Annotated in this window: 51 protein-coding genes, 1 tRNA gene and 1 riboswitch (2 of these 53 cut by a window edge); of the genes, 28 read left to right on the top strand and 24 right to left on the bottom strand. The window is 39.8% G+C overall.

The window, feature by feature from the left end; all coding sequences use genetic code 11:
- On the top strand, positions 1 to 1,996 hold the 3' end of the coding sequence (locus tag FAZ19_RS17885) for an alpha-2-macroglobulin family protein (protein ID WP_136822125.1). 3,896 nt of this gene lie to the left of the window's left edge; 1,996 of the gene's 5,892 nt are visible here — the last part of the coding sequence; its start codon lies beyond the left edge, outside the window; the stop codon is at positions 1,994 to 1,996.
- A gap of 16 nt (positions 1,997 to 2,012) precedes the next feature.
- On the opposite strand, the gene FAZ19_RS17880 is transcribed toward FAZ19_RS17885, so the two are convergent.
- From FAZ19_RS17880 to FAZ19_RS17860, 5 genes are all read right to left on the bottom strand, one after another.
- Positions 2,013 to 2,648: a Crp/Fnr family transcriptional regulator gene (locus FAZ19_RS17880; RefSeq protein WP_136822124.1), complete on the bottom strand. Its 636-nt coding sequence runs from the start codon at positions 2,646 to 2,648 to the stop codon at positions 2,013 to 2,015.
- 180 nt (positions 2,649 to 2,828) lie between these two features.
- On the bottom strand, positions 2,829 to 4,247 hold the full coding sequence (locus FAZ19_RS17875; protein ID WP_136822123.1) for an efflux transporter outer membrane subunit: 1,419 nt from the start codon (positions 4,245 to 4,247) through the stop codon (positions 2,829 to 2,831).
- Between the two features lie 20 nt (positions 4,248 to 4,267).
- Positions 4,268 to 7,468, bottom strand: a complete 3,201-nt coding sequence (locus tag FAZ19_RS17870; protein ID WP_136822122.1) for an efflux RND transporter permease subunit — start codon at positions 7,466 to 7,468, stop codon at positions 4,268 to 4,270.
- 21 nt (positions 7,469 to 7,489) lie between these two features.
- Positions 7,490 to 8,686: an efflux RND transporter periplasmic adaptor subunit gene (locus FAZ19_RS17865; RefSeq protein WP_136822121.1), complete on the bottom strand. Its 1,197-nt coding sequence runs from the start codon at positions 8,684 to 8,686 to the stop codon at positions 7,490 to 7,492.
- 166 nt (positions 8,687 to 8,852) lie between these two features.
- Positions 8,853 to 9,452, bottom strand: a complete 600-nt coding sequence (locus FAZ19_RS17860) for a TetR/AcrR family transcriptional regulator (RefSeq protein WP_136822120.1) — start codon at positions 9,450 to 9,452, stop codon at positions 8,853 to 8,855.
- Between the two features lie 174 nt (positions 9,453 to 9,626).
- Here FAZ19_RS17860 and FAZ19_RS17855 point away from each other — a divergent pair, with 174 nt between their 5' ends.
- Positions 9,627 to 10,700, top strand: a complete 1,074-nt coding sequence (locus FAZ19_RS17855) for a sensor histidine kinase (protein ID WP_136822119.1) — start codon at positions 9,627 to 9,629, stop codon at positions 10,698 to 10,700.
- A gap of 118 nt (positions 10,701 to 10,818) precedes the next feature.
- Here the strand turns inward: FAZ19_RS17855 and FAZ19_RS17850 are convergent, their stop codons facing one another.
- Positions 10,819 to 11,613, bottom strand: coding sequence for a ZIP family metal transporter (locus tag FAZ19_RS17850; RefSeq protein ID WP_136822118.1), 795 nt, complete (start codon positions 11,611 to 11,613; stop codon positions 10,819 to 10,821).
- Between the two features lie 402 nt (positions 11,614 to 12,015).
- On the opposite strand from FAZ19_RS17850, the gene FAZ19_RS17845 reads away from it, so the two are divergent.
- A complete protein-coding gene (locus tag FAZ19_RS17845; protein WP_136822117.1) occupies positions 12,016 to 14,727 on the top strand; it encodes a PAS domain-containing protein in 2,712 nt (903 codons plus the stop codon).
- 186 nt (positions 14,728 to 14,913) lie between these two features.
- Here the strand turns inward: FAZ19_RS17845 and FAZ19_RS17840 are convergent, their stop codons facing one another.
- The gene (locus tag FAZ19_RS17840; RefSeq protein WP_136822116.1) at positions 14,914 to 17,037 is read right to left on the bottom strand and encodes a catalase; all 2,124 of its coding nucleotides are present in this window, start codon (positions 17,035 to 17,037) and stop codon (positions 14,914 to 14,916) included.
- Positions 17,038 to 17,420: 383 nt separating this feature from the next.
- Between FAZ19_RS17840 and FAZ19_RS17835 the strand changes: the two genes are divergently transcribed.
- Positions 17,421 to 17,726 carry a hypothetical protein gene (locus FAZ19_RS17835; RefSeq protein ID WP_136822115.1) on the top strand — a complete coding sequence of 102 codons (306 nt, stop codon included), beginning with the start codon at positions 17,421 to 17,423 and terminating at the stop codon, positions 17,724 to 17,726.
- Entirely contained in the window at positions 17,726 to 18,199 is a 474-nt protein-coding gene (locus tag FAZ19_RS17830; RefSeq protein WP_136822114.1) for a DUF2383 domain-containing protein, read from the top strand. Before FAZ19_RS17835 ends, FAZ19_RS17830 begins: the two co-directional genes overlap by 1 nt.
- A 139-nt stretch (positions 18,200 to 18,338) precedes the next feature.
- On the opposite strand, the gene FAZ19_RS17825 is transcribed toward FAZ19_RS17830, so the two are convergent.
- Complete coding sequence (locus tag FAZ19_RS17825; RefSeq protein ID WP_136822113.1) at positions 18,339 to 19,199, bottom strand: sugar phosphate isomerase/epimerase family protein; 861 nt, start codon at positions 19,197 to 19,199, stop codon at positions 18,339 to 18,341.
- Between the two features lie 255 nt (positions 19,200 to 19,454).
- Between FAZ19_RS17825 and FAZ19_RS17820 the strand changes: the two genes are divergently transcribed.
- Positions 19,455 to 19,913: a MaoC family dehydratase gene (locus FAZ19_RS17820; RefSeq protein WP_136822112.1), complete on the top strand. Its 459-nt coding sequence runs from the start codon at positions 19,455 to 19,457 to the stop codon at positions 19,911 to 19,913.
- A 69-nt stretch (positions 19,914 to 19,982) separates the two neighbouring features.
- Positions 19,983 to 20,459 carry a CinA family protein gene (locus FAZ19_RS17815; protein WP_136822111.1) on the top strand — a complete coding sequence of 159 codons (477 nt, stop codon included), beginning with the start codon at positions 19,983 to 19,985 and terminating at the stop codon, positions 20,457 to 20,459.
- Positions 20,460 to 20,570: 111 nt separating this feature from the next.
- Here FAZ19_RS17815 and FAZ19_RS17810 read toward each other — a convergent pair whose 3' ends face one another.
- Genes FAZ19_RS17810 through FAZ19_RS17785 form a run of 6 tightly spaced genes read right to left on the bottom strand, consistent with a single transcriptional unit; the run spans position 20,571 to position 27,864 of the window.
- Entirely contained in the window at positions 20,571 to 20,939 is a 369-nt protein-coding gene (locus tag FAZ19_RS17810) for a response regulator (RefSeq protein ID WP_136822110.1), read from the bottom strand.
- Positions 20,940 to 20,998: 59 nt separating this feature from the next.
- Entirely contained in the window at positions 20,999 to 21,562 is a 564-nt protein-coding gene (locus tag FAZ19_RS17805) for a chemotaxis protein CheB (RefSeq protein ID WP_136822109.1), read from the bottom strand.
- 16 nt (positions 21,563 to 21,578) lie between these two features.
- Entirely contained in the window at positions 21,579 to 22,403 is an 825-nt protein-coding gene (locus tag FAZ19_RS17800) for a CheR family methyltransferase (protein ID WP_136822108.1), read from the bottom strand.
- Positions 22,403 to 22,774, bottom strand: a complete 372-nt coding sequence (locus FAZ19_RS17795; RefSeq protein WP_136822320.1) for a response regulator — start codon at positions 22,772 to 22,774, stop codon at positions 22,403 to 22,405. Before FAZ19_RS17795 ends, FAZ19_RS17800 begins: the two co-directional genes overlap by 1 nt.
- An 18-nt stretch (positions 22,775 to 22,792) precedes the next feature.
- Positions 22,793 to 26,392: a response regulator gene (locus FAZ19_RS17790; RefSeq protein ID WP_308424012.1), complete on the bottom strand. Its 3,600-nt coding sequence runs from the start codon at positions 26,390 to 26,392 to the stop codon at positions 22,793 to 22,795.
- A gap of 2 nt (positions 26,393 to 26,394) precedes the next feature.
- Positions 26,395 to 27,864 (bottom strand): ATP-binding response regulator, encoded by a 1,470-nt coding sequence (locus FAZ19_RS17785; protein ID WP_136822107.1) that lies wholly within the window; start codon positions 27,862 to 27,864, stop codon positions 26,395 to 26,397.
- A gap of 369 nt (positions 27,865 to 28,233) precedes the next feature.
- On the opposite strand from FAZ19_RS17785, the gene FAZ19_RS17780 reads away from it, so the two are divergent.
- The 3 genes from FAZ19_RS17780 to FAZ19_RS17775 all read left to right on the top strand — a co-directional run bounded on the left by FAZ19_RS17780 (position 28,234) and on the right by FAZ19_RS17775 (position 30,568).
- The gene (locus FAZ19_RS17780; protein WP_136822106.1) at positions 28,234 to 29,145 is read left to right on the top strand and encodes an SDR family oxidoreductase; all 912 of its coding nucleotides are present in this window, start codon (positions 28,234 to 28,236) and stop codon (positions 29,143 to 29,145) included.
- Positions 29,146 to 29,176: 31 nt separating this feature from the next.
- Entirely contained in the window at positions 29,177 to 29,353 is a 177-nt protein-coding gene (locus FAZ19_RS23950) for a DUF6496 domain-containing protein (protein WP_169305696.1), read from the top strand.
- A 243-nt stretch (positions 29,354 to 29,596) separates the two neighbouring features.
- The gene (locus FAZ19_RS17775) at positions 29,597 to 30,568 is read left to right on the top strand and encodes an AraC family transcriptional regulator (RefSeq protein WP_136822105.1); all 972 of its coding nucleotides are present in this window, start codon (positions 29,597 to 29,599) and stop codon (positions 30,566 to 30,568) included.
- Positions 30,569 to 31,039: 471 nt separating this feature from the next.
- Here the strand turns inward: FAZ19_RS17775 and FAZ19_RS17770 are convergent, their stop codons facing one another.
- Positions 31,040 to 31,309: a hypothetical protein gene (locus FAZ19_RS17770; protein WP_136822104.1), complete on the bottom strand. Its 270-nt coding sequence runs from the start codon at positions 31,307 to 31,309 to the stop codon at positions 31,040 to 31,042.
- A 15-nt stretch (positions 31,310 to 31,324) separates the two neighbouring features.
- Between FAZ19_RS17770 and FAZ19_RS17765 the strand changes: the two genes are divergently transcribed.
- The 8 genes from FAZ19_RS17765 (at position 31,325) to FAZ19_RS17730 (ending at position 38,902) form a co-directional block, all read left to right on the top strand.
- Positions 31,325 to 31,942: a fibronectin type III domain-containing protein gene (locus tag FAZ19_RS17765; protein ID WP_136822103.1), complete on the top strand. Its 618-nt coding sequence runs from the start codon at positions 31,325 to 31,327 to the stop codon at positions 31,940 to 31,942.
- Between the two features lie 260 nt (positions 31,943 to 32,202).
- Entirely contained in the window at positions 32,203 to 32,898 is a 696-nt protein-coding gene (locus FAZ19_RS17760; protein ID WP_136822102.1) for a hypothetical protein, read from the top strand.
- An 81-nt stretch (positions 32,899 to 32,979) separates the two neighbouring features.
- Positions 32,980 to 33,432 (top strand): KTSC domain-containing protein, encoded by a 453-nt coding sequence (locus tag FAZ19_RS17755; RefSeq protein ID WP_136822101.1) that lies wholly within the window; start codon positions 32,980 to 32,982, stop codon positions 33,430 to 33,432.
- Positions 33,433 to 33,470: 38 nt separating this feature from the next.
- Positions 33,471 to 33,563: riboswitch (TPP riboswitch) on the top strand.
- Positions 33,564 to 33,609: 46 nt separating this feature from the next.
- The gene (thiM, locus tag FAZ19_RS17750) at positions 33,610 to 34,416 is read left to right on the top strand and encodes a hydroxyethylthiazole kinase (RefSeq protein WP_136822100.1); all 807 of its coding nucleotides are present in this window, start codon (positions 33,610 to 33,612) and stop codon (positions 34,414 to 34,416) included.
- Positions 34,403 to 35,035, top strand: coding sequence for a thiamine phosphate synthase (thiE, locus tag FAZ19_RS17745; RefSeq protein WP_136822099.1), 633 nt, complete (start codon positions 34,403 to 34,405; stop codon positions 35,033 to 35,035). The genes thiM and thiE overlap by 14 nt, the downstream gene beginning before the upstream one ends.
- A 5-nt stretch (positions 35,036 to 35,040) precedes the next feature.
- A complete protein-coding gene (thiD, locus tag FAZ19_RS17740) occupies positions 35,041 to 35,895 on the top strand; it encodes a bifunctional hydroxymethylpyrimidine kinase/phosphomethylpyrimidine kinase (RefSeq protein WP_136822098.1) in 855 nt (284 codons plus the stop codon).
- A gap of 47 nt (positions 35,896 to 35,942) precedes the next feature.
- Positions 35,943 to 36,596: a thiaminase II gene (gene tenA / locus FAZ19_RS17735; RefSeq protein WP_136822097.1), complete on the top strand. Its 654-nt coding sequence runs from the start codon at positions 35,943 to 35,945 to the stop codon at positions 36,594 to 36,596.
- A gap of 275 nt (positions 36,597 to 36,871) precedes the next feature.
- Positions 36,872 to 38,902, top strand: a complete 2,031-nt coding sequence (locus tag FAZ19_RS17730; RefSeq protein WP_136822096.1) for a M3 family metallopeptidase — start codon at positions 36,872 to 36,874, stop codon at positions 38,900 to 38,902.
- A 596-nt stretch (positions 38,903 to 39,498) separates the two neighbouring features.
- Here FAZ19_RS17730 and FAZ19_RS17725 read toward each other — a convergent pair.
- Complete coding sequence (locus FAZ19_RS17725; protein ID WP_136822095.1) at positions 39,499 to 42,030, bottom strand: ABC transporter permease; 2,532 nt, start codon at positions 42,028 to 42,030, stop codon at positions 39,499 to 39,501.
- The gene (locus FAZ19_RS17720; RefSeq protein WP_136822094.1) at positions 42,027 to 42,695 is read right to left on the bottom strand and encodes an ABC transporter ATP-binding protein; all 669 of its coding nucleotides are present in this window, start codon (positions 42,693 to 42,695) and stop codon (positions 42,027 to 42,029) included. The genes FAZ19_RS17725 and FAZ19_RS17720 overlap by 4 nt, the downstream gene beginning before the upstream one ends.
- Before the next feature lie 38 nt (positions 42,696 to 42,733).
- On the opposite strand from FAZ19_RS17720, the gene FAZ19_RS17715 reads away from it, so the two are divergent.
- Positions 42,734 to 43,432 carry an arylesterase gene (locus FAZ19_RS17715; protein ID WP_136822093.1) on the top strand — a complete coding sequence of 233 codons (699 nt, stop codon included), beginning with the start codon at positions 42,734 to 42,736 and terminating at the stop codon, positions 43,430 to 43,432.
- 191 nt (positions 43,433 to 43,623) lie between these two features.
- Here FAZ19_RS17715 and FAZ19_RS17710 read toward each other — a convergent pair whose 3' ends face one another.
- Positions 43,624 to 43,809: a CsbD family protein gene (locus FAZ19_RS17710; protein ID WP_136822092.1), complete on the bottom strand. Its 186-nt coding sequence runs from the start codon at positions 43,807 to 43,809 to the stop codon at positions 43,624 to 43,626.
- A gap of 362 nt (positions 43,810 to 44,171) precedes the next feature.
- Here FAZ19_RS17710 and FAZ19_RS17705 point away from each other — a divergent pair, with 362 nt between their 5' ends.
- The 4 genes from FAZ19_RS17705 to FAZ19_RS23945 all read left to right on the top strand — a co-directional run bounded on the left by FAZ19_RS17705 (position 44,172) and on the right by FAZ19_RS23945 (position 46,413).
- Positions 44,172 to 44,522, top strand: a complete 351-nt coding sequence (locus FAZ19_RS17705; protein WP_136822091.1) for a hypothetical protein — start codon at positions 44,172 to 44,174, stop codon at positions 44,520 to 44,522.
- Between the two features lie 33 nt (positions 44,523 to 44,555).
- Positions 44,556 to 45,608 carry a DNA topoisomerase IB gene (locus FAZ19_RS17700; RefSeq protein ID WP_136822090.1) on the top strand — a complete coding sequence of 351 codons (1,053 nt, stop codon included), beginning with the start codon at positions 44,556 to 44,558 and terminating at the stop codon, positions 45,606 to 45,608.
- A 101-nt stretch (positions 45,609 to 45,709) separates the two neighbouring features.
- On the top strand, positions 45,710 to 46,174 hold the full coding sequence (locus tag FAZ19_RS17695) for a ferritin-like domain-containing protein (protein ID WP_136822089.1): 465 nt from the start codon (positions 45,710 to 45,712) through the stop codon (positions 46,172 to 46,174).
- A 74-nt stretch (positions 46,175 to 46,248) separates the two neighbouring features.
- On the top strand, positions 46,249 to 46,413 hold the full coding sequence (locus FAZ19_RS23945) for a hypothetical protein (protein WP_169305695.1): 165 nt from the start codon (positions 46,249 to 46,251) through the stop codon (positions 46,411 to 46,413).
- Between the two features lie 22 nt (positions 46,414 to 46,435).
- Here FAZ19_RS23945 and FAZ19_RS17690 read toward each other — a convergent pair whose 3' ends face one another.
- Positions 46,436 to 46,651, bottom strand: coding sequence for a hypothetical protein (locus tag FAZ19_RS17690; RefSeq protein WP_136822088.1), 216 nt, complete (start codon positions 46,649 to 46,651; stop codon positions 46,436 to 46,438).
- Between the two features lie 186 nt (positions 46,652 to 46,837).
- Here FAZ19_RS17690 and FAZ19_RS17685 point away from each other — a divergent pair, with 186 nt between their 5' ends.
- Complete coding sequence (locus FAZ19_RS17685) at positions 46,838 to 48,130, top strand: (Fe-S)-binding protein (RefSeq protein WP_136822087.1); 1,293 nt, start codon at positions 46,838 to 46,840, stop codon at positions 48,128 to 48,130.
- 13 nt (positions 48,131 to 48,143) lie between these two features.
- Positions 48,144 to 48,938 carry a (Fe-S)-binding protein gene (locus FAZ19_RS17680; protein ID WP_136822086.1) on the top strand — a complete coding sequence of 265 codons (795 nt, stop codon included), beginning with the start codon at positions 48,144 to 48,146 and terminating at the stop codon, positions 48,936 to 48,938.
- A gap of 187 nt (positions 48,939 to 49,125) precedes the next feature.
- Here the strand turns inward: FAZ19_RS17680 and FAZ19_RS17675 are convergent.
- The 5 genes from FAZ19_RS17675 to FAZ19_RS17655 form a co-directional block, all read right to left on the bottom strand.
- Positions 49,126 to 49,209 (bottom strand) — tRNA-Leu (locus tag FAZ19_RS17675).
- A gap of 50 nt (positions 49,210 to 49,259) precedes the next feature.
- On the bottom strand, positions 49,260 to 50,138 hold the full coding sequence (locus FAZ19_RS17670) for a Ppx/GppA phosphatase family protein (RefSeq protein WP_136822085.1): 879 nt from the start codon (positions 50,136 to 50,138) through the stop codon (positions 49,260 to 49,262).
- A 103-nt stretch (positions 50,139 to 50,241) separates the two neighbouring features.
- A complete protein-coding gene (locus FAZ19_RS17665) occupies positions 50,242 to 51,267 on the bottom strand; it encodes a Gfo/Idh/MocA family oxidoreductase (protein WP_136822084.1) in 1,026 nt (341 codons plus the stop codon).
- A gap of 13 nt (positions 51,268 to 51,280) precedes the next feature.
- Positions 51,281 to 51,904: a hypothetical protein gene (locus FAZ19_RS17660; RefSeq protein WP_136822083.1), complete on the bottom strand. Its 624-nt coding sequence runs from the start codon at positions 51,902 to 51,904 to the stop codon at positions 51,281 to 51,283.
- 93 nt (positions 51,905 to 51,997) lie between these two features.
- Complete coding sequence (locus FAZ19_RS17655) at positions 51,998 to 54,574, bottom strand: phosphoenolpyruvate carboxylase (protein WP_136822082.1); 2,577 nt, start codon at positions 54,572 to 54,574, stop codon at positions 51,998 to 52,000.
- Positions 54,575 to 54,792: 218 nt separating this feature from the next.
- Here FAZ19_RS17655 and FAZ19_RS17650 point away from each other — a divergent pair, with 218 nt between their 5' ends.
- The 3 genes from FAZ19_RS17650 to FAZ19_RS17640 form a co-directional block, all read left to right on the top strand.
- Positions 54,793 to 55,206: an organic hydroperoxide resistance protein gene (locus FAZ19_RS17650; RefSeq protein ID WP_136822081.1), complete on the top strand. Its 414-nt coding sequence runs from the start codon at positions 54,793 to 54,795 to the stop codon at positions 55,204 to 55,206.
- 143 nt (positions 55,207 to 55,349) lie between these two features.
- A complete protein-coding gene (locus tag FAZ19_RS17645; RefSeq protein ID WP_136822080.1) occupies positions 55,350 to 57,536 on the top strand; it encodes an FUSC family protein in 2,187 nt (728 codons plus the stop codon).
- On the top strand, positions 57,520 to 57,671 hold the 5' portion of the coding sequence (locus tag FAZ19_RS17640) for a YpdA family putative bacillithiol disulfide reductase (RefSeq protein WP_136822079.1). Its footprint extends 826 nt past the window's final position; 152 of the gene's 978 nt are visible here — the first part of the coding sequence; it begins with the start codon at positions 57,520 to 57,522; its stop codon lies beyond the right edge, outside the window. The genes FAZ19_RS17645 and FAZ19_RS17640 overlap by 17 nt, the downstream gene beginning before the upstream one ends.

The following is a 57,671-nucleotide window of genomic DNA, read 5'->3' as shown; positions in this document are numbered from 1 at the left end:
TTTGCGCGAGGGAGATGAAATCTTGATCACAACACAAGTTCAAAACCTGAATGATACGGCAAAAATCGGTACAGCACGATTGGAAATTATCAACCCGGAGAACAATGAAGTGATTTCCCATAAATTCTTTTTAGACAATGGTTTACGTGATTTTTCAGTAACAGCTAAAGGAAATAGTACCGTATCATGGATGTTGCAAATACCAAAAGGCTATTCAACGGTACAAATCAAAGTAGTAGGTGCGACAGGCGAATTTTCGGACGGAGAAGTACATGAATTAGCGATCCTGCCCAACCGTGTCTTACTTACTGACACGAAAAAGATCGTGTTGGATGCTGGACAAAACAAAACCTTCACCATCCGCTCGCAGGGAAAAGACAACCTACACACCAAGGTGCAGGTACAAAGTAACCCCATACTGGAAATTATCTCAGCATTGGATTATCTGAAAAACTATCCTTACGAATGCAATGAACAAACAGCTAGCAAATGGTACGGAATCAGCATGTTGCAATATATCCGAAAGCATTACCCAGCCATCAGCACTTATTTCAATAGCATCAATCCGGATGAAGTGGATTCAAAACTGGAAGAGAACAGTAAATTGAGTGAGCTACTGGCAGAGGAAATGCCGTGGTTAAGACAAATTCGAAATGATAAACAGAAGGTTAAATCCCTGGCCAAGTTGTTTAAAACTGATTTCGCTTCTGATATTCGTGCATTGGAAGCAAAACTCGAAAAGGCACAACTCGAAAACGGAGCATTTAGTTGGTTCGAAGGGGGTAAGTCTGATACGCACATGTCTCTTCGCCTGTTGGAGGTATTTGGAAAAGTAGGAAAGCTTGATCAATCCCTCATCAACGACCGCATTGCAACGATAAGTGATAAATTGATCCATTTTCTGGATCAAGACACTTCAATCTATCGAGCGAAAGCAGCTACCAGCTTGGTATTGGACTACCTATATGTCCGCGCCTTATGGAATGAGCGACACGTATTGCCTGCAGCAAAAACAGAACAGTTACGCAAACACATCGATCTTACTGCTTCACATACAGCCAATCAGCCTGCAGGTTTGGCCGCAAAGGCATGGTTGGTGAACGCTTTATACGATTACCGAATCGCCAGTATCGAGGTCAAGAACAGGATAATGCAGGAAGTCATCTACGACCAAGAACGCGGCATGTATTGGGAAAGCAATGCCAGTCGATACAACAGTATGAGCCTACAAAGCTATATGGTCGAAGCCTACAAACAACTCGATTCGACAAAACTTGATCAAATCACGCAATGGGTCTATTACAGTAAACAACACAATCATTGGCAGACAACATGGAATACCGTGGACGCTGTGTATGCTTTGCTCTTAGCAAACAATCCTAAGGATTTCGTGCTGGACAATACAGTCACCATCGAAATAGACGGTCAAGTTGTGGTAACTGATGACAAGGTACTCGGACAGGTCGGAAAAGTCTTGCTTTCGGAAGAATTGGTTAAGGACAAGATGGTGAAAGTAACCAACGACAATAACCGAAAAATTTATGGAGGAATTTATCATCAGTACTTTGCGCCGTTGGAAGAGGTTCGTTCCGAGCAAAAGGACGTGTCTGTATCCAAAAAACTATTCGTCCAAAAGGATTCGGAATGGGTTGAAACCACTTCTTTTAAAACCGGTGATAAGATCAAAATACAATTGGTCGTCATCAATAACGAACCGTTAAACTACGTCCACCTCCGTGATGGAAGGGCTTCGGGATTTGAACCGATTTATCAACCTTCGGGATATCAGTTCTGGAAAGGTTATTATTTCACGATCAAGGATGCTTCGACCAACTATTTTTTCGATTATTTACCAAAAGGTCGTCATGTCTACGAGTACGAGGTAAAAACCAACAACAATGGTGTGTTCAGTAGTGGCATCGCACAGATTGAATGCATGTACGATCCGACGGTGAATGCACGATCGGAGAATTTAAGAGTGAGGATTGAGGAGTAGATAAAGGGCGCTACATTCAGGAAATCTCGAGTAACTCGATATTATTCCGGTGCAATTTGATTCTGCCCTCCCTTTCTAAGGCTTTCAATAATCGTGAGACGACGACTCTCGAACTGTTGAGTTCGTAGGCAATTTCCTGATGGGTATTGGAGATTACATTGGAACTGTTAATCTTCTTTTTCTCCAGCAGATATTTATAAAGGCGTTTATCCATATTCATAAACGCAATATTATCTATGGCAGTGAGGAGCTCATTAAAACGATTATTGTAGCTTTCGAATACAAACGTACGCCAGCTCTTATATTTCCCTAACCATTCTTCCATTTTAGCAATTGGTATCATAGCGACGAGCCCGTTATTTTCGGCAACGGCTCTTATCTCACTTTTTTTATCACCTACGCAGCACGCTAGTGTCATGGCACAAGTGTCGCCTTTTTCTATAAAATACAGCAACAATTCGCCTGCATCTAAATCTTCTCGCATTATTTTGATAGCACCGCTGATTAACAAAGGCATTGTCCTGATATATTTTCCAATATCGATCAAAACGTCTCCTTCCTTAAATTCTACCAATTTTGCCACTGATGCGATTTCTTCAATCAATACTTGCTCCAATATGCCTCCATATGTTTCCTTAAGTAATTCTTCCATTGTTATTAGATGTTTAACGAGGTAATTATCTTTTTACAGACACGAAATTAACATGCCTAATACTTTTCTTAAAACTACAGCTAAAATAGGGAAATAACCAGCGTGATATTACATAGGTCTTATTCCATAATAATTTAAAGTTCCTACGCGAGAATAGCTCACGTAGGAACTTTAAAATTACTAGTTCGACCAACCGCCACCAAGCGATCTGTATAAATCGACGACAGCTACTAGCTCAGCTTTACGGATTTGGACAAGCTCCAATTCACTTTGCAGGGCATTGCTTTGTGCTGTGATTACTTCAAGATAAGAGGCCGTACCCGTTTCGAACAGGAGATCAGCATGTTGCACGGCTACTTTTAATCTATCCGTTTTATCCTGAACAATTTCTTCGCGCACCTTTAATTTCTGTATGGCAATCAATGCATCAGAGACTTCACCAACTGCGCTGACAACCGACTGTCGAAATTCGATTACGCTTCTTTCATATTCGACACGTGCTAGTTCATATTGTGTTTTTAATTCTTCTCGTTGAAAGATAGGTTGCGTAATGCTACCCGCCACAGCTCCAAATAAGGACGCAGGGATATTAAACCAATTGCTGGCCTTAAATGCATTAACGCCGGCCTGGGCGGTAATCGCTAAAGAAGGGTACATCTGCGCTTTAGCAACATGTTGATAAGCCTGGGAAGCAGTAACTGAAAGTTCCGCTCGTTTAATATCCGGACGCTTACTCAATAATGCGGCAGGAATGCCAACATCCAGTGTCGTAGGAAGATTTATATTCGTAAGTGTGGCCGAGGTATTGATTTCTTTCGGAAACTCTCCGCTTAATAATCGCAAAGCATTTTCCTGAAGTAAAATCTGCCGCTCAAAATCCGGAATTAGCGAAGCTGCCGATAGTCTTTGGGCAGCGACTTGTTCTAAGGCTAGCAAATTCATATCGCCCACTTCATACTGATGCTGCACAGCTTGCAGTGTACTATCGCTCAGCAGTAAGTTCTGTTGAGCGATATCATGAAGTTGGTACAGCATAAGCAATTGATAATATCCCTTAGCGATTTGGCTCACCAGTTCTGTTTGAATAGCTTTTCGAGCCTCTTCGGTTTGAAGATAGGAAGCTAATGTAGCTGCTTTTTGACTTTTTAACTTCCCCCATATATCGGCCTCCCAAGACAACCCAAATCCCAGGGTATAGTCTTCGATATGGTTCTGCCCCAAGAACTCCCCAAGACTTAATCCATTCAAACTGTTGTTGGAGGGATTGGTGCTATTCGCTTGCATTTGAAGCTGCAAGCTAGGCAGTCGCGCTGCTTTGGACTGTTTGAACAGAAGTCGTGCAGACTCAATATTCTTCAATGCAAGTTGCATATCCACATTTTGTCGTATAGCCGTATCGATTAGCTCTTGTAATATAGGATCTTGAAAGAAATCCCGCCAGGGGATATTGCCTATACTACTATCGACATGAACGACCTGGTCAGTCCGAAAAGATTCGGGAAGAGAAAGCGCCGTGTCATTTTTTATCTTCGCCGTTTGGCATGCCCACAATGATGCAGAAATGGCAAGAGGAAAGAGAAAGTTGCTTTTTATTTTCATGAAATTCCTTTTAATAGTTTTTAGTAAGAATTTAGAGGAGTCGTTGCTACTAAAGTAGGCTGCTCATCATTTGGTAAGTGACCCTCGGTATCTGCATGAGATCGACCTATTCGTTCATGCAGGTATTGAAACACAACGAAAAGTACTGGGATAATGAAAAGTCCTAATAAGACGCCGGATAGCATACCACCGGCCGCAGCGATACTGATGGCATGGTTACCTTGCGCGGATGGCCCCACGGCGCTCATCATAGGAATCATACCGACGATAAAAGCAAGCGACGTCATAATGATTGGCCGGAGGCGTAATTTAGCTGCTTCCAATGCGGCGAAGGGGATCGACTGCCCACGCTTTCGACCTTGAATAGCAAATTCAACGATTAGAATAGCATTTTTTGCCAGCAAACCGATAAGCATAACAAGTGCAACCTGTACATAAATATTATTGGAAATTCCGGTTAATCCTATGGCAGCAAAGACACCAAATACCCCAGTAGGGATAGAAAGTATCACAGCTAATGGTATGATGTAGCTTTCGTATTGCGCCGCCAACAGAAAATACACGAATATCAAGCAAAGGATGAAGATGATCGTAGACTGTCCGCCAGAAATCATTTCTTCTTTGGTCATCCCAGAGAACTCGTACGTGTAACCTGTAGGTAGGTGTTCACGGGCAACGTCCTCCACTGCGCGAATTGCATCACCGGAACTGTAGCCCGGTTTTGGAATAGCATTGATTCCTATAGAGTTGAAGAGATTATAGCGAGAGGCAGTCTCCGGTCCGTAAACTCGATGTAATTCTGCTAATGTGCTGATGGGCACCATGTCTCCATTCTTGTTTTTAACATAGATCCCATCCATAGCGGAAGGAGCTGTACGATCTGTAAAATCGGCTTGTACCATCACCCTGTAATATTTACCAAAGCGATTAAAATCTGAGGCCTGAGCACTTCCGAAATAGGCCTGCACGGTTTGCAGTATGTCTTTTGTATTGACACCCAATTGCGCTGCCTTGATATCGTCTATCTGAAATTCATACTGAGGGTAATCAGCTTTAAATGTCGTGAAAGCCATCATGATCTCAGGACGTTGCATGAGCTGCCCAATAAACCCCTGACCGACATCACTAAACTTATTGAGCTCTCCACCATTACGGTCTTGCAAAACCATATCTAAGCCATCTACATTACTAAAACCAGGTACAGTGGGAAATGTAAAGACAAAGAAATTAGCTCCTTTTATCGCCGACAATTTTTGGTTGACGTCGGCCATAATTGCTTCAATGCTTTTTACTTCACCTCGTTCCTCATATGGCTTTAGTAAGATAAAAGCAACTCCTGCCGAGGGACTTGTAGATTGAGTTAGAATATTGAATCCGGACATTACATTAAGCGTCTTCGTAAAATCGGCATGCTGAAGTTGTTGTTCTGCTTCTTGAAGCGCTTTGGAAGTTCGATCTAATGACGCTCCCGCCGGCATCGACAGCGAGATAGCGATAAAACCCTGATCTTCCGAAGGAATGAAGCCTGTGGGGGTTCTTCTTACCATAAAGATCGTTAATACCAACAGCAATGCAAGCCCTGAAAAGCCAACCCATTTATGACGAATTAGGAAACGAAGGCTTCCGATATAGTTGCTGGTTAATTTCTCAAAACCAACATTAAATCCGGTGAAGAATTTCTCTTTAAAACCTAGTTTATGGTCAACGGAAGTTTCATTGTGCAGCGGTTTGAGAAATAAAGCACAAAGGGCTGGACTTAACGTCAACGCATTTACTGCAGATATAACAATAGCAATAGCTAATGTAAAGGCAAATTGCCGATAAAATACACCGGTGGACCCCTCCATAAAGCCGATAGGTAGAAACACTGCCGACATAACAAGAGTAATGGATATAATTGCTCCTGTTATCTCTCCCATCGCTGAAGTCGTAGCCAACTTGGGAGGGAGGTGTGCATGTTCCATTTTGCTGTGAACGGCTTCGACAACAACAATGGCATCATCTACCACAATCCCAATAGCTAATACAAGGGCAAATAACGTGAGCAAGTTAATCGAAAAACCAAAGAGCTGCATGAAAAAGAAAGTCCCGATGATTGCAACAGGTACGGCGATAGCCGGAATTAACGTAGATCTAATATCTTGCAAAAACAAGAAAACGACTAAGAACACCAAAATAAAGGCTTCAATCAATGTATGTTTTACCTGGTCTATGGACTGGTCTAGAGCATCCTTCGTATTGTACAATACGAGATGTTTTACGCCCTTTGGAAAATTCAAGGACGCTTTGTCCATAAATTCCTGTATAGCTATTTGGATTTCGTTTGCATTCGATCCTGCTAGTTGCATTATACCGATATTTAATCCTGCTTTGCCATCTATACGGGTATGGCTAGCGTAGGTATAGGAACCAAGTTCCACACGTGCTACATCCTTCAATCGTAATATGGATCCATCAGTATTGGAGCGAATAATGATATTACCGTAATCGGCAGGCTGATTTAGCTTTCCCTTATATTTAATAACAAACTCAAAAGCTTCTTGGCTATTTTCTCCAAACTTACCTGGAGCTGCTTCCATATTTTTATCTTGAATAGCTGCCATAACCTCCGCTGGAGTAAGCCTGTACGTAGCCATCTGGCTAGGATCTAGCCAAACGCGCATGGAATAGTCTTTGCTACCGCCGAAAGCAACAGCCTGACCAACACCCGGAATCCGCTTTAATTCTGGAATTATGTTGATTTGCGCATAGTTGGTAATGAATGTTTGATCGTATTTTTCTTCGTCTTCTGTATAAAGATCGAGTACCATGATCAAGCTATTTTGCTGTTTAGCTGTGGTTATCCCCGCTTGGATCACCTCGGTGGGGAGCTGACTAGTAGCTTGGGAAACACGATTCTGCACATTGACGGCGGCCTGATCGGGATCGGTACCTAGTTTAAAATATACAGTGATCATCAAAGTACCATCATTACTAGCTGTTGAACTCATGTAACTCATGTTTTCAACGCCATTAATTGATTCTTCTAAGGATGGTGCCACTGCTCGCAGTACCGTTTCTGCATTTGCACCCGGGTAAAGGGCTGTGACCTGAACAGCAGGTGGTGCTATATCGGGAAACTGTTGTAAGGGTAATTTCAGGATACCTATAATGCCTAATATAACAAGCAAGATCGATATTACCGTAGCCAGTACAGGCCGTTCTATAAATTTTTTGAGCATGCGATGCGTACGTTAAATAAGTTACTGAATATTTTCTTTTTCTGCTATTACTGGATTGATAACTTGTCCATCTTGTAAGAGCTCTATACCTTTATAAACAATGCGGTCTCCACTTTTTAGACCCTTATCTACAAGATAATTTTCTCCACTTTTTCCGACAACCGTGATCGGTTGTTGGATCACTTTATGATCATCGTTCACAGCATACACGAAGATCTTGTCCTGAATCTCCACTGTAGCTAGTTGTGGCACAAGTAAAATCTCATGGTATTGCTTTTCAAGCCTTATTCTACCGGTGTTTCCATTTCGTAGGATGCCTGCGGGATTTGAAAAGGTCGCTCTAAGTGTAATCGCACCGGTATTCTTATCGAATTGCCCGTCGACCATGTCTATTTTCCCTGTATGTTCGTAAATACTTTGATCAGATAGGACCAAGGCAACGGGAGGCACTTGCTGTAGTTTTTGTTCTAATGTTTGTCCATCTACACCACGCTTGAAGTCAATAAAATCGTTTTCGCTTAAAGAGAAATACACGTGTAACGTGTGTACATCGGATAGCTGGGTGAGTGGTTCCGCATCTGCAGGATTGACTAAGCTACCTTGCTTCTTTAAAAGTCTACCAATATAACCTGCTGAAGTTGCTCGTATCTGTGTATAGTCTAAGTTAATCTTAGCAGATTCTACAGCCGATTTAGCCTGTTGCACACTCGCATTAGCCACGCTTAATGCGCTTTGTGCTGCTTTTAACTGAAAATCAGTCAGCACTTTATTTTCCACAAGACGTATCTTTTTTTCAACTTCTAATTCGGCATTCTCGCGCGCCGCCTCGGCGGCCTGAAGGTTAGCCTTTGCTTGGTTGAGCTGTTCTTGGTAAGGTCGGTCGTTGATCTTAAATAAAAGTTGACCTTGATGAACTTTAGCGCCTTCGTCAATGTAAATTCGATCAAGTGCGCCACTCACTTGTGGACGAATTTCGACATTTGCTGCCCCCTCGATCGATGCCGGATATTCTTGATAGACAGTCTCATCTGCACTGGAGATGGTGATAACAGGCAATGCGGGTGGAGGCGAGTCCACAGGCTTACTGGTTCCTGTCGAACAGCTGTAAAGGAAAGATACACTTACAACGTATAACATCTTTACGTAATTAGAAAATTTAACACCGTTAAGTATGGAAACGGTTTTTCTCTTAAAATTGGTACTTGTTTGCTTTTTCATATGTGTTGAGCGTTAATTGTGCTTGATAATACAGGTGCTTTTACCTATAGATTGGGCTAATTTGTATTTAATAGTAACAGGTAAAATTTGTAATATACTTCTTATTAATAATTTATATTTAACATCGTTAGATTTTTTAACAACGTTGTAAATAGGGTAAAATTTTTTAGTCGTTAAGCGAACGTGTAATGCCGTAAATTGCGTCTTTTAATACTTGCTGATTCGTTATCTCTCCATTTCCTTTATTAACAAGATTAATAGATATCAGGCCATGAATAACCGACCAATATGTAAAATATTTCCGACAAACTAATTCTTCTGAGGGGTCTTGTGCCACCATGATCTCACGAATGACATCAGCAATCATATCTCCAAAAGTTGGGCGGCCTTTTTCACTTTTCTCGCCATTACAACAAGCCGTTCCTATTCCAAACATCAACTGATAAAGTTCGCGTTCTTCGAAAGCAAAATTCCAATAACTAAACCACATGGCTTCCAGTTGCTCCTCCAAGCTACTTGCGTCAGCCTTCGCTTGTAATACGCGCTTAGCCAATAAACGGTGGCCTTGTTTCGCCAGCTCATTTAAAATGGCCTCTTTGTTCGCAAAATATTCATAGATCATGGGTGCTGTATATTCAATAATATCCGCAATCTTACGCATACTCAAGGCATGCCACCCCTCTTCTTTCACAATCTGAAGAGAAGCTTCAAGAATATTGATTCTAGTTTCATCCTTAAGACGCTGAATACGTTCTTTACTACCCACGTTGTATACCTATTAAATAACTTAACAATGTTAAACAAAATTGCATGTTTTTATTTTATCTAGTGACACCCTAATGTCATTAAATAAAATTTCATAAACAGCATACAAACCATCACTACCTCGATATATATTTGTGTTATAGGCTCGATATTTGTGATAGTTTATAACTATTCTATGAAAACAGTGAAAATGAAATCACAATCTGAACTAAATGAAGAGCTTGAAAATTATTTCAGCAATACAATCATCCCGCAATTATTCGTCGACGCTAATTTACTGTTGCAAAAATTTACGCCACCAGCTATGAAGCAATTCTCGCTTAAGCACGAATTTATTGGTTTACCTATACAAGACATTAAGGAACACTTCCGTTATCCTACCCTTATTGACAATATCAAGGTCGTCATTGCAACAGGTAAAATCTTGGAAAAAGAAATACAGACAACAGACCTACGATGGTATCAGATGAACATATTGCCATACCACATCCGCAGGGAAAACAGGACGAATGGAGTCATTATCACTTTCGTGAATATTACGAATCGTATCCAAGATCTTAAAGAACAGGAAAAATTAATTGCCGAATATGAACTTTTGCTCGACACCATTGCCCATGATATTAAAAATCCTATTTTAGCACTAGACTTAACGATTCAGGTGCTGAATAGGCCCGGTAAGAACGCAGAACAGCATGCGACATTGTTGAAAAACATGGCAAGTAGTATAATAGAGATTAAAAAGGTTGTCGATGAGATGGCGGGCGCGCATTGGAATAAAGAACGCTACCAATCTGTTGAGGAACTACTTGATCTGCAAAATATACTGGAAGATGTGAGGCTCACCCTTGCGCCACAAATTATGGAATCGGGTGCAATTATAAAACAAGAGATTGACGTCTCTGAAATTAAGTTTGTTAGACGCAAGCTGCGAAGCGTGCTATTTAATCTACTAAGCAACGCTATTAAATATACAGCCTCCGATCTTCGTCCTGAAATAGTGATCAGAACCTATGCAAAAGACAATTTTATGGTTATCGAAATTGCCGACAATGGAATTGGTATAAGCAAAGAGGACCAACTATCTATATTTGAAAAATTTCGACGTGCGAAAGTAGAGGTGGAAGGGACAGGTGTAGGATTGTACCTCGTCTATACAGTCGTAGTGAATGCAGGCGGCAAAGTTACGGTGGAAAGCGAACCTGGCAAAGGGTCCACATTCAAGGTATTTCTCAAGTTGAAGGACACTTAAAAGCTTTCGCAGAAATATATCCCACGCCCTTACCTTTCCAATAACTTATACCAATATGAACCTTTATCCACTCGTCTATACCACTCTGGGTTTTAAACTTCGCTAAAAAGTTCCGAAGCTAATGTTGATGTCCGTCGTGAGACTCATGTTCATGTGAATGTCCATGATGGTCGTGATTATGATCGTGACCATCGAATAACAAATTTCCGACAGCTAACAGAATTCCGATTAGCACCGCTATCATTTTTCTTTTGTTAAATGTATGGTGGTCAGCTGATCCTGATTCAAATAAAATCGTCGTAGAAACATGTAAAAAAATACCAATAACCACTGCCATAATCTTGTCGTAATATTGATGTATTTCTCCTAAATTTCCATCGCTGATTCCTTTACTAACAAGAAATCCAAACGGTGTCATAAAGGCAAAGATCAATAAGCATAATGCTATTTTCTTTTTCGACAACTTCGTTGCGATCAATAAGCTGCCCAATGCAAATGCTGCCGGTATGTGATGGATAGATATGCCAAATACTAACTGGGATTGCTGTCCCGAAGCTAACGGCATTCCTTCTAAAAACGCATGCAAACAAAGACTAATCATGATGGCAAGAGGGAACGCATGATGATTTCCATGATGGACATGCCCGTGTTCAATTCCTTGAGAGAAATGTTCAAGCACCAACTGAAAAATGAATCCACCAAGGATATACAATCCAATTACTCCTTCAGTGGTTTCATTTCCTTGGTATACGTGGGGAATGAGATGCAGCACTGTAATACCAAAAAGATATGCTCCACTAAACGAAAGGATAAGTTTAAGCAAAGAAGAATTATCTCTTTTAACAAAAAATACCGATAGCCCACTAAAGAGCGCTGGTAAGAATAAAATAAGAATAATCAGTATGGGATTCATATAAAATTATATAGTTTTCTGTGCCCTGCAGTAGAAAGTACGGCAACTGATCATCTGTACACTATCGCAACACGGTTGCAAACATACGATAAATATCCAAATTTCTATCGATTTTTTATCAACTTATTTTAGAAAAATAGAATACGGAACATGACCCTCATCCGATAATTACATTCATAGCTCCTATGAATTATGTGAAAATAAACCCTCGTGAAAGTAACCCCATCACGCCCTAAATGTCATTATACTTGCCAGTCACAAAACTATACTTGTTTTAAATTGTTCTTCAAGTATGCAAGGGCTACAAACAAATCACAAGTGTTTATTCCTTCTCAAAAATGAACGCTTCGACATGTAACTTTCGCTAGTTTAGTACAAATTACATATATAAGTTACCAACCGATGGCTTTAAGCGATGAAATTCTTGATCTTATTCCAATAGCGTGTTTTCATTTGGATAACACAGGAATAATCAAGTATATTAACCGGTCTGCGTTAGAACTTCTAGGTAGAACGAAAATGGATTGCCTCGGTCGTACGATATCGGAAATTTTTCCAGATTCAACTATAAATGATTTCTCTATTCCGATAAAAGCGGCTTTAGAAGATCACAAAACTGCCACTCTAGACTATGTGTCGCAGGATAGGTGGATCAGACTGACGGCTACGCCAACAAAAAGCGGCGTAATAGTATCTTTTACTGAGCTGAGCGCTCCTGAACGAGGCACCGTAAGTACAAAGAAAACAATTCGAACCTTACTTGATAAAACAGACAACGATTTATCCATTCATTCGAAAACACCAAACACCTCCGCCGTTGACGAGCAGGAATTAATTCGTGTACATGAGAAAATGGATCAGTGGACTAAAACTAAATATTTATCGCTATTTAACAAGATTAATCAAGGCTTTTGCATTGTGGAGGTACTATTTGATCCCGACGATAACCCAATAGATTACAAATTTTTGGAGGTTAACCCGGCTTTCGAAGCGCAAACCGGGCTTCATCAGGTGGCGGGAAACACAATGCGGAATTTAAAACCAGAACATGAGGAATATTGGTTTCGAATCTATGGTGAAATTGCAAAAACAGGTATTCCCCAACATTTCGAAGAAGAAGCTGCAGCATTGGGACGATGGTATGATGTATACGCCTACCGAATGGAGCCGCCCAATAAAAATCATGTAGCTATTCTTTTTAACGACATTACCGAGCGAAAGAACATCGAAAAAACGATACGTGAAAATGAAGTGCAATACCGCCAGCTATTGGAGCATACAGTAATTGAACGTACCACGGAGCTCCGCCAAACAAAAGATCTTCTGCAGGCAACATTAGATAGTTCTCTCGATATGATACAGGTATTCAAAGCGCTAAGAGATGAGCAAGGAAAAATCATCGATTTTATCTGGATACTCGTCAATCAAGCCGCGGAAAAAATTTACGGCGGCATAATGGGCGAACGGTTACTTCAGCGTAATCCAGGAGTGCTACATACCGGCATATTTCAGCACTTCGTAGACGTAGTGGAAAGCGGAGTTGCACAGCAATACGAAATGAACTACACATATGAACAATTCGACGGATGGTTTCACCAGTCAGTTGTTAAGCTGGGTGATGGAGTAGCCTGTACGACAGCTGATATTACTGCGCGAAAACTCGCTGACGAAGCTTTGACGAAAAGTTATCATTTAATGCAGTCCGTATTTGACGCTAGCTTGATCCAAATGTCTGTCTTGGAAGCTATTCGTGACATCAACGGGAATATCACAGATTTTCAAATAAAGATCGTAAATAGAAAGCTAGAAAGTGAAACCAAGCGTACGGATTTGGTGGGTAAGTTGTATGCGGAAGAATACCCCGGCATTAAATCATCGGGCCTATTTAATGTTATGTTACGGGTGATGCAGACCGGTAAACCTGAAGGATTAGAATATTATTATCCTTACGACGGGTTTAGAAAATGGTTTTCTTGCATGTTCGTTAAATCCGGAAACGGATTGGTAGCAACTAACATCGATATTACGGAGCGAAAACAGCGGGAAGAAGAAAGGTTTAACCATTACCTCCTTCTGCAGCAATCGGAAGAGTTGGCTAAGAGTGGTAGCTGGGATTTGGACCTTGAGAACGATGTATTCACATGGTCTGATGGCATGTATAAGCTTTTTGATTTAACAAAAAACACATACATTAGACCTGAAATCTATCTCGATTATGCGACTCCCAAAAGTCGACCAATTGCGAAAAAGATAGTGCGATGCCTCTATAAAGGTAATGCAGAGTTTGAAGAGACGCTGGAGATAAGGATAGGAGATCAAATCAAACTTCTTCACCTCAAAGCTACAGTGGTTTCGAATCAAGAAAAAAGGCCAATACGGATACTTGGCGTGACCATCGATATAACAGCAGTACACGAGGCTGAAAATAAGATTAGACGCCTAGCCGAACAACGCCAACAGGAGATCTTACAAGCTATATTGAATACACAAGAGGAAGAACGGCAACGGATATCTGAAAGCTTACATAATGGGCTAGCCCAATTACTCTACGGAACTAAGCTAAGCCTGGACTACTTAACGTCTAAGCTGGCCTTGGAAAAACCAGAAATATTCAACTATTCTAAAAAATACACAGGAGACTTGCTAAGTGATGCTATTAAGGAAAATAGGCGAATTTCGCACGAACTCATGCCAACTGTTTTAACCGAATTCGGGCTGAATGCAGCTATTCAAGACGTCTGTAATCAGCTAAAAGATGGTTTAAAACTTAAATGCAATCTATCGTTAGGGGATATAAAATTGGATAAATACTTAGAACTGGCTATTTTCCGTACGGTTCAGGAATTGATGATCAACGTAGTAAAGCATGCGAAAGCGACCGCGGCAGAGGTGAACCTAGTGATAAAAAATAGTGGTGTACGCATTCTTGTCAGCGATAACGGGAAGGGTATAACCGCGACCAACAACGACCAGCATGGCATTGGACTTTCTTCAATTCGCAATAAAGTCGATCTGTTAAAGGGTAGTATAAATATAGAATCCCCATACAAAAAAGGTACTAAGATTGAAGTGTGGCTACCATTGCAAACTAGCCAAGATTATAACCCGGAGTAGGTGCTTTTATATATAGTATACCTGAGTCATATGTAAATCCTAGCCAGAATATTCAGCCTCCCCAAATACTGCCAAAGTGAAGTATTACAGAGATATTTCAAAACAAAGCAACTCTAGCGCTCGCGCCAGAGTTGCCATAACGTTTCTTATCACTTACCAATTCCTTATTGCAGTCGTGGGATACGTTTACAAAAGATCATTTTGCAGTTCCCTTTGCCAATTCCTATGGAGAGCTACAAGTTGTATAAACATTTCGATATCGCTAGCTGTACGTATCTTGACAACGGCTTTATCAGATTCGACTAATCGCAGATCACTTGCTAGTACCATTACGTTACTGTTTCCTCCAATAGCGATCGCTTTATTATGTTTCAGCGCATCATCTACATAGCATACCGCCTTTTTTATAGTTGCCAGCTTTTCCTGACTTGCATCTCCCCCTACAACATACAACGCATCGTATAATACCGAATCCATTGTCACCAAAGTATAATCCACTTTTACAACTTCGCCCGTCGCGGATATAATTTCACCATATCTATCCGAAATAATATCGAGCACAGCCCCTTCCGCTTTAATACGGCTTTGCATCTGTTTGAGTTCTTGGATATCAAACCCTTCACTTAGAATGGCCGCTATCTTACGTGTTTTGATCGTATCAAAATCACAGTGGTATTCCATCGACAATGACGGATAGGTGAAGCCTAGTTTAATCTTGTCTAAAGCTGGATAGTTCTCAAAAATCTGTGATGCCGTCTGAACCGTTTCTTTGGACAACCCATCTGGAACAACTAGTCCTAGTCTATCAGCTACGATACGAGCCAAATCTTTATTTACAACCGAAAGAATCCCTAAATAGCGTGATCTAATCTCCTCCCGGGTAACCTTCCCAAGTTCAAAACTAAAGGCGTCTTGGATGTGCTTCTTCCCGATCTCGGTTTGACTGTTGTAAAACGTTGCTGTCTGGCTGAAATGATCTCCGAATGTTTCGCTGCGTTTACGAACTTTACGTCCTTCCATTTCTGCGGGAACACTATCGAAGCCCTTTCCCCCACTCATAAGGTTGGACAAGTATGGACACCCCCCAGGTGCAGAGTGCGGGTTATAATTCGCCGCTTCGGTAGGAATATCGTGACGCATCGCCCCATCTCTTCTAAAATTATGCGTAGGATTCTTGGGCTTATTAATTGGCAGTTCATGAAAATTTGATGAGCCAAGCCGACTTAATTGCGTATCCAGATACGAAAATAACCGCCCCTGCAATAAGGGATCGTCAGAAAAATCTATACCCGGCACGACGTGCCCTGGGTGGAATGCGACTTGTTCCGTCTCCGCAAAATAGTTATCCGGATTCCGGTTAAGTTGAAGTGTACCAATGTACTGTATAGGTATAAGCTCTTCGGGAATTACTTTAGTGGCATCGAGAATATCAAAATCCAACGCTTGTTCCTGTTCATCCGTAAGGATCTGTACACCAAGTTCCCATTCGGGAAAATCTCCGTTTTCGATAGCTTCCCATAAATCTTGGCGGTGAAAATCGGGATTTCGACCACTGATTTTTTGGGCTTCATCCCATACGACCGAATGCACGCCAAGCTTTGGCTTAAGGTGAAATTTAACAAAAAAAGATTCACCTTGGGCATTATATAGCTTATACGTATTTACACCAAACCCTTGCATCATACGATAACTTCTCGGAATTGCACGATCGGACATAAGCCACATTACCATATGTGCGGTCTCTGGCATAAGTGATGCAAAATCCCAGAAGGTATTGTGTGCAGAAGCGGCCTGTGGAATTTCATTGCGCTCCTCCGGTTTTACTGCGTGTACTAAATCCGGAAAATTTATCGCATCCTGGATAAAAAAAACTGGAATATTGTTTCCCACCAAGTCGAAAATACCTTCCGATGTATAAAACTTAATCGCAAAACCTCTAACATCTCTGGCTAGATCCGTAGAGCCACGGGATCCGACTACAGTAGAGAAGCGTACAAAAACGTCTGTTTCAGCTCCTGCTTGACTTAAAAAATCCGCTTTGGAAAATTGGGGAATAGGATCCGTAAGTCTAAATATACCGTGGGCACCCGCTCCTCTCGCATGCACAACACGTTCGGGTATTCGTTCGTGATCAAAATGAAAAATTTTCTCCCGAAAAAGAAAATCCTCCAAGAGACTCGGACCTCGTGTACCAGATTTTAACGTATTAAAGTCATCAGCAATTGTCGTTCCTTGATTAGACGTGAGAGGTTGAGTTGTGGGCAAGTCAACCGAGGATGGGTCATTTTTTTTAATATTATCCTTATTCATAGCTAGATTTTATTTTAAGAGCTCTCGAGCTCAATTTATTTTTAGTATATGTCAATGTCAGTATAGATATAGGCAATCAAGTTATATTTATCTTTTGTTTGTTAAATAGTCGCAATAACCCTGATTATCAAACAATTTACCCCATTAGCAAATCAGAAATTTAAAGCATATAACTTTACAAACAAGAAAGTTATACCTACAGTTTATCCAGTAAGATAGAACAGGTATTTACACCGAGAAGAATAATATAAATACGTTGAAATAGAACAAAAAACGCACGTCGCCAACATTTATTTCGCTTTGTTGTTAATATATGAGAAACAATTTTGAGGTCGATTCTGAATCAGATGGGACCGGCTTTACCAATCCTAATATCGCATTGGATGAAAACACGAAACGCGACACCGCTAAACGAGAAGTCTACCCTCTTGCTAATAACGATTAATATGGGTCGAAAAGGGCAGTATTTTAATCCGAAAGAGGATGAATCAGATGACAATGACCTCAAATCTTCAGACGATGGTCGAAATTCGGATCTTATCAGTCCAGAACTACAACAAGATGATATTGACCGTGTGGCAATTGTTAAGGAACAGATCCGTGAAGAACTAAAAGAAGAGAAAATAAATAAGCCAGATGATGTCGCTAATAGTGATAATTCGATCAGCAATACGAAACGAAATAACTAATGGAACAAACAAAAAAAACTGTTGATTTATCAAACAAGCTTATCGCTTTGAATAACGATAGAGCGGAATGGTATGCCCATGCAATAAAAAATATAACGGGTATCAGCAATATGGACATTAAATCTCTATTTGAAGAACTCATGGAACAAGCACAACAATTTGCAAAAGAACTCCATCCATTCGTTGTGGTTAACGGTAAGGAACCGACAACCGGAACTACTGCCGCAGGTATGTTTCAGCGTCTATGGCAGGATGTAAAATCGACGCTAGTTCCAATTGAACGCGAAGAATTGTTAGCTAAATGTGCCGGTGTAGAACTTAAAGCGCAAGAACTGTATAAGGGGGCAATTGACAGTGCCCCATCGCTCTCCGAAAAGCTATTGGAATACATCCAAATTCAAGCCGACACACAAAACAGATCCTATGAAAAAATACTTCATTTTCAAAAGAGGCAGAATGTCCCCTCTCCCTAATTCAATTTATCGAAGATAAGTTTCATTCCTTTTATAAAATAACACGTGGTTTAAACATATTCTTCCCCAATTGATATAATACGCCTTAAATCCGAAAAAGTGTGGTTTGGGGTATATACTATTTTACGTTTTAGTCAATTTATAGTTTATCCAATGCCGTTTGCCATTGTTTACGAATAGTGTGCATCGCTAAGGGTAGCTCTTTTTCTAAATCTACAAATCTGCATTCCAAGGCTATTTTCCCAGTATATCCAATTTGTTGAAAAGCTCTAAAAAACGGCGTAAAATCATCACCCATTATACCGGGAGCTGTACGGTTTTCCTTTTCGCCGATATCGCAATGATAAATATATTTTGCACCATCTAATATAATGGATGCTGGTTCATTTTCTCGCATCATATGATAAATATCAACAGTTATTTTAAAATTTGGATGATTTACAGCCTCCGCCACACCTATGCATTCTCTCAAGGTATTTAGGAAATTGCATTCAGTCTTATTTTGGCTTTCCAAAGCCAAAACAACATCATATTGTGCGGCTAGGGTGGACAGCATCTTACAAACTTTCACAAACTGTTTAAGTGCAACGTCTCTATCAAATCCGTCGGGGATATGGCGGGAAGCCCCACTGCCAAAAACAATAAGAGGAATATTTGAACGTTGCGCCCTTTTAAAAACTGTAGTAGCATAATTCATGATTAGTGCTTCGTCCACATCCGGTCCGGTAGTTTTTATTGTACCTGGGATAAAGACATTAACAACGGAAACGGCAACATCGGAATTATCAATTTTAACACTAGTAAAAGAAGAATCTGCTATCATGGGCTGAAGCACCTCCGCCACAGTAGGTTGAATAAAAGTATACCCTGATTTTTTCACAAGTGGACTTTGGTCTAGCCTTGCACACACTCCTAGCTCTGGAAAATTAGCAGACTGGGCATAGCTCACTTGTTGGAAAACACAGATGGATAGTAAAAGAAATAGTTTCAGTTTTTTCATAGATAGATGTTATGGATAGTTTCAATACAGTTCTTATTAAGAAATATAAATAAAATTTTTATTCTCAATAGTAGCCGCTTTAGTATATATTGGCAATGAAAATACGTAATTTAATAGACAATAGTTAAAAAAAAGTAAATCGATCTTATTTCTATAAATACTTTTTAATACTTTTAGAAACAGCGTCGTTACATATATAGACATGTGACGTACTATTATTAGAAAAACAATTTTAAATAAAAAACATCACTGGAAATGATAGTAATCAACAATTTTGAAGAGTATAAATCCTACGAAGGAAAACAATTAGGATTTTCAGATTGGCACAAAATAGATCAAGAGCAGATCAATCGCTTTGCAGAGGCGACGCTAGACCACCAGTGGATACATGTAGATCCAGAAAAAGCTGAGTCTTTAGGGCCGTTCAAATCAACTATTGCCCACGGTTATCTAACACTTTCTCTAATCCCCTACCTCTGGAAACAAATCGCGGACGTACGCAATGTGAAAATGGAAATCAACTACGGTATAGAAAATCTAAAATTTGGCCAACCTGTATTGGTAAATAGTGAAGTGCAATTGCATGCCAAAGTAAAATCAATTTTAAATCTGAGGGGTGTGGTAAAAGCTGTTATTGAGGCCACGTTAGTTATCAGAGATAACACCAAACCCGTATACGTTGGTGATGTTATTTTCCTTTATCATTTTAAGTAAAGAATCGTTAGGGGGGGGTACGCGGAATCAAAGTGACCGTGTTATTTTTACATATTGCTTAACAAAAAGATGAGAAAAGACCTAATAAACCAATGCGGGCAACTGTTAATTGAAAAACGTCTGACCATTGCCTTTGCGGAAAGCGCTACAGCGGGACGTCTTGCGTCAGAATTTTCCATGGTAACCGATGCTGGAAAATTCTTAATAGGAGGAGTCGTTTGTTATGACGCGCGACTTAAAGAGACCTTATTGGGTGTACCTGCACAAGAGATAAAACAATTTACACCAGAATCGCCAGAAGTAACGCGTTCGTTAACGTTGGGGCTTTCAAAACTAATTGATGCGGATATTTTCATTGGCGTTACAGGCTTGACCTGTCCGGGCGGAAGTGAAAACCCAGAGAAACCAGTAGGCACAATATTTATTCACGCGGTGAGAAACGACAAACAACTATTCGCATCAAGAGTGCTGTTTAGTGGATCTCAAGAAGCGATCGTAACAGCAACCGTAGATTATATTGCCCAAAAACTGATTAGCATATTGTAAGGAAAAATCGCGTATTTACAATAACTTAAAAGTTGTGCGATGGTCGACAACTAAGTTCTCGACCATCTGCTCAACGCTAGGTTACACGTTATTAAATCGAAACGATTTTCTTCAGCGTTTAAGCAGCATCTGCGCTACGACGTTTTCTAAATCGGAAAGATCAAAAGGTTTGGCTAGATAGGCATCTGCTCCCGCTGTTTCGGCAAGTAAATGAATATCGTTGTTCGCAGACACATAAATTACAGGAAGATGTCCGAAATCAGGGTGTTGCTTTAACAATTGTGTAGCCTTCACGCCTCCTATGTCAGGTATCCAGTTGTCCATTAAAATGACATCAGGCTTAATCTCTATTACCTTCTCAATAATATCATGAGACGTTTCGGAAACTGCTACATTATATCCGCATGCTTCCAAAACAATGGAACACACTTCTAAGATGTTAACGTCATCATCAAAAATTAATATTGTCTTATCATTCATAAACTGCTAATTTAGTTGGAATATCTTAATTACTAAAATTAATATAGTTAATATACTGGTTACAAATTATTTATAAATTCAGCCATTTGATCAGGTCTGAGTATACGATCTATGTCAACCTGCAGAATTGCCTGTCTGGGCATATAGTTGACTGCAGCAGTTTCCGGTTCTTGCGCAAGTGCTTTTCCATTGTTTCGTTTGATATGCTGCAATCCGTCTACCCCATCTGCATTTGCTCCAGACAATAATAAAGCTACAGCATTTTCTTTAAATACTTCTGCCGCTGATTGCAAAGTCACATCTATAGATGGCCTTGAATAATTTATTTTCTCTGACGAATCAAGTGATACCATCTGAGTATCTTCAAAAAGAAGATGATAGTCTGGAGGCACTAAATAAATACACTTGCTTTTTAACATCATTTTGTCTTCGGCCTCACAGACTTCCAAATTAGTATAGTTGGATAGCAGCATATTAAGAATGGAATCGGGGTGCGACTTACGGTGAAGGATAATAACAATGGGGAATAAGATGTCGTTACGTAGTTGTGGCAGCACTTCTAAAAGTACAGTTAAGCTTCCCGCCGAGCCCCCGATTAAAAATATCTTCGTGTCTTGTACCATACCGCTGATTCGTTCTTTATTTGATTTTCTTCCAAATTTTCTCCCCTTTTATCTGCTTGTAGCTTGTTTCTAAGTTGGAGAATCTTATCGTCTCTTTAGCTCCAAGAGCCAGGAAGCCTAAATTATCAAGACTGTCATCAAATAATCTAAATACTTTATTTTGCAATTCCTTTTCAAAATAAATTAACACATTTCTACATATTACTAATTGAAATTCATTAAAAGAACTATCTGAGACCAAATTGTGTGTAGAAAATATCATCTTTTCTTTGAGGTCAGCATGAAACTTCACCATATCATAGTTGGCCGTATAATATTGTGAAAAATCAGCTGTCCCCCCTGATAAAATATAATTTTCTGAGTATTGCTTCATCTGGCTAATAGAAAATATTCCCATTCTTGCTTTTTCTAATACACCAGGATTGATATCAGTGGCATATATCAATGATCTGTTGTATAGGTTAGCCTCTTTCAAAAGTATTGCTATGGAATAGGCTTCTTCTCCTGTGGCACATCCGGCAAGCCAAATTCTGATAAAGGGATAAGTTCCCAATTGCGGAAAAACTTTTTCACGTAAAGCTTTATAAAAATGAGGATCCCGAAACATCTCGGTAACATTCACCGTTATTTCTTCGATAAAACGTTGTAAATATTCTGGATGATGGATAAGATTGTATCTCAATTCCGCAAAACTTGTAAATTTATCAATTACGCAAATTCTATTCAATCTTCTTTTTAAGGATGCTCTACTGTACTGGGTAAAGTCGTAACCATATAAAGAAGAAACATCCGTTAAAAGGATTTCCAGTTCGTCATCTTTGATAATATTCGGATCCAACATCAACACACTTTTTCAATTACCGCAATCAATTTATCAATATCAATAGGCTTAGAGATATATTCCCACGCCCCTGCCTCAATACATTTTTCTCTATCTCCATGCATAGCCTGCGCCGTCACTGCAATTATTGGAGTTTTTTTTAATTCTTCTGACGCATTGATAATCTTTATTGCTTCATATCCGTCCATATCAGGCATCATCATATCCATAAGCACGACACGAATGTCTTTATTTTTCTGGAGTAACGCTATTCCCTCAGCAGCTCCAAAACAGGATATAGATTTATACCCTCTAGCTTTCAGCGCCAATCCCAATGCAAAAATATTTCTGCTATCGTCATCAATGATTAGTATCAACTTGTCTTTGTCCATAACCTTCATAGATGTATATTAACTCTCGTATAACCAAACTCTCAATAAAGAAAGTAATTGATCAGTATCTACTGGCTTAGAAATATAATCGGAAGCCCCTGCAGTAATACATTTTTCGCGATCGCCAGTCATTGCTTTAGCCGTAACCGCCATTATAGGCAATTTAGTATACTGCGGTATCTGTCTAATTAATTTGATGGTCTCATACCCGTCCATCTCTGGCATCATCATGTCCATAAGCACGATAGAAATATCAGGATTTTCCTGTAACTGTTGAAGTGCTTCTTTACCATCTATCGCCGTAACCACTTTCATTTGATATTTTTCCAATGCTTTGGTCAGTGAAAATATATTTCTGACATCGTCATCTGCTATTAACACTTTTCTACCATTTAAGACGTCATTTAAAGACCCTAAATTATTGAATCTTTTCCTTTGTGTTTGCGTATCCTTTTCTTCTACTAGATGTAAAAACAGGCCTACTTCATCTAAAATACGCTGATAGGAATGTGCTGTCTTTATAACAATCGAATCGGCATATTGCTTAATCTTCCGTTCCTCCGCCTGAGAGAGATTTTTCCCTGTAAAAATGATGATGGGTAAATTTTCCAGCCCTTCATTTGCCTTAATTGCTTCGAGGGTTTCATAACCTATTTTATCAGGCACGCCCATATCAAGTATAACGCAGTTAACCGCATCAGATGCTAATGCAATCACACTATCTTCTACATTACTTTTAATTTCTGACACAATATTAAAATTGCTGAGGAAATAAGAAAGCGCTGTGGCGTGTTTGGGATTTTCCTCAACGATAAGAACCTTCTTGGGATATCGGGTCAAAGCATCTTCGATCTTTTTGAACATATTGCCTATCTGTTCCAGCGCGACGGGTTTATTAATGAAATCTATTGCTCCCTTCAACAAGCTTTCTTTTTTTACCTTTAAAGATGACATAATATGTACCGGAATATGTCTGGTAGCCGTATTACTTTTTATTTCATCCATAACCTGCCAACCATCTTTGATCGGTAGCTGGATGTCTAATAAAATAGCTATGGGTTGATATTTTAAGGCAAATTCAGCCGCTATATCTCCCCTTACAATGACAATTCCTTTATAGTTCTGCTGCCTAGTAAATTTTAATAGTGCTTTTGCAAAATTGGTATCGTCTTCTACAATTAATATTACTTTATCACCTTTTTCAATGGCATGCCTATCATCCTCTATTTCTTCAGGAATAGTATGCAACGTATATGGGCTTGCCTGCTCCGCAACAATTGTATTAGTTTCTTCCACCTCAGAAGATATTTCTGCCACTAATTCCTCAGTTTGGGATTTTACAGCCGCTATGGTTTTTGTTTTGGGGATTATAAGACGGAATGTACTACCTTCATTTTCTTTACTTTGTAATTTTATTTCCCCTCCTAACAACCGAGCTATTTCCCGGCTTATAGACAACCCCAGTCCCGTGCCTCCGAACTTTCTCCTTGTCGATCCGTCTGCCTGCTGAAATGCTTCGAATACTATCTTTTGTTTTTCCTCGGCGATACCTATCCCGGTATCCGTAACCGCGAAAATGATATTATTCTTGTTTATATCGTCTTCAGATATCACCAACTTGATACTCCCTTTCGCAGTGAATTTTATAGCGTTGGACAGAAGATTTCGAAGAACTTGATCTAATCGCATTTTATCGGTTTCGATGGTATCGTGCAAACCAGGCTGAATAGCAATTTGCAGATCTAAATCCTTGTCTTTTACAATAGGAATAAATAAGTTATAAAGCTCTTCCTTAATTACAGGAAGGCTTACTTGCTGATAATCGAGTTCCATTTTTCCAGCCTCAATTTTGGAAAGATCCAAAATTTCATCGATGAGATTTAATAAACTTGTACCCGAACTTTGAATAACCTTAGCCGATTCTATTTGGTCATCGTTTAAGTTCTCGTCAGCATTTTCACTCATTAGTCTTGATAGCAACAAAATCGAGTTTAACGGCGTTCGTAATTCGTGAGACATATTTGCCAAAAATTCCGACTTGTATTTGGTACTTAATGCCAACTGCTCCGCTTTTTGTTGTATGTCTAAATTTCGTTCGGCAATAAGGTGGTTCTTTTCCTCCAATAATTTAGAACGTTCTTCTAATTCTTGATTAGATTGCAAAAGTTCCTCTTGTTGTACCCTCAATTCTTCTTCAGACGCTTGAAGTTTTTGGGTTTGCGCCTCGAGCTCGGTATTAAGGTTTTCAAGTTCACCGTGCTGTGTCTGTAGCTCCTCTGCCTGAGCCTGCGTTTCTTCAAGTAATGTTTGAACTTGTTTTCTACCTTTTGCAGCAGATATGGCAAGCGCAATATTCCGACACGCTTCCTTATAGAAATTTATTTCCCTGTCTCCAAAGTTAGTAGTAGATCCCAATTCTATAACGCCTATACAACGCTGGTGCAAAAGAACAGGCAATAACAAAATATGGTTTACTCTTAATTTTCCATTGGAAAAACTTAAGACATAATCTTTGTCATCTAAATTTTCGAATATTTTCTCTACTCCATCGTTAAAAACTTGCCCTACCATACCTTGCCCCGGAGCATAGGCAGGTGTCATTCGCTCTTCTAAACCATACGCGCTTTGCAAATTCAGGATCCCGTTATCAAAAAGATAAAATGCACCATTAACACACGAGCTATAATTGATCAAGTGATTAAGAGAATCGCTGGCCAACGTTTCCTCGCTTTTATTTCCAACTAGCGCTTCATTCAATCTAGCTAAACCTGTTTGTCGCCACTCATTACTATTTAGCTCGTCGAAGGAAGATCTCAATGCCTTCGTCATTTTATTAAGCGAACCTGCTAAACTTCCCAAATCATCTTCTTCAGCATCATCCACTCTAACCGTATAGTCCCCGCGGGCTATTTTATTAGCTATTGTTTGGATAATGTTTAATCGTCGACTTATTTCCTCGTCTTTTTTCTTCAAATAACGCTGTAATTCCTCTCTTTTATTGAAGTCTTTTCGAATGCGACTGTAAGCTATAAAAGTGATAATCAACGAAACCAGTGCGGCCAGAACAATGAAAATCGATGTATAACCTGACGACTTGTTGAGCGACGCTGATCTATTGCTTAAAAGTATCTCCTCTTCTTTGATAAAACTAGAAATAATATTGCGGCAACTATCCATATACAGCTTCCCTTCTTCCAACTGCGCTATGGTGACATCCTGTCCACTCCGTTTGAGATTAATTAGTTCTGTTAAGATATCAATTCTAGCTTTAACCAGCGAAGAAAGGCTATCCGCGCGAGAAGCTTGAAATGGATTATCCAACGTTAAATCTCGAACCACTTTTAATGAACCCGGCACAAATTTTAAGCTGTGTTGATACGGTTCTAAAAAGCTTTCCTTACCGGTAAGATGATACCCTCGTTGGCCGGTCTCTGCATTTTGTAAATCAATAAGCACATCATTAGCCGCTGCAATGACACGTCGCGTATGATCAACTTTTTTCCCATTATTGACCTGCTGTTTTATGCTAATATATGATGCGACAGAGCTCGCAAGGAGAATAATTAAAGAAATTCCAAATCCTATTTGCAGGTTTCGTAAAAATGGTTTAGGCATCATGTTTAGTTTAAAGGGATAGTAAAATAAAATGTCGATCCATGTCCTTGCTGACTTTTCACACCATACGTTCCATGGTGCTGCCTGATTATCTCAGCGCAAATATAAAGTCCTATTCCCAATCCTTGAAATCTGAGCGAAGATTCCTCGACACGATAAAATTTATCAAATATCCCCTTTTGCTTGTGCTCAGGAATACCGATACCAAAATCGAGTACGCTTACCCGCAAAAACGAATGTTCTCTTTCTGTTTTTAAAATTACCCGATTGGAATTTGGAGAATATTTTATGGCGTTTGTTAGATAATTTATAAGAACCTGCTCAATCCTTATTTCATCACCAATCATAAGCCGGTCTATTATATCACCCTCTCTTTCAATTTCGATATTATTTTTTTCATGTGTATGATAAATGGTATCAACCACATTGGCAAGAAGATGCTCGAAATCGAACGCCTTTTTGTTTATCTTCATCTTACCATTATCTATTTTGGAAATATCAAGTAAATCAGCTATAAAACTATTCAACTTAGACAATTGGGTTTGTACTCTACTGATATACATATTGGTTGCGCTGTCCTTCTCTATATCTATCGCCCTTTCTAGTAATTGTATGTAAGCTTTTATACTTGTGAGTGGGGTTTTTAATTCGTGGCTCGCTATACTCAGAAATTCATCTTTCTTTTTTTCCATCTGCTTTTGATCATCAATATCCGTAAACGTACCCACCCATTTTACAACTATATTTTGTTCTTTAATGGGGATTATACGTAGCAGATGAAACCTAAAAATATCGGAATCTATTTTTTTAAGCCTTATTTCGAGCTCAAGCGAACGGGCTGCGTTTATAGACGCCGTCCATTCATCCCATATATCCTTATCCTCCGGATGGGTATCTGGAAAAACATTCGGCCATAGAGAATATTTAAACCACTTTTTATTGACAAATTCAATTTGTCTTTCTGCATTTGCAGTAAAGGCTATCTGCGGAAGCGATTCTAACGTAGAATGTAAATGGTCTACCCTTTCTTTCAGTTCTGCCTGAGCTTTTTTTCGGGATTCTATTTCAGATCGCAGTGCCTGTTGCGTTTCGTTGAGTGCCAAAGTTTGTTCGTATAAGCGATAAAACGTCTTTACTTTTAACATCAAAATATCCGAATCTATAGGCTTGGTGACGTAGTCTATCCCGCCAGAAGCATATCCTTTAGTAATAAATTTCTTATCGGTATTCACTGCCGACAAAAAAATAATAGGTATATCCTTTGTTTTGTTGAAGCCCGCTAGGGTTTCTGCAACTTCAAAACCGTCTATTCCAGGCATCTGAACATCCAATATAATTAGGGCGTAACTATTTCTCAGCACCTTTTTCAAAGCCTCTTCGCCCGATAGCGCTGTATCTACCGAAAAATTCTTGGACTCTAATAATTTTTTTAAAGAATAGATATTTTCCTGTCTATCATCAACAATTAGAATCATGCCTGTTTTTCATCTATATAAATGTGCAATCGATCGTAATGAAGCTCTCCCTACTTTAATATTAAAATTATTTGTAATTCAGAGAATCATGACAATTTCATAGTTAAAATTACCAATTTTTATTGCAACAGTAATCTTGCATTTAAAGTTTTAAAATAACTACTTATTATTTGATAATACAAGTTACACCATCAAAAATCACTTCATTTTTACTTTAAGAATGCCATATTCAGAAAGAATCTTCATCAAAAGAATCCACGCATGTTCTCAATGACAATCAACTCTTAGTAAGATTTCACAAAACAATATCTGGATTTGCATTGTCATAGTAGAAAACGGAACATCGATTAAATTAAAACAGCATCAATCATGAAAAAGCAAACAGGCCGTAATAAGAATCAACAACAAAATCCGGAGGACAAATACCCTCAACCTCCATTTCCAAAGCAGAAGCAAGAGTTTCCAGGAACTGAATCCGCCATGCGTCCCCAAGCTGATCATGGGCAAAGTAGTTACAAAGGCTCGGGAAAACTAAAGGATAAAACCGCGATCATTACAGGTGGTGATTCTGGAATAGGGAAAGCTGTTGCTATTGCATTCGCCAGAGAAGGCGCCGACGTCGTCATCAGTTACCTAGATGATATGGAAGATGAGGATGCGCGCGATACCGCTCATTATGTGGAAGAAGCCGGACGAAGATGTGTACTAATTAAAGGCGATATCACGAGTGAAAAACAGTGCAAAAAAATCGTTTCTACCGCTGTAAAAGAGTTTGGAAAGATTGACATCCTGGTAAACAACGCCGCTTTCCAAATGGCGCGTAAGTCTTTAAAAGATATCCCTTCTAGCGAATGGGTACACACTTTTGCGGTCAATATTCACAGCATGTTTTATTTATGTAAGGCGGCCGAACCACATATGAAACCTGGTAGCTCCATTATTAATACCACTTCGGTGAACGCGTATCACCCGTCTGATGATTTATTACCCTATGCGGCTACGAAAGCGGCTATTCAAAGCTTCACGGCCAATCTCAGCCAGATCCTATTAAACGAAGGTAAAGGCATACGGGTAAATGCCGTCGCCCCAGGTCCAGTATGGACTCCGCTTATTCCTGCTACTAAATGGCAAGATATCGATATTTTTGGAGAAAATACACCCGTCGGCAGACCAGGACAACCCGCCGAAATAGCGCCTTCCTATGTTTTCCTTGCATCCGAAGAGAGCAGCTATATTTCGGGTGCGACCCTACCGGCAACAGGCGGACGTATAACAATTTAAGTTTTATCATAAACACTAAACGAATGATATCATGGCAAAATATTCAAAAAAAGCCGGCGAAAAGGTAGAGGAAGCGATGCACGAAATGAAAGAAGGAAAACTTAAAACAGGTACCGGAAAAAAAGTGACATCTAAAAAACAGGCCGTTGCTATTGGTCTTTCTCAGGCAAAGAAAGAAGGCGCAAAAGTCCCTAAGAAAAAGACCTGAGAAGGTCTTTGTTACATTACTTTAAAGCCAAACTCAACCCATAATGGCACTGATTTTATTGAAGGTCGAACAATTGTATTTCAAATCATGATCTCTAGGATCACGGGACATAGATGCTACTACTTGAAAATTTAACCTATTTTTTGTAGCTTTATTTCTAAATAATAAACCACTCAATTAAAAATTATGAATATGGTTAGGGATTTGTATAAATCGCCCCTAACCAAGCTACTTTAGAAAATTATGCTTTTAAACACCAGTCTACCCCTATTAGCCATCTCCAGTAAACCAAGTAATACATCTTTAGCTCCCAAGGGAAGGTATTTCAACTTTATGCCGGAACAAGATATGCTATTATGCCAGAAAGATTATTACATCGCTCAGCGAAAAATAGGCCAGCTCTCATTTATCGAAATAAAATGTAGCTGTGATACAGATTGGCATTTTACTGTAGCCAACGCCCACCAGACATTTTGGATGGTATTCCAGCTGCTCGGAAACTCTTTTATAGATGATGCGCAAAAACACAGCATCGAACAGCAACAATACCAAGGCTATTTCAACGAAGAAAATACGGTACGGCATCACCTCCGATCGGGAAAGATGTGGATGATCCTCATCGGATTGGAAATCAGCGACATCAAACTGCTCTCTACCGAATGGAGAATGTTGTCTGCAGAAAGCGGATCCCAGCTTAGTATACGGCCAGCGCAAAAAATAGCCTTTCGGATAAACAAGATCCTGCAGCAGATACAACACATCAAAGATAGCCCCTTTTCACTAAAGTATAAGCTACCGGCATTAATGGTTCAGCTCATGGACACCTACCACGCCGACATCCTCGAACATGCCCGATCCATGCGACAGGATGATATTCCGCTTCTGCACCAAGCTAAGGACTATATCATGAAGCATTATATGGATGAGGAAATAGATATTCAAGTAATAGCCGACAAGCTGTTGACCAGTGAACGCACGCTGTATCGCATCTTTAAAGAAAATGGACTGACAGTGAATTCGGCCATACGGACCATACGCATTTACAAAGGCAGGGAGATGCTCCGTAGAACCGACAAGTCTGTAGATATGATAGCCTTCTATCTGCAGTTCTCAACGGCCAGATATTTTATCAAACAATATGTCAACTACTTCGGACACACACCTGCAATGGAAAGAAAACTAAATCAACGTCCCTCCTTGCGGAAGACCAAATGAAGTGCAGATAACGGATACAAAGATTTATAGTATCCAACTTTTCCACCCGACAATGCAGTTTCGTCAACAAACTATTTAGCTTTTCCGACCGGCAATTTAACTTCTCCAGTTGGCCATTCAATTTCACCAATCGACTAACTAACTTGTCCTCCTGACAATGCAACTTTTCCAACCGACAATATAGTTTTGTCAACAGACTCTCCATGTTTTCCAGCCGGCTGCCCAACTTTTCTGATCAACTAACTAACTTGTCCACCCGACAAGGCATTTTTGTCAATTGACCCTCCGAGTTTTCCGACCGGAAATTTAACTTTTCCAGCTGGTCATTCAATTTCACCAATCGACTAACCAACTTTTCCAACCGACAAGTCGGTTTTATCAACAGACTCTCCAAGTTTTCCGACCAACATTCTAACTTTTCCAGCTGGTCATTCAACTTTTCCAATCGACAATGCAATTTTTCCGAGTGGTTTACTTCGGTGAAAATTTAGCGCTATGAAGTTCGAAAATCGGCCTAAATAGTGCATACACAAACTTTTTTAACCAAAACAACCGCTCCGACCCTCCAAAAAAGGGGTAAAATTCCGCCAAAAAGTTTTTCGGACTTTGCGAATTTTGGCGGGATTTTACCCCCTCCATGTCATAGCTCTTGTCGTATGTTTGTATCGTTGCTAGCACAAACAAAACGAGCGTGCCCACTTTCCGGACGGTAGGCGAGCTCACAGCGTGATTTATTAACATTTTTAAAAAAAAGACATGAGTAAATTAAAATTACCAGGAAAGAAACAGACCGATGTTCAATTGATGCAGACTGCAGAACAGATCTACTCCAAAATGACAGCAGAGTCGACACTGTTTGCAGCGCCAGTACCAGCGCTCACTATATTGGAAGCAGCATTGACCGCCTTCCGTAACTCCGCGACCGAAGCGGCTTACCGTGATACAAGGGCGATCATGATACGCAAGCAGAAACGTCAAGAACTGGACTATGTGCTTAAAGAACTGAGCAAGTACGTCGATACGGTGGCAAATGGCGACGGCACGGTAGTGCTGGCTGCCGGATTCAGCCTACAGAAATCAAATGAATCCTACAGTGGACTGGTCCCAAAAGCCCAGCGCCCTATAGCTGAACCCGGGCAGATCGGTAGCGGACGTGTACAGATCAAAACGACCTCGTGGACCGGGGCACGTATGTATGAGTTTCAATACCGCATCAAAGGAAGTACGGATGCGTGGACTTCGCAACTGAGTTCGAAAAGCAGCTGTTTACTCGAAGGGTTGGAAACGTTTAAGGAATATGAATTCCGTGTCACGTATATAGGGATTAATCCGACAGCAAACTACAGCGATAGCACAAGCAGCTACGTGCTTTAAAGAGATTGCTTGATACCCGCGGTAAGACATGCACACACCTGTCTTTCCCTGTGGTAAAAATTTTCTTGGACACAATAGAACTTCCCGTTCAGGGAGGTATTTAAACAAGCCTCAGCAAGGCCGCATAATATATGCAAAATGAATATACTTGAATATAACAGCGTCATTTCCTACCTTGACATGGAAAATAGGAAAGAAAAGGTCCATAACAAAACGGGAAATGACGTCTGTTCCTTTTCGCTATAAATAAAAACACTAAAATGAAAGAAATCGTCAAAGAACATCCGTTGAGACCCATCATATTACGTTTTGACCTGAAAAAGCCCCTATTAGATTTTGAGAAAAAAGGGCTTGAAGCACATTACCTGATGCACGACCTGACCTGGGAGATGCTGCAACAATTAAAAGCACATTATCAGGCGTTGGAACAATTAGACTTTGAAGTCGCTGAACTCGACTATCTCTTGTTGCCAATTGAACAAGATCTGGATATACTCGAAGTATTCCTCAAAATAAAGAATCCTTCGGTATTGCCGTTCGATGACAAAGATGATAATGCTGAAATAAACATCGACCTGGGGGAATTTTATAAAGGCGTCGCTTATCATAACCAGCGTCTGCAAGATATGCACGACGATCTCGAAAGCGAATATAACTGGTTTGCCAAACACTTCGATATGATCTATGAAAAAGAGAGCTGGATAGACGAGCAACTGTGGGACGACATCCATCAGGTATACCGAAATTACCTTGAAGCGCAGGTCGACATCGTTACATTAGACCGCGACCAGAACGAATTCAAGGGAACATTGTCGGAAGTTCATGATTACCAGGACATGTATAGGGAATACGGGGAAAACATATTTGCCGCATATAACGAACTGCACAAGCGATCTGAAGAAACCTACCGTCGCGCCGAAATCGTCAATCAAGGTTTGAATAATTTACCGCTGTAAACAATCATCTATCCGATCGTCTACCTGCACGCAATCTTATTTAGTGCGGATTATTAGTTTATAATGCATACCTTTGCGCGCATGAAAAAAATCGCAGACTACAGAAAACTTTTAAATGTAGACAAATCAGCAGATCTTCAAACCTTAAAATCGACGTACCGGACGATCATGAAAGAATGCCATCCGGATAAATTTGTAAATGATGAGGAAGGGAAGCAAAACGCGGAGATGAAGAGCAAAGAAATGATCGAAGCTTATCATTTTTTAGTAAGCATCTGCCCTGAAACCCGGGAACAACAATTACCTATTTATACGAATACCCTGGCGAATTCAAGTATTTATGATTTTGAATGGAAATCTCAGGTATTAGTGATTACCTTCCAAGATGGCAGTCAATACGAATATTTCGGTGTGTCAAAAAATGAATATATTAAATTTGTAAATGCGGATTCTCCTGGTCGCTTTGCCAGAAGACATATTTTCCATACCTATCCGTATAGAAATGTTTTAAAAACTACTGCCCCCATACAATAAATACCTCCTTGTGAATTCGCATTTTAATTGATATCTTTGATTGGCTTTAGGGGTATTCCGGAAGGAATTGAGATAGACCCTTTGAACCTGATTCGGTTAACACCGGCGTAGGAAAAAGCAACTTTTCAAAGACATCCTCCTCTTTAGCCATTAATTATTTACAAAAAGATGTAATTAATGGAAAATCAAATCATTAAACAGTTAAAGGAATTACGCGAAAAAACTCCTCTTGTCCACAACATAACCAATTTTGTGGTAATGAACAATACGGCAAATGCCCTGCTTGCCCTAGGAGCTTCTCCGGTAATGGTACACAGTGTGGGCGAAGTCCGGGATGTCGTGGCATTGAGCAATGCTCTTGTAATAAACATAGGAACGCTAGACCGCAAGTGGGCAAAAGCAATGATAAAAGCGGCAAAGAAGGCAAACAAGCTCAACCTTCCGTGGATTCTAGATCCGGTGGGAGCCGGTATTTCTCCCCTTCGCAATGAAATCCTTCGCGAATTGCTACTCCTGAAGCCTACCGTAATTCGAGGCAACGCATCTGAAATCATAGCATTACATAATAGTAATTTATCCACCAATAAAGGAGTAGATAGTACACAATCGAGTAACGACGCACTCGAAGCTGCAAAAGCACTGAACCAACAATATGGCTGCGTGGTCTGCATTTCAGGAAGCATTGATTATATCCTATCGGACACCAGAATAGCGGAGGTACACAACGGTGATCCGATGATGACTAAGGTAACTGGATTGGGCTGTACATCTACAGCCCTGATCGGCGCTTTTCTCGGACTTAATCGCAATCCTTTTGAAGAGGCCGTTGCCGGTGTCGCGATAATGAGCTTATCCGGTGAACTCGCAGCTCAGGGAGCCAATGGTCCTGGCTCACTGCAACTCGCCCTCTATGATACGCTCTACCAGTTATCGGATGAACAGATTTCAAAGCACGTGAAACTAAAATGCTATGCCAATACATGATGCTTTTCCTTATCCATTGTATCTGGTCATATCCGAAAGGGATTGTTCTAAAAAACATTGGCTCACCGTAGCTGAAGAAGCCATTTTAGGCGGCGTAGACATCATACAGTTGAGGGAAAAAGATTGCAGCAGGTACGAGTTTCTGCATAAAGCCAAGGAGCTCAAAAAACTAACCGATCACTATCAGATACCGTTGATCATCAACGACGCCGTAGATATCGCGGTTGAGATACAGGCATGGGGAGTACACGTTGGAAGAAGCGACACCCAGCCTTCAGAAATCATGAGCACCTACGGCTACCGCCTTTCAATAGGCTGGTCTATAGAACTTATGGCACAGATGATGAGTGAAGAGTTACAATATGTACAGCACCTCGGCATTAGCCCCATATTTAATACAGCTACCAAGAAAGACACGCTCTCAACATGGGGAATAACCGGTTTACGAGAATTACGGAATTTATCTCCTAAACCATTTATCGCAATTGGTGGAATGCATGTTGAAAATGCAAAAAAAGCTTTTGATGCAGGAGCAAATAGTATCGCTGTTGTGTCGGCAATTTGTGCCAGTAGCGATCCCAGAAAAGCCAGTCATGAACTTAAAGAATTATTGAAATGACACCAATGAAGAAACTAAAGACGATTAGTGTGCTCAGTATTGCCGGCTTTGACGGTAGCGGTGGAGCTGGGATACAAGCGGATACGAAAACCATTTCAGCATTAGGATGTTATGCTACCAACGTATTAACAGCCCTGCCGATACAAAATACGCAAGGCGTACGCAATATTTTCGAAATTAGCCCAAAAGCCATCGAAGAACAACTGCGTGCCATCTTTGACGACATCTATCCAGACGCGATCAAAATCGGAATGGTACACAACACAACACTAGTTAATATCATTGCAGACTTTCTAAAAGATTATACCGGAAAAATCGTGTTCGATCCTGTCATGGTTTCTACCAGTGGCCATCGATTGATTGATCAAGACACGATAACAGCATGTATCGAAAAACTATTCCCATTAGTGGATATTATTACCCCAAATCTTGATGAAGTAGCTGTATTGGTCGGCAATAAGATAGCAACCGTCGAGCAGATGGAAGCGGCAGGTAAATCCTTGTTAAATATGGGATGCCAATCGGTGTTGGTAAAAGGAGGCCATCTCGACAGCGACGTATTAACATCTCTTTTAGTGCTACAAAATGAGCCTATCCTTTCCTTCCATACGCCTAAAATCGCCACACCGAACACTCATGGTTCTGGATGCACGCTATCTTCTGCTATTGCAACTTTCCTAGCTCAGAAGTACACGTTGAAAGAGGCTGTAGGAAAGGCACTGGATTATGTGCATGAGGCTATTTTTCATAGCAAAGACCTGATTATAGGCCAAGGTAATGGCCCACTTAATCACCTTTATGCGCCACAAAAGCTTATTACGTATGAAATATCCACGGACACAAAGGCTGGCAACGGATAAAATACAGGGATATTCCTTATGACCTCTAAAAACATAATTAAATACATATGAAATGGACTAATCTCGCTTGGGATACAATCACACCACTATATCAGAATATTTTAGACATGTCCTTTATCCGCGAATTACAAGAAGGAACATTACCGCTAGATAAATTTCAATTTTACATGCTTCAAGATGCCAAATACCTCGAGCACTTTGGCCGCGTTTTAGCATTTCTGGGTTCCAAGTGCCAGGACAACGCACAAGCTTTAGATTTTTTCGACTTTGGAAAGGATGCATTGATCGTCGAAAAGGCATTACATGAATCGTATTTCCGAGATTTCGGTCTGACGGTGCAACAACATATCCCTATCGAACCGGTATGTCATCATTACATACATTTTCTCAAAAGTACGGCGGCATTCGACAGCTTAGAGGTTGCTATGGCTGCTGTTTTACCTTGCTTTTGGATATACAAAGAAGTGGGTGATCACATCTACAGCAAACAGACTGTCACCGGAAATCCGTACAAAAAATGGATCGATACGTACAGTGGGGATGAATTCGGAGAAAGTGTGCGGAAAGCGACCGACTATGTCGATTTAATGGCTGAACAGACTACAGCGAAAGTCCGGGAGCAAATGCTTGATGCATTTGTGACGGCCAGTCGTCTTGAGTTTCAGTTTTGGAATGCCGCATATGATGTAACAAAGTGGTGATCTCAACAGGCACAAGTCTAGCCGATCCTACACACTAAGACTTGCGTCAAGTAGGTACCGTCATCGCGAACCGGAGGAACGATGGTGCGGCGATCTATATTTAAAGACTGCCACGTCGTACCTCCTCGCAGTGACGTTCAGGCAGGAACTGGTATCATCACAATTAGCGCAAGTGTTAAGCGTAGCGTCACTTGTGCTTGATAATAACAAACTCAAGCTTAACCGATCTCTTGATAAGATATCTATTAATGTAAAAATATTGTATTTTTACCCCCATGAGTATACTGAATGACAAATTTAAAACGGCGTATGACACGGCACCGTTCTCCCAAATAGATACTAAAGATTACATTCCCGCTTTTGAAAAAGCCATACAAGAAACACGTGCAGAAATAAATGCCATAGTCGACAATCCTGATACCGCCACTTTCGAAAATACAATAGAAGCAATGGCCTATTCCGGAATCTCGCTCGATCGCATATCAAATATCTTTTTCAATCTGCATGCTGCTGAAACAAATGACGAAATGGATAAAATTGCGCAGGAGATCGCTCCCAAACTATCTGCGCTGGCGAATGACATCACATTAAATTTCGATCTATTCAGCCGCATCAGGGTAGTGTATGAAACCATAGATCGTATTCATCTAAATCATGAACAGCACACCCTATTGGAAAAATCATATCGGGATTTCGTGAGAAACGGCGCGTTGTTGGATGAGGAAAAAAAAGAGAAACTACGAAAGATAGATGCCGAGGTGTCTGTATTAAAATTGAAGTTTGGGGAAAATGTTTTGGCAGAGACCAACGCGTATCAACTGCACATTACAAAGGAAGCTGATCTATCTGGACTTCCTGAAGGAACTATTGAAGCGGCAAAAGGTCTCGCGGAATCACACAATAAAGAAGGTTGGATATTCACGTTAGATTACCCGAGTTACATTCCTTTTGTAACCTATGCCGACAGCCGTGAACTGCGTAAGGAAATCACCCTAGCTGCAGGTCGAAAGGCATTTCAGGATAACGAATACAATAATGAAGAGAACATATTAAAGATTGTTAACCTCCGCTTTCAACGCGCACAACTTCTAGGCTATCGCACACATGCAGATTTTGTGCTGGAAGAACGTATGGCACAACATCCGGAGAAAGTAAATGAATTCTTGTCCGACTTGCTTATAAAAGCAAAACCAGCTGCTGTAAAAGAATTTAACGAACTGGCTGATTTCGCAAAAAAAAGAGACGGACTGGATCAATTGGAAAAATGGGATTCTGCATACTATGCTGAAAAACTAAAGCAAGAGAAATTCAGCTTAGATGACGAAAAGTTGAAACCTTATTTTAAACTGGAAAATGTATTGAATGGTGCTTTTGAAGTGGCTAAAAAATTATTTGGCTTACGCTTTAAAGAGGTTGATACCATTGAAAAATACCATCCAGAGGTGCAAACATTTGAAGTGCTTAATGAAAACAACGAATTCGTAGCGGTATTTTACACAGATTTTTTTCCTAGAAAAGGAAAAAGGAATGGGGCGTGGATGACTTCTTTTAAGCCTCAATACCTGAGAAATAATCAACAAGAACGTCCGCACATTTCTATCGTCTGCAATTTCACCAAACCCACAGCAACCAAGCCGTCCTTATTAACATTTAATGAGGTTACTACCCTATTTCATGAATTTGGTCATGCGTTGCACGGTATGTTGGCCAACACCACCTATCCGACATTATCTGGCACTGCTGTGTACTGGGATTTTGTAGAATTACCTAGTCAAATTATGGAAAACTGGTGCTACGAAAAACAAGCGCTGGAATTGTTTGCCAAGCATTACGTAACCGGGGAATCCATTCCAATGGATCTGGTGGAAAAAATCAAGAAATCTGCTTCATTCTTAGAAGGTATGGCTACTTTACGTCAGTTGAGTTTCGGTTTGTTAGATATGGGATGGCACGGGCAAGATCCTTCCGAAATAAAGAGTGTAAAATCTTTCGAAAATGAAAAATTCAGTTCCACGCAGTTATTTCCGGACGTTAAAGAAAATGCGATGAGCCCTTCTTTCTCGCATATCTTTAATGGAGGGTACTCCTCGGGTTATTACAGCTACAAATGGGCGGAAGTATTGGATGCTGATGCTTTCGGCTATTTTAAACAGAATGGAATTTTCAACCGCGAAATTGCTGAGAAATTCAAGGACAATATATTATCACGTGGCGGTACGGAACACCCAATGATACTTTACAAACGCTTTCGAGGCCAAGAACCTCAAGTGGATGCTTTGTTAAAAAGGGCTGGATTAATAAAATAAAACGTTTAGATTTTGAGGGAGGTGTGAAGTTAAAGAAGGATTATTTTAATCAATTTTTATGCGCCTCTTTCGCCGGCGCGGGGCGACTTCTTTTCTCTCAAAAGAAGCAAAAGTCATCGCTGTACCCATTTGCCACGGCGGTTAGTGCCTCCTCCTGCTATTGGCAAATGGCTAAGGCGACATTTGTCGGTGACGAAAGGATACTGCATTGATTATATTGTACTTTTATGCTTCAGCTGAATCGAAAAGGACGACCTAGGTCGATGTAGCGTTAAGAAAGCTTTTGGATTTGCGTTAAGAACAGATCCCCCAAGTGAAACGACTTGGAGCTGTTTAGTAAATCCAAAAGCTTTTAGCGTAACATTGACCAAGTCTTGATCTTTTGGTCCATTTTCCATCAAGGGAAACCCTCGAAGAGGTCTCTTGAATTCCTTTAAAAAGCAAACAAAGGATGAAAAAAGGACTAGGCCGCCCGCCGATGAGGGCAAAAAAATAAAGGTCGCGGCAAGCGACAAAAGAAATTGATTAAATTATTGGTTCCTATTTAACACTCATTTCTAAACCTCAAAACATTATTAAAAACTACTACTGAAAAATTACTCCTTCCGCAATACTTCCAGTGGCGAACGATTCAAAATAGATAAGCTGTTCAGTGTACCAATTCCAACGGTAAGTGTCGAAACAAACAAAATTAATAATAGCATAAAACCCATGCTAGGGACAAAAGCACTTTGGAACACGAAGACCGCTAAGAGGTTACTGGCCAATAGCGCTACTAGAAGACCAGCAACTGAAGAGAATATACCCAAAAATAGATATTCGCATACCGTTATGATCACAATTTGTTTACGACTGGCTCCCAATGTACGCAGTAGCACATTTTCCCGAATACGCTGATACTTGCTTATCATTACGGCAGAAATCAATACGACGACTCCGGTTAAGATGCTAAAGGTTCCCATAAATTGAATAATAAAACCAATCTTCCCCAAAAGATCGTCTAAAATCTGTAAAACAGCATTCATATCAATCACAGAAACATTTGGAAATTGATTCACCACCAACTGCTGAAAAGCAGCGGATTCGCTTTCCCCTTCAACCCGTGTCATCAGCACATGAAACTGTGGCGCATCGTCTATACTTCCTTTTGCCAATACCATCCTGAAATTTGTCTGGAAACGATTCCAGTCTACTTCGCGCATACTGCTTACAATTGCCGGGATCATAACACCTTGTACATTCAACAGCAAACGATCTCCTATTTGTATACCGATTTGATCCGCGTAGCGCTTCTCCAACGAAACTTGTGCCGTGTCTCCCGTCTCTACCCTACCGCGCCAGGTACCGGAGGTAATTTGCTCCGCATCACTCAACGAATCACGATAGGTTGCACGAATCTCATTCCTAAATACCCGTGATGAGATACGAGAGGTGGAGTCCGAAGCGACATCCGCGAGGTTTTCACCATTTACAGCAGCAACTTGTAACGTTACGATAGGGACTTCTTCCAGGACAGGTAATCCTTCAGCTATTATCCGTTGTTTTACAGCATCCTTTTGAGCAGACTGTATATCGAAAAGAACCATGTTTGCCTGTTTCTCTGAGGAGGCCCTCTGGACACGCTGCAATAAGATATCCTGTACAAAAAATAAAGTAGCAATCAGTGCAGTACCTAATCCAATCGACACAATCAATACCACAGTTTGATTATGAGGTCTGTAGAGATTAGACAATCCCTGTCGCCAAAGATAAGGCCACCCGCTTGGAAAATAACGTCGCACAAGCATGATCAACCCTTGGGATACGGCATACAAAAAAATAAAAGTAAAACTTATCCCCAATGTGAAGAATAGGGTTTGCATCCAGTTATCCAACTGTAACCTAGCAAATAAAATAATGAACAAAAGAATCGCTCCATAGATCCACCACCTCAGCGAATCCTTTTTGACCGTGTCAGACTCGTTACCCACCCGCAGCGTATTTAACGGAGAAATATGGCGGATCGCCACGAGCGGTACCAAAGCAAATAAAACAGCAATAATTATCCCTAAGCTTATACCTTGAGCGATAGCATACCAGGATACATGAGTACTTAATTCTATCGGCAGAAATTCCTGCATAACCAATGGCAGGATATACTGTACCGACGTACCCAGGAACGCTCCCAAAATACCACCTATAAATCCCATGACCGCCAATTGAATCAGAAAGATAAAGAAAGCCTGCTTAGGCGTTGTGCCCAAACAGCGTAGTATCGCTACGGTGACCAATTTTTCGCGCACATAGATATGTACCGCACTCGAGATACCTATACATCCTAAAAGTAACGCGATAAAGCCTATCAGTTCCATAAATTGGGTCACATCCGCAAACGATCTACCTGTATCTTCCTTCGTAGAAGAAATAGTTGAATGCCGTAATTGCAATTCACTAAAACGGTCATCCATTTTTTTAACGAACTCATCGACATTAAAATCTGAGCTAAATTTAAAGTAATAATGATAGTCGATCCGACTCCCCATCTGTCGTAGACCGGAACCTTCTAAATACTTAAGCGGAACAAAAACGGTAGGTGCCATGGCACCTGAAATACTGGTTTGCCCGGGGGCTCCCATAAGTCTTCCTCCGATGACAAAACCATTCAACCCGAGCTGAATGGAATCCTTTACCTGAGCATCGAATTGAAGCATCAGTGCATGATCGATCAGTGCGGATTCGGCCTGCCCAAAATCTTCGGATCCCGAGCGGGGGTTAGTCTGTAATTGACCATAGAACGGAAAAGCACCAGACAATGACCTTACTTGAACCAAACGGGAACCTTCGACTTTAGGGAATCGAATCATGGACATAAAGCGTTCCTCCCGCGCATGGCCGTCACTTATCCGTTGAAGAGAATCGATGAATACCAACGCCTCTTTAGTGGGTTTTCGTCTGCTCTCCAATTCGAGGTCTGCTCCGATAAGTTGGGCAGCTTGATCGTCTATATTGCGGGATAAATTTTCATTAAAGGAGTTCATCGCAACTAATGCGGCAATTCCCAGTACAATTGATGAGACGAATAGAAAAAGCCTAGATCGGTTTTTTCGACTATCTCGCCATGCCATTAAAGCAATCCATCGCCAATTCATATAATTGCTCCCCCTCTGATCGGTATAATGCGTTGTGTTTTAGCCGCTAGTTCCATATCGTGTGTCACGATTACCAACGTTGTACCCAACTCTTCGTTAAGTTGAAAAAGCAAGTTCTCGACAAGCAACCCTGTTTCGGCATCGAGATTGCCCGTCGGTTCGTCTGCAAAAAGAATTTTTGGACTATTGGCAAAAGCCCTGGCAAGCGAAACGCGCTGTTGCTCTCCACCGGAAAGCTGTGAGGGATAGTGGTCCATTCGGGCAGAAAGTCCTACTTTATCCAAAAGATCCATTGCCTTCTTCTTCATATTCTTCATACCGCGTAGTTCCATAGGTACGAGGACGTTTTCTAGTGCTGTAAGTGTGGGCAACAGTTGAAAATTCTGAAACACAAATCCCACGTGCGCATTACGTACCTGTGCGAGTTGATCTTCGTTCAGTTCGTGTAGTGAGATACCGTTTAAGACGATAGTTCCTTCGCTGCAATGGTCTAAGCCTGCACAAAGGCCCAACAAGGTTGTTTTTCCACTACCGGAAGGTCCTACGATGGCAACTGTAGCGCCTTCTTCGATATCAAAACTAATATCACGCAATACAGAAAGATTGGCTGCGCCAATACGATAATTTTTGGAGACCTGATTTAATTGGAGAATATTTGACGACATGAATACGTAAAGTAAATGGTTTTGACTAATTTAGTCTTATGATATCGATTATTAGAACGTGTACATTTTTGTTTTTTATCACTTCGTTGTTCTCTTGTAATGGCACCGGAAATACCGAGGGTGGAGATCGCAACGATGAATTGAATAAAAATAGTGAAGAAATCGCTGAAAAAAGAATATCCCGAAAGCTTATTCTTTTTTTCGGAAATAGTCTGACGGCAGGATATGGCCTAGACGGCCAAGAAGACGCCTTTCCTGCTCTTATTCAGGCAAAAATAGATTCCCTAAAACTCCCTTATGACTGTATCAATGCCGGTCTCAGTGGCGAAACGAGTGCCGGCGGAAAAGAGCGTATTGACTGGCTTCTGAAACAGCCCATCGATATTTTCGTATTGGAACTCGGTGCAAATGACGGTCTGCGTGGGATCCCGAATAGTACGACCTATGAAAATCTAAGCAACATCATCGAAAAAGTAAAAAAAGCGAATCCCAAATGTAAACTAGTTCTTGCGGGTATGATGGTTCCTCCAAGCATGGGGAAAACCTATTTTGATAATTTCAAGGACATCTATCCAAGATTAGCTGATGAATATGACATGGCATTAGTTCCTTTTCTTTTGGATAAGGTCGCAGGAATAGAAAATCTGAATCAAACTGACGGCGTACATCCCACAGATGAAGGCCAAAAGATAGTCGCCGAAAATGTATGGCCGGTCTTAAAACCGTTATTGGATTAACATCGCACATTACCTAAATTACTTGCAGAAGCTATTACACGTCTACAGGTCTAATCCTTATAAAAAAGAAAGCACAGTTTTTATACTGTGCTTTCTTTTTTATTCACACGATTCATCTCATTAATCATGTCCATGTGTTTTTACAATTTTATTATAGATACCAAATAATAAAAATGGAGCGACCCATTGCACTATAAATCATTCAGCCAACTTTCGACTTCTTCTTTAGACTTACCTGTCTTGGTCTGAAGTCTGCCTAATAACTCATCTTCCTTACCCTCTACATATAACAGATCATCGTCTGTCATATCAGCGTAGGACTGTTTTACTTTTCCTTTTAGTTCGTTCCAACGACCTTTCCATGTTAATTCGCTCATAATAATACTCCTTTCTATTTAATGACAACTGTTTTATTAATTGTATTTACAACACGTCAATCCAGATGTAGTTGCGAAAAATCCGACAACAAGTAGAAATCGTATAGAGGTACGTATATATCAGGATAATTTAGTAAAAAGACTTGTATATTAATAAAAACGAGCAATGCATACTTAAGATCAACACGCTAACAAATGAAATAAGAAATAAAACACTTTCTATAAACATTTCGCTTCCTTCGATAGTTATTTAACCAACAAACATCTTTCTAGCTTGGATGTACATAAATTCATATGAACAAAAACAAGTATATGCGGAGTTCAATGGATGCAGAACTAAATAATATCTAAAAAATAAACAGATGAAAAATAACATATATACATCCCCACAAATCTTGCTTGTGCTAAACATAGCACAGCAAAGACAAACAGGACCTTCGGATCAGGAGATTAAAAACCCAAATGAAGGAGCGCCTCAGGAAACAAATCCCGAGGTACCCGATAAGTTGAAAAACATTGAAACAGGTGAAGGTACACCTCCTGATCTACCTGAAGAAGAAATAGAAGAACCTGACCCTGAAAGTCTGGAAATTGAAGAGCCCGTTAGAGAACAGGAAATTGAAGATCAGGAAGCGGACGATATCATCGAGTCGGATAGACCGGGCATACATCCTGATACCGATCCAGGGGGAAACAATGATGAAATTTTTTAAGATGTTCGATAAAATCATCTTCAAATAGCTAACATGCATTTACAACGAAAACAAGACTCAGCGCTCAAATATGTTAGCTCGGATGCGGAAGGCTACCGTCGGCTGAAAAACAAAAATGGATTTTTCTATGTAAATCCCAAAGGAAAAAAAATAAAGGATACCGCGATTTTGTCGTATATCGAAAAATTAGTACTTCCTCCCGCATGGGAAGACGTGTGGATAAGTATGGAACAAAATGGTCATCTATTAGCAACGGGTATTGATGCATTAGGTCGAAAACAATACCGTTATCACGCCAAGTGGATGCAAATAAGAAATCTCAAAAAGTTTGAAAAACTATATGATTTCGGATGTGCCTTACCTAAGCTAAAACAACAGTTGAAAAAGGATCTCAGGAAACGTACTTTTATTAAGGATAAAATCACAGCTGCGGCAATACTTGTCATGTCTGAAACTTATCTCCGAGCCGGAAATACACTCTATGAACAAAAATATGGATCTTATGGTCTGACAACATTAAAAAATAGGCATGTTAAGATCGTAGGTTCTAAGGCATTTTTTAAATTTACCGGAAAAAAAAGCGTAAAACAAAATATCATTCTAAGTAATTCAGGCCTTGTACGTATACTCAAGAAAATCAAAGAACTACCGGGACAAAAATTATTTCAGTATTACGATACGGAAGGTTGTATTCAACAACTTGATTCGGGTAACGTCAATCACTATATCCAGACCTACATGAACGGGGATTTCAGTTGTAAGGACTTTAGGACCTGGGCGGGTTGCTGTATGGCCTTACTATGTATGATTGATACAGAAACAGGAAAAATAAAAGATTCAACGCCCAAAAATCTAGTGGGTATAGTTGACCAAGTAGCGAATAAACTGGGTAACACACGTAATATTACACGCAACTATTACATCCACCCCAAGCTACAACAGGATTTTCTAGATAGTAAACTAGACAGATATATCAATAGATTGATCAATCACATAAAAAAAGGAAAACAACCAGTAGAAAGTGCTGAACGGATTTTCATGAGCTACCTAAAAGATATTGGTAATATGAAAACACCAAAAGAATAGCCTCGCGTAAAACTACGCAAGCAACAGCTTTAAATACTTGTTTTCAAAGGCCTAGAAACATAAAGAATCCCGAAATTGTCTTTATAATAAACATATATACTATGGAAAATAGGACTAAAAAAAATACAGAGATATTGAATGATTTAATTGAAATCAACAATGATCGAATTGAAGGTTATAGTAAAGCAATTGAGTTGTTAGATCCTGCAGCAGATATTGATCTGAATTCGCTGTTCGAGAAGTATATACAGCAATCCCAACAATTCAAATCTGAATTGACACCGCTGGTATTTAAAGAAGGTGAAAATCCCGAGGAAGGAACCCGCGTAACAGGAAAACTATTCAGGATGTGGATGGATCTAAAAAATACATTGGCTGGTCGCGATCGTAAAAGTATTCTGGAATCCTGTGAAAGAGGGGAAGATGCCTTTAAAAGAGTATACGAAAATGCTTGGACAGACGCAGAGGGTCTAGATGCAGACGTACTGTCTATGATCCAGAGCCAGGCAGAATTACAGCTTGCAGCCCACGATGAAGTAAAAGCGCTTCGAGATGAGGCCGAATAAAAGCAACCACAAAAATGTCTAGTTTTCTAGGCATTTTTTGTTACTATGCATGTAATACATTAAAGATACCAAATATGAATATGAAAAAGCCCAAGGATTCCCAGAAAAAAAGCAGCGAAGCCGCACAGAACAACGCAGATAAGAATACGAAAATAAAACATAATACCGGCGAAAGACCGGAAAAGGATACTAATCCTCTTCCACCCAACCCCAATAAAGTAGATAATCACAGCGATTAAAGAAATGGATATGGTAAAATCATTATCGTTTATCTAAAGAATCCTTCGCTAGTGAATCTTGTTTTAATGTATCTGTCGTCCCGTACAATTGAACGTCCGAGCTATTAAGATTGTATCGCGTTTTATCCATTTGCGTAACTGGGCCCGGATCCTTTGTCTCTTGCTCGCTTCCACATGACAGGGCACTTATTCCTAGAATAATTCCCCCTAAACTATATATTAAATTTTTGTTAGTCATAACGTTTTTATTTTGAAAACACTTTATACCTAAAAACTGTTATTAAAAAAATAATAACACGTATAAACCCTGATTATTAAGCAAGTGTTTATATCCTACTATTTTTAATACTTCTAAATATTCTATTATGCTAGCATAATAATAATTTGATTATCTATATTTGTATAGAACCTAAATAGTATAATTATGGTGAGTCAGCTATTATTTGCGATTATATTTATTGGAGCTATTGTATTTTTTTGCAAGAATGCGCGTAAGATTTACAGGAACATCCGATTGGGAAAATCCGTCAATCGGACAGATAGACCCTTTGAACGGTTAAAATTAATGTTTCTTGTCGCGTTTGGGCAAAAGAAAATGTTCAAAAGACCCCTCCCCGCTCTTCTTCATGTGTTTGTCTATATAGGCTTCTGCATCATCAATATCGAAATGCTGGAAATCATTATAGACGGTCTATTTGGTACGCATCGTGTATTTTCAGTTATGGGGGGGGGGTATAATTTCCTGATTTATAGTTTTGAGATTTTAGCATTTTTGGTCCTTGCTTCCTGTGTTATATTTTTAATACGCAGGAATGTGTTAAAAGTAAAAAGATTAAATCAATCGGAGCTCAAGAATTGGCCAAAGACAGATGCAGACTTAATATTAATTACGGAGATTGCACTTATGACCGCTTTTCTGTTGATGAATGCCGCAGATTTCAAATTACAGGCACTTCAAACAGCACACTATACAATCGCAGGCTCTTTTCCGATAAGTTCTTCGTTTGTTGGTTTGCTTCCCAACGATATGGATTCCTTGATTTTCATCGAACGTTTCAGTTGGTGGTTCCACATAATTGGTGTATTGGCATTTCTAAATTACCTTCCAATATCCAAACACTTACATATTATTCTTGCCTTTCCCAATACCTATTTTTCCAATTTAGCACCTAAAGGGAAATTTGAAAATATGTCATCCGTAACAGCAGAAGTCAAAGCAATGCTAGACCCCTCACTTCCTCCGCCCTCTGCAGAGGTTTCGCGATTCGGTGTGAAAGATGTTCAGGATTTGACTTGGAAAAATCTCTTGGATGCCTACACCTGTACCGAATGCGGCCGTTGTACGGCAGCCTGTCCTGCGAACATCACAGGAAAACTCTTGTCTCCTCGTAAAATCATGATGGATACGCGGGATCGAATAGAAGAGATAGGCAAAAATATAGATCGTAACAAATCATTTTTGGACGACGACAAAGCATTATTAGACAATTACATTAGCAGGGAAGAAATATGGGCTTGCACAAGTTGTAACGCATGTGTGGAGCAATGCCCTGTTAATATCGACCCCTTGCAGATCATTATGGGATTGCGTCAATATGTGGTGATGGAAGAGTCGAAAGCACCAACGAGCATTGGTGCCATGTTGAATAATATGGAGAATAATGGTGCCCCTTGGAAATATGCACAGGCAGATCGTGCCAATTGGACAAATCAGTAAACGAAAAGAGAACATGGAAAATCAATTTCATATACCTACAATGGCAGAACTATCGGCCGCGGGAGAAAGTCCAGATATATTATTTTGGGTAGGTTGTGCCGGATCTTTTGATGAAAGAGCCCAACGCATAACACGCGATATATGCAAAATACTACACCATGTAGGAATCAAATATGCGATATTGGGCACCGAAGAATCTTGTACGGGTGATCCTGCAAAACGTGCCGGTAATGAATTCTTGTTCCAAATGCAGGCCATGATGAATATCCAACTATTAGATGGATACGAAATCAAGAAAATCGTAACGGCGTGCCCGCATTGTTTTAATACCCTAAGAAATGAATACCCGAGCCTAGGGGGAAAATATGAAGTGATTCATCATACGGAGCTTATTCAGTCGTTAATTGATGGGGGGAAATTGAAACCTGCTGATGGCCATGAGTTTAAAGGCAAGCGTATTACCTATCATGACCCCTGCTACCTGGGACGAGGCAACGAAGTCTATGAAGCTCCCCGTAAGGCTTTGGAAATTCTAGATGCAGACTTAGTCGAATTGAAAAGATGTCGCAGTAACGGACTTTGTTGCGGAGCAGGTGGCGCACAAATGTTTAAAGAGCCCGAAAAAGGCGACAAAGACATTAACGTTGAACGCATCGAAGATGTAATTGAATCTGCCGCCACCGTGGTTGCAGCAGCCTGTCCATTCTGTATGACCATGCTGCGTGATGGCGTTAAAGGAAAAGAGAAGGAACAGGAAATCGAAGTTCTTGATATCGCGGAAATTACTGTACGAGCAAACAAGCTGTAATATATGACAGACTTCCACGATAAGGCAAACGGCAAGAACTCATCATAAAACTCTTCCTCTTGGCAACTATCGCTACATAACGTTCTTTTAGAGAAATAGAGGGTAAGCTTAAAGAAACTGAGCGCACTGCGAGCCTAAGGTATCCTTCAATAAAAAAAGCCCTCGCGTTCGCAAAGACTTTCTGTTGTGCCCAGGAGCAGATTCGAACTGCCACGCCCATTCAGGCGCCACCCCCTCAAGATGGTGCGTCTACCAATTTCGCCACCTGGGCTTACTTACGCAAAAATATACTTTTTTTGGAAACTTACAATCGTTTTTATACTATTTATTGCTGTTTTTATCAATCAGCGTCTGGATAATTCCGTCTGCCAATCCCACCCGCGGAGCAATAATGTTCTTCAAATGTCCGACCTTCATAACGGTTAAGAAAATCTCGGAAGCAGGGATAATTACATCGGCGCGGTCCGACTTTAAACCTAGTTCATGAATACGATCTTTCATAGAAAAGGAAATCAGATAATCAGACAGTGCCTTGAGCTTTGCATACGAAATGGGTTTGTCCGCATTTTCATTTGCCAATCGCGATAACTTATTAATATTACCTCCGGTACCTATTCCGTAGATATTTTTATAACCTTTCGTTATTTCCTTCACCCATCTACGCATTTCATCCCAAGTCTCTGGTTTGTCTTGATTGTCCAGAATACGAATGGTACCCAGATTAAATGAATAAGAATCTACCAGTTTAGCGTTAGCAAAAAGAGAAATTTCCGTACTACCTCCCCCCACATCAATATATAGATAGACCTTGTTTTTATCCATTTTATCACTTAGGTGTGAATTGTAGATAATCTGCGCCTCTACCCCCCCTTCTATAATCTGAATATCGACTCCTATCTCACGACAAGCTTTTACAACCTCTTGTCCATTATTCGCGTCCCGCATTGCCGAAGTAGCACAAGCCATATAGTCTGTGACTTTGTATACGTCCATTAATTGGCGAAATGCAGTCATCGTCTTCACCATATCCTGAAATTTTGCATCCGAGATATGTTTTTCTATAAATGCATCGTCGCCTAGGCGAAGAGGAACACGCAAAAGGGTATTTTTAGAATAGGTAATTTCGTTATTTTTTTCCAGAATATCTGCAATTAGTAACCTAACTGCATTTGAACCAATATCTATAGCTGCGTATCTCACAAAGAATATTTTATAATAAGTAATATATAACGAAATAAAGCTACTGATAATTCAAGTAACAAAAGTGCTTTATATATTAAAATAATATTAAGTTAAAGATAATTTAACTCTTTTGGGAAGGCGACAGAATTTCCAATTGCCAAAGGATCTGCTCAGATGAAACAAAATAAGGAACCCGCAAACGAATTGTTTGGTAAATCGCATCAAATAGTTCCATATAATTCCCTTTTTCCGAAGAAACGTCAATTTCCTCAGAAACATCGTTCAAAATAACGGTCAATACCCCCTCCTGACCTTCATGCTCCATACCATACGATGGATCTAACGGACTCATTCCAAACTGAAGCTGAGCCTCCTGCACATCCGTACGATCTTTAATGAACGTTCCATTTGCCCCATGTAAAACAAAACTTTTTTGCGGACTCGCTACTAATAGACTTGTTGTAATAAACACATTCAGACCATCTTGATAATTTAAAATTAATGAAGCATAGTCGTCTACTTTTGTGTTTGGCCTATTTTGGGACAGAATTTTGGTTGCGGATTTTGGTCTACCAAATAAAGATATAGCCTGATCCAGTAGATGAGAACCAAGATCATAAAGGACTCCGCTTGCGGGACGAGGAGTCTCTTTAAAAATTTTAGGACCAATTTCAGGCTTGAATCTGTCAAAACGCATATGCAGTTCAATAGGCTTACCTACTAAATTCCTATCCAAAATATATTTTAAAGATTTAAAATCAGAATCAAACCGTCTATTGTGAAATGGAAGTACGCAACGATCGGTTTGCTTGCCTATTTCAAAAAGCTCCTGCGCTTCCGCCACCGTGGGAGAAAACGGTTTTTCGATCAAAACATGCTTTCCCGAGAGAAGAGCCTTCTTCGCAAAGTCAAAATGAGTGTCATTTGGTGTGTTAACAATAACTAACTCAATTTCCTCATCATCCAGTAACTCGCTAATACTATCGTAACTGACTACCTGGGGGTAGTCAAACTGAGCCTTTTTTTTCGATCGTTCAACGATTGCTTTGAACACGAAAAAATTACTTGCTTCTATAAAAGGCGCATGGAATACCCTTCCGGACATTCCATACGACAAGATACCTGTTATGATTGGTTGTGCCACCATATCCTATTAGTTCTTAATGATGCGCATGGGCATCTTCTTTACCTCCGGCCTGCGTATATAAATCCGAAATAGCCGCTATATGTTTTTTTGCAAACTTTTGTAGCTCTTTATTCGTATTACGCGTTAATCGCTCAAATTGTGTCTTGAGCGTCGCCAATTCGTGTTGTGTATGTGTGATATACTCGCTAGCCGGTGCATGATGTTCATGTTGTGATTCCTGTTCAACAGTGACTGCAGCGGAATGAACCGTAGTATCTGATGTAGATTCAGCAGCTGCTGATGTATGAGTGGTTGCACCTTCATCCGTAGAATGGGTCGCCGCCACTCCCTTAATCGGGTAGTCGACATGCAAAGCAGTAGCAATACTATCCAATTCGGGATCTAATTGTGCATAGAAATCCTTTAGTTTGGTTCCTAGTTCTTTTGCTTTTGCATCTCCATCTTTCTGAATCTGATCTGCATGCACTAGTCCTGTCGCAACATGCTCACCTACAATTTGAAAAAACGCATAGGCATCACCATCAACCAATGAAGTGTGGGTGTATTTTAACTGTCTTTCCTCAGCGGTCTTTTGAGCACATGAATTTAACAGTGTACTAGCACAAACTGCAGCAACAAATAATGTATTGAATTTCATCTGTATAATTTTGTAAGTCCTTAGATATTCTATCTCTTTTGCAACAAAAATATAAAATATCTGATACAATTCTCGAATTAAATGATGTTAATATTATGCCAGATTTCGTCCTGCATTTACCACACCAAAAATTGTTCTTCCAATAAGTTTTTTATAAATATCCTGCTGCGCTACACTAATTTTCTTGTTTTTTTCCAGTGTGCGTATGGCATAGTGCTGGATAATTAACAATGGTAAAACAATTTTCTCTCTTTCTAAGATCGAAGCTCTTTCCACTGGATAATTTTGCATCAGAATTTCAGAATTGCTCAATTTCAGCAGATATTTCTTTGTCTTTTCATATTCATCATGAAGCAGGCTCCAAAACGCGCCAAATGTAGGATCATCCTTCATATACGAAGTAATATGAAAATTTGATTTCGTCATCGACATCATGCAATTGTCGATAAGTGTATTAAAGAAACCTGAACTTTCATAAAGGTTTTTAACATAGGACCAAAGGTTATTTTCTTCCGCCCATTGTAAAGACGTTCCGACACCGAAGAAGCCAGGAATATTTTGTTTAAGTTGACTCCATGAGGTGACGAACGAAATGGCACGTAAATCTTCTAAACGCAACTCTCTATCGGAGTTTCTCTTGACTGGCCTACTACTAATATTAATAGAAGCCAACGATTTTAACGGACTTAATGTTTCAAGGTAAGACAAAAATTGTGGATGATGCCGCAAGGCCAAGAACTTCTTATGGCTTTCTGCTGCCATACCATCAATAACTTCTTTTTGTTTCGAGGTCAATGTATCAGATACATTCTGTCTTAATTCGGACACTAAACCGGCATGCAGCAATTGCTCAATGTTGGACTGCGCTGTATCCAGCGAGCCATACTGACTGCTGATTGTCTGGCCCTGAATGGTTAATTGAATATGTTTATTTTCGATTTCTGATCCCATCGAGGCATAAAACCGTTGTGTTTTCCCACCTCCTCTTGCCGGTGGACCTCCTCGGCCATCAAAAAACACCAAGTCTACCTTGTACTCGCGGGCAATCGAGGTCAATTCTATTTTAGCCTTGTATATTGACCAATTTGCCATCAAATATCCACCATCTTTTGTACTATCGGAAAATCCCAGCATGATGGTCTGTTTATTTCCTCTCAATTTCAAATGTTTTGCATACTCTTTATTGGTGTACAAACGTTTCATTACATCTCCAGCACGCGAAAGATCATCCACAGTTTCAAATAATGGAACAAAATCAATGCAGAGCTCTTCCCTTTTCCATCCTTCCCATAAAAACAATTGCATTAAGCTCAATATATCAGATGCCTGCTGACAATTCGAAATAATAAAGCGCTGCGCAGCACGCTCGCTACCTGATTTTTGAATACTTTTTATTAAACGAATAACGTCAATTGTGTCCCGTATTAGTGGATCAGCATCTTCACTGCCATCCAATGTTAGCTCGTTAAATTGAAATGCTTTTTGTTTATCTTCTTCTGTACCTTCTAAGTCCGAAGTTTTCAATTTCGTATCTTCATATTTTTCGACCAAATAACGTGTTGTATTTCTTAAAATACTGCTATCCTGACGAATATCTAACGTTGTAAAATAGCACCCAAACGTATTAACTTTACGGATCAAATCTTCTACCAATTCGACAAACAATCCGTCGTGTCGTGCGTTCAAAACCTCTTTTATAGCATTTAGATTCTCTAAAATCTTTTCCGTATCATCTTCAGGGTTTTCTATCGGATTAAAACTATTTTCGTAGAATAGATGCTGAAGATTATCGAGATAACCCTCAATCCCTCGAAAAGTAATGCGTCGTTTAACTTGACGAAAATCGCGGTAATAACATCTAAAAAGTATAGTACGTAATAATGATGCGACTGTTTTTGTGCTTTCAGCAGTAACATTCGGGTTACCATCTCGGTCTCCACCGGGCCAAAACCCTAACTCGATCAATTGCTTGACTTCTTCCGCAGGTAATTCAAGTGCGTCGTCAATTTTCGCTTGTATACCTGAGGCTACTTTATAAAAAACATTTTCCAAATACCAGGCTAAACTAATGGCCTCATCTACAGGCGTCGGCTGCTGCTTATTTATAAAGGGAGTCTTCCCTAATTGCTGAAGCAATAAATGAATATTGGAAATATCATTTAACTTTATTGCTTCAATTAAATCGTTTATGATTCCCAGTACCGGACCTGGGTAAAACTGTGTAGGGTGAGCTGTAAGCACTAGGCGAACTGAAAAATCTTTCAGTTTCTCCACAATTTGCTTTCTCAATTTGTCGTCATCCCGGGTAAGCTTAAACAATGAATTCAAACTCCCCGTTTCATCTGCCTTACCGATTGCATGAAAAGCCGAATCTTCGACCGCATCAAAGAGTACAACTTGGCGTTCTACATATTGTACAATTCGAAAGAGCAGATCAAGGCGATCCTCTTCCTGGACATATTGTTCATATTGACCAAAGAAACTGTCTATAATATCTTCGGGCGGCAAATGCTCTTCGACCCCTTTTTCACAATGTGTGGTAAAAAATGGCAGAAGTGTTCCGGTATGTTTAACACGTTGAAAAGGAAGCGTCAAGAATAAACTCTTGAACAGATCAAATCGCGTTAACACTTCATTTTCGAAAGTCGCTTTTTTTTGATGTAATTTCATTACTTGCTTTGATTATAAATAACTATAAGGCTTGGGCATATCAAATCTGCCGTACAATGGCGAACGTTCAAATATATGTAATTTATATTAAAATCATTAATTTTTTACAAAAATTATAATTAAAATACGTCTTTTTTAAAAAAGAACAAAATAAACAAATCCCGTCTTTGATTGTTTAGTAAATATACACTTTACTAAAAACTAAATAAATAAAAATTATGAGTGAGAAACTATACACAGCAGAAGTAACCGCAATCGGCGGAAGAAACGGAGAAGTTAAATCGTCGGACGGCGTATTAAATCTACAAGTCAGAAAGCCAGTATCGATGGGCGGAAAAGGCGGAGCTACTAACCCAGAGCAATTATTTGCAGCAGCATGGTCGTCATGCTTTCTTGGAGCGATGGGGGCTGTTAGCGAAAAGGACAACATTGATTTGAAAGACACCCAAGTAACCGCGAGAACTTCTTTTAACACAGAAGGTAACAGCTCATTTCTTTCCGCAGAAATAGAAGTACATGTACCCTCGTTAACTAAAGAGCAAACACAAGCTTTAATTGAAAAGGCACATCGGGTATGCCCTTATTCAAAAGCCGTTCGAGGAAACATAGAGACCGTCTTAAAAGTAGTTTGATCGCGAGATATAGAACTGTAATATCCTTTTTCATATTTTGATTTTCGGACCCTCTTTTATACTATCTTTACATTACTAAATGATGTGAATCATTCGTGGTTAAACATATCAGTATCGCCACGTCAAGAGGTTTTAAAGCAGGAATGAAAAGGACAGAAGAATTTAGCAGCTTTTTTTATAGTCAATATTTCGCTGACGGTCTACGTATTACACTCGGAAGTATTGTCCCGATAATAGTTTGCGCCTTAGTTGGTGAATTTATTACAGGCACCCTGATCTCTCTAGGTGCTTTGATTGTAGGATTGTCCGATACTCCCGGAGCTCCTACACATCGTAGAATGGGGATGATTTATTGCACCATACTATGCATTCTTACCGTCATTGTTACCGCTTTTCTTAATAATTTCTTGATTGCAATGACACTTGCAATTGGTATATTATCTTTCATCTTTTCCATGTTTGCCGTTTTTAACGCAAGAGCGGCCACAGTCGGCACGATGTGTATACTGGTCATGCTTATTAATGTGGACGATGTATACACGTTCAACGAAGAGTTTACCTACCTTCTTTATTTTATAATTGGAGCTTCTTGGTATATGACCATTAGTATGTCACTCACACAAGCAAGACCCTACAGGCTAGCGCAGCAGGAGTTATCGGAAACAATTTTACACGTTGCAGATTACATTCGCCTCAAAGCCAATTTTTATGACATCAAGCAAAGCTTAGACAACAACTATCTCAAATTAATTGAAAAACAAGTCATTGTAAATATACATCAGGAAAATGTACGAGATATTTTGTTCCAAAGTAAAAGATCAATAAAAGACACGACTAAAGAAGGAAGGTATCTAACGCTAATCTTTACTGATATCGTGGACTTATTTGAACAAAGTATGACGACGCATTATGACTATGAAACCATTCGTAACAATTACGGAGAAACCGCAATATTAGAGCAGATTAAAAATTTACTATATAACGTAACGCACGAATTAGACAATTTAGCTTATAAAATTAACGCCAACAAAACTCCAAAATCTGTTTATGATTTTGATACGGAAATTGAGAAGATCAGGCAGGCTATCCAGAGAATCGATGAAAAGGAAAAGATTAATTCCATTCCACTAAAAAAAATACTAATCAATATACGTAAAATATCGCAGCAAGTACGTGACATCTACCACTATAGCCAATTCAAAGCAATTGAAGTCCAAGACGACGATACCATAGACACAAAAAAATTCATAAAGACAGATTTAATTAATTGGCAGAATTTCAAAGATAACATCAGTGTAGAATCGAGTTTTTTTAGACACGCTCTTCGTATGGGGATAGTACTGTCTTCAACCTATTTCATTTTAAATTTGTTTGAGTATTCAAATTTTGGGACATACTGGATCTTGTTGACCATTCTAGTGATACTCAAACCGGGTTTTGGCTTGACAAAAGAACGGAACCTTCAGCGATTGGGAGGCACTGTCATAGGAGGTGTCATCGGTGCACTCGTTTTAATTACAATAGAGGATACGTCCATTCGATTTATCCTGCTTGTCTTCTTCTTTCTCATAGCTTATAGCTTATTCCGAATAAACTATATTATGGCTGTAATTTTCATGACGCCTTATGTACTCATTATGTCGAGCTTTACAGGAATGAATACCTTTGAAATAGCGCAAGAGAGAATCTTAGACACATTTTTGGGCGGAACCATCGCTTTTTTATCCAGCTATATCATATTTCCAAACTGGGAAAGCTTTCAAATTAAATCAAATATGAAAAATTTGTTGGTTGCAAATTATCAGTATCTAGCCCAGGCCTTAAAATTGCTTTCAGGTAATCCGTTGCCGATAACAGATTACAAATTAGCCCGAAAAGAAGTTTATATATCCTCTGCAAACATGGGATCCACATTTCAACGTCTTTTAACAGAGCCAAAATGGAGACAACAAGTCACAAAAGAAGTCAACAGATTCGTAATTTTAAATCATATATTTTCTTCTTATTCAGCTACATTATTAACTCAACTCAAAGAATCCGAAAATATCAATTTCAATAACGAGCACCTAAAATCACTAATTAAAACCCTTCAAAATCTGGAAAAAACTATCCATTCTTTCGAGCCGGAAAATGCACAGGCAATCACGCCCTTCATCAAGATGGACATAATCCAGCACAGTTCTATTGATAGCGATGAAGCAAAATTAATTACAGATCAATTACAATTTTTGATAAAAATTTCAGCAGATTTACAAAAGATAACCACAGAAATTATCTCTAAAGATCTGCAAAAAATAGACGAAGCAAGTACGAATGGAAAAAAAATTTGATATCATTATCATTGGAGGAGGACCTATTGGATTAGCAAGCGCAATAGAAGCGAAAAAAGCAGGATTATCTTATATAATTTTAGAGAAGGGATGCCTAGTGAATTCGCTTTATAATTATCCTGTAAATATGACTTT

The sequence above is a fragment of the Sphingobacterium alkalisoli genome (assembly GCF_005049105.1).
Lineage (GTDB): Bacteria > Bacteroidota > Bacteroidia > Sphingobacteriales > Sphingobacteriaceae > Sphingobacterium > Sphingobacterium alkalisoli.
This window is presented reverse-complemented; position numbering and strand designations above follow the sequence as displayed.

What these genes read in the sequence shown, in the direction of transcription:
- FAZ19_RS17880 (WP_136822124.1), bottom strand. Translation starts at nt 2,648, where the DNA reads ATGGAAGAATTACTTAAGGAAACATATGGAGGCATATTGGAGCAAGTA.
- FAZ19_RS17875 (WP_136822123.1), bottom strand. Translation starts at nt 4,247, where the DNA reads ATGAAAATAAAAAGCAACTTTCTCTTTCCTCTTGCCATTTCTGCATCA.
- FAZ19_RS17870 (WP_136822122.1), bottom strand. Translation starts at nt 7,468, where the DNA reads ATGCTCAAAAAATTTATAGAACGGCCTGTACTGGCTACGGTAATATCG.
- FAZ19_RS17865 (WP_136822121.1), bottom strand. Translation starts at nt 8,686, where the DNA reads ATGAAAAAGCAAACAAGTACCAATTTTAAGAGAAAAACCGTTTCCATA.
- FAZ19_RS17855 (WP_136822119.1), top strand. Translation starts at nt 9,627, where the DNA reads ATGAAAACAGTGAAAATGAAATCACAATCTGAACTAAATGAAGAGCTT.
- FAZ19_RS17850 (WP_136822118.1), bottom strand. Translation starts at nt 11,613, where the DNA reads ATGAATCCCATACTGATTATTCTTATTTTATTCTTACCAGCGCTCTTT.
- FAZ19_RS17845 (WP_136822117.1), top strand. Translation starts at nt 12,016, where the DNA reads ATGGCTTTAAGCGATGAAATTCTTGATCTTATTCCAATAGCGTGTTTT.
- FAZ19_RS17840 (WP_136822116.1), bottom strand. Translation starts at nt 17,037, where the DNA reads ATGAATAAGGATAATATTAAAAAAAATGACCCATCCTCGGTTGACTTG.
- FAZ19_RS17835 (WP_136822115.1), top strand. Translation starts at nt 17,421, where the DNA reads ATGAAAACACGAAACGCGACACCGCTAAACGAGAAGTCTACCCTCTTG.
- FAZ19_RS17830 (WP_136822114.1), top strand. Translation starts at nt 17,726, where the DNA reads ATGGAACAAACAAAAAAAACTGTTGATTTATCAAACAAGCTTATCGCT.
- FAZ19_RS17825 (WP_136822113.1), bottom strand. Translation starts at nt 19,199, where the DNA reads ATGAAAAAACTGAAACTATTTCTTTTACTATCCATCTGTGTTTTCCAA.
- FAZ19_RS17820 (WP_136822112.1), top strand. Translation starts at nt 19,455, where the DNA reads ATGATAGTAATCAACAATTTTGAAGAGTATAAATCCTACGAAGGAAAA.
- FAZ19_RS17815 (WP_136822111.1), top strand. Translation starts at nt 19,983, where the DNA reads ATGAGAAAAGACCTAATAAACCAATGCGGGCAACTGTTAATTGAAAAA.
- FAZ19_RS17810 (WP_136822110.1), bottom strand. Translation starts at nt 20,939, where the DNA reads ATGAATGATAAGACAATATTAATTTTTGATGATGACGTTAACATCTTA.
- FAZ19_RS17805 (WP_136822109.1), bottom strand. Translation starts at nt 21,562, where the DNA reads ATGGTACAAGACACGAAGATATTTTTAATCGGGGGCTCGGCGGGAAGC.
- FAZ19_RS17800 (WP_136822108.1), bottom strand. Translation starts at nt 22,403, where the DNA reads ATGTTGGATCCGAATATTATCAAAGATGACGAACTGGAAATCCTTTTA.
- FAZ19_RS17795 (WP_136822320.1), bottom strand. Translation starts at nt 22,774, where the DNA reads ATGGACAAAGACAAGTTGATACTAATCATTGATGACGATAGCAGAAAT.
- FAZ19_RS17790 (WP_308424012.1), bottom strand. Translation starts at nt 26,392, where the DNA reads ATGATGCCTAAACCATTTTTACGAAACCTGCAAATAGGATTTGGAATT.
- FAZ19_RS17785 (WP_136822107.1), bottom strand. Translation starts at nt 27,864, where the DNA reads ATGATTCTAATTGTTGATGATAGACAGGAAAATATCTATTCTTTAAAA.
- FAZ19_RS17780 (WP_136822106.1), top strand. Translation starts at nt 28,234, where the DNA reads ATGAAAAAGCAAACAGGCCGTAATAAGAATCAACAACAAAATCCGGAG.
- FAZ19_RS23950 (WP_169305696.1), top strand. Translation starts at nt 29,177, where the DNA reads ATGGCAAAATATTCAAAAAAAGCCGGCGAAAAGGTAGAGGAAGCGATG.
- FAZ19_RS17775 (WP_136822105.1), top strand. Translation starts at nt 29,597, where the DNA reads ATGCTTTTAAACACCAGTCTACCCCTATTAGCCATCTCCAGTAAACCA.
- FAZ19_RS17770 (WP_136822104.1), bottom strand. Translation starts at nt 31,309, where the DNA reads ATGTTAATAAATCACGCTGTGAGCTCGCCTACCGTCCGGAAAGTGGGC.
- FAZ19_RS17765 (WP_136822103.1), top strand. Translation starts at nt 31,325, where the DNA reads ATGAGTAAATTAAAATTACCAGGAAAGAAACAGACCGATGTTCAATTG.
- FAZ19_RS17760 (WP_136822102.1), top strand. Translation starts at nt 32,203, where the DNA reads ATGAAAGAAATCGTCAAAGAACATCCGTTGAGACCCATCATATTACGT.
- FAZ19_RS17755 (WP_136822101.1), top strand. Translation starts at nt 32,980, where the DNA reads ATGAAAAAAATCGCAGACTACAGAAAACTTTTAAATGTAGACAAATCA.
- thiM (WP_136822100.1), top strand. Translation starts at nt 33,610, where the DNA reads ATGGAAAATCAAATCATTAAACAGTTAAAGGAATTACGCGAAAAAACT.
- thiE (WP_136822099.1), top strand. Translation starts at nt 34,403, where the DNA reads ATGCCAATACATGATGCTTTTCCTTATCCATTGTATCTGGTCATATCC.
- thiD (WP_136822098.1), top strand. Translation starts at nt 35,041, where the DNA reads ATGAAGAAACTAAAGACGATTAGTGTGCTCAGTATTGCCGGCTTTGAC.
- tenA (WP_136822097.1), top strand. Translation starts at nt 35,943, where the DNA reads ATGAAATGGACTAATCTCGCTTGGGATACAATCACACCACTATATCAG.
- FAZ19_RS17730 (WP_136822096.1), top strand. Translation starts at nt 36,872, where the DNA reads ATGAGTATACTGAATGACAAATTTAAAACGGCGTATGACACGGCACCG.
- FAZ19_RS17725 (WP_136822095.1), bottom strand. Translation starts at nt 42,030, where the DNA reads ATGAATTGGCGATGGATTGCTTTAATGGCATGGCGAGATAGTCGAAAA.
- FAZ19_RS17720 (WP_136822094.1), bottom strand. Translation starts at nt 42,695, where the DNA reads ATGTCGTCAAATATTCTCCAATTAAATCAGGTCTCCAAAAATTATCGT.
- FAZ19_RS17715 (WP_136822093.1), top strand. Translation starts at nt 42,734, where the DNA reads ATGATATCGATTATTAGAACGTGTACATTTTTGTTTTTTATCACTTCG.
- FAZ19_RS17710 (WP_136822092.1), bottom strand. Translation starts at nt 43,809, where the DNA reads ATGAGCGAATTAACATGGAAAGGTCGTTGGAACGAACTAAAAGGAAAA.
- FAZ19_RS17705 (WP_136822091.1), top strand. Translation starts at nt 44,172, where the DNA reads ATGAAAAATAACATATATACATCCCCACAAATCTTGCTTGTGCTAAAC.
- FAZ19_RS17700 (WP_136822090.1), top strand. Translation starts at nt 44,556, where the DNA reads ATGCATTTACAACGAAAACAAGACTCAGCGCTCAAATATGTTAGCTCG.
- FAZ19_RS17695 (WP_136822089.1), top strand. Translation starts at nt 45,710, where the DNA reads ATGGAAAATAGGACTAAAAAAAATACAGAGATATTGAATGATTTAATT.
- FAZ19_RS23945 (WP_169305695.1), top strand. Translation starts at nt 46,249, where the DNA reads ATGAATATGAAAAAGCCCAAGGATTCCCAGAAAAAAAGCAGCGAAGCC.
- FAZ19_RS17690 (WP_136822088.1), bottom strand. Translation starts at nt 46,651, where the DNA reads ATGACTAACAAAAATTTAATATATAGTTTAGGGGGAATTATTCTAGGA.
- FAZ19_RS17685 (WP_136822087.1), top strand. Translation starts at nt 46,838, where the DNA reads ATGGTGAGTCAGCTATTATTTGCGATTATATTTATTGGAGCTATTGTA.
- FAZ19_RS17680 (WP_136822086.1), top strand. Translation starts at nt 48,144, where the DNA reads ATGGAAAATCAATTTCATATACCTACAATGGCAGAACTATCGGCCGCG.
- FAZ19_RS17665 (WP_136822084.1), bottom strand. Translation starts at nt 51,267, where the DNA reads ATGGTGGCACAACCAATCATAACAGGTATCTTGTCGTATGGAATGTCC.
- FAZ19_RS17660 (WP_136822083.1), bottom strand. Translation starts at nt 51,904, where the DNA reads ATGAAATTCAATACATTATTTGTTGCTGCAGTTTGTGCTAGTACACTG.
- FAZ19_RS17655 (WP_136822082.1), bottom strand. Translation starts at nt 54,574, where the DNA reads ATGAAATTACATCAAAAAAAAGCGACTTTCGAAAATGAAGTGTTAACG.
- FAZ19_RS17650 (WP_136822081.1), top strand. Translation starts at nt 54,793, where the DNA reads ATGAGTGAGAAACTATACACAGCAGAAGTAACCGCAATCGGCGGAAGA.
- FAZ19_RS17645 (WP_136822080.1), top strand. Translation starts at nt 55,350, where the DNA reads ATGAAAAGGACAGAAGAATTTAGCAGCTTTTTTTATAGTCAATATTTC.